The sequence below is a fragment of the Thermomonospora catenispora genome (genome assembly GCF_006363815.1).
Lineage (GTDB): Bacteria > Actinomycetota > Actinomycetes > Streptosporangiales > Streptosporangiaceae > Thermomonospora > Thermomonospora catenispora.
In genome coordinates this window covers 326,066-367,417 of the sequence record NZ_RRYT01000001.1, presented here as the reverse complement: position 1 = coordinate 367,417, position 41,352 = coordinate 326,066, and the positions used below count along the sequence as shown (strand labels likewise).

Below are 41,352 nucleotides of genomic sequence, written 5' to 3'. Positions count from 1 at the left end.
CCGCCGGTGGAGGGCGCAGTGAACTTCAACAAGGATTGACCGAGCCGCGACCGGCGGACCGAGAACCGGTACAGGGCCCGCACCGACTGGTGCGGGCCCTTTGCATGCCTGCACGAATAGTGAGCAGTTGTCGCTCTCCGTGATTGAGCGGGGTTGGGCGTGTCCTGATCCGACGACCGCCGCGACACGCCGGGCATGACGGCCCAATGGCCGCCAATGGGTAACTCCCCCGGTGGCGCGGGCGAAGACCCGCGTACGAGCACAAGGGGGGAACATGTCGAGATCGCACACCTCGTCGGCCGTGGCCCGACTGACGGCCGACAGCGGCCTGACGGCGGCGTTACCGCCCGGCGGGCCGGGATGCGTCCGTCCCGCCCCGCGCTCCACGGTGAGCGCACCGGGATCGATCACCCCCCGCGGCATCACCGTGCTCGACGCAGGCATCGCCCTGGCGGACGGCGCCTGCGCCGGCCGGCCGTTTCGCATCGAGTCCTGAAGCGGCCGGCGGCCGCAGGTCCGCTGAGCCGTCGTGTCGGGCTCGGAAGAAGTGTCGGGCATGGGTTGTGAGGGGGTTCGATGAGGATCGGTGTCTGGCTGGTGGGGGGCCGCGGCTCCGTGGCGACGACGGTGATCACCGGGGCTGCGGCGATCAGAGCCCAACTGCTCCCGCCGGTGGGATGCGTCACCGAGACGGCGGACTTCGCCGAGGCGGGGCTGCCGGGACTGGAGACGCTGGTGTTCGGCGGCCACGACCTCGCCGGGACGGCGCCGCTGGTCAAACGGGCCGAGGAGCTGGCGCGCGCCGGAGTGGTGCCCTCGTGGTCGTCGACCGCGGTGGCCCATGAGCTGGAGGAGGCGGACTCGGAGATCCGGGTCGGCCTGGTCGCCGGGGAGCCGGGAACGCAACGCGAGCACGCCGACCGGTTGATCGCGGACCTGACCTCCTTCCGGGAGCGGCGGGGCCTGGACCGGATCGTGGTGGTCAACGTGGCCTCCACCGAGCCGCCGTTCCCCCGGCGCCCGGAGCACGCCGACCTCGACGCGCTGGAACGCGCCCTCGCCGTCTCCGGCGACGTGCTGCCGCCGAGCTCGGTGTACGCCTACGCCGCGCTGCGGGCGGGCTGCGCCTACATCGACTTCACCCCGTCCACCGGAGTGCGGCTTCCGGCCCTGGACGAGCTGGCCCGTCGGATGGGCGTCCCGTACGCGGGCAGCGACGCCAAGACCGGGGAGACGCTGGTCAAGACGGCGCTGGCGCCGATGTTCACGGCCCGGGCGCTGAACGTGCGCTCCTGGTCCGGCACCAACCTGCTGGGCGGCGGCGACGGGGCGACGCTGGCCGACCCGCAGGCCGGGCGCAGCAAGAAGACCTCCAAGGACCGGGCGCTCACCGAGATCCTCGGGCGCAGGGCCGAGGGCGAGACCCACATCGACTACGTGCCGTCGATGGGGGAGTGGAAGACCGCCTGGGACCATGTGCTGTTCGAGGGGTTCGGCGGGGTGTGGATGACCCTGCAGTTCACCTGGCAGGGCTGTGACTCGGCGCTGGCCGCCCCTCTGGTGCTGGACCTGGCCCGGCTGACGGCCCGCGCCCACGAGGCGGGCGAGTCGGGTCCGCTGCCGGCGCTGGGCTTCTTCTTCAAGGACCCGATCGGCGTGCGGGAGCACCGGCTCGTCCTCCAGTACGAGCTGCTGCGCGAGTGGGCCGCCGGGCTGGGAGCGGCCGCATGAACGGCGCGACCGGACACGGGACCGGGCGCCGGACGCGCCCGAGCGCCGCAGGCCCGACGGGGCGGAGGCCAGCCGGGACCGGTGAGGGGGCGGCGCCGTCGGCCGCGGCGGCGCCCGGCGGCGTCACGGCGTCCGACCGGGAGGTGCCGTCGCGATGAGGTTCGCCTACGGGACCAACGGGTTCGCCGACCACCGGCTGGACGATGCGCTCGCGGTGCTGGCCGACCTCGGGTACGACGGGGTGGCGCTGACCTTGGACGGCGGGCACCTCGACCCGTTCGACGCGGACCTGGCGCGCACGGTGGACAAGGTCGCCGCCCGGCTGGGCGAGCTGGGGCTGAGCGTGGTCGTGGAGACCGGCGGGCGCTATGTGCTGGACCCGCGCCGCAAGCACCGGCCGACGCTGCTGGACCCGCCGCTCGAGGCCGCCCGCCGGCTCGACCTGCTGCTGCGGGCGGTCCGGGTGGCCGCCGACCTGGGCGCGGAGGCGATGTCGCTGTGGAGCGGCACGGCGGACCCCGATCTGCCGGAGGAGACCGCATGGCGGCGGCTCACCGAGGGCGTCGCCCGCGTCGTCGCCGAGGCCGAACGCCTCGGCGTGCGGCTCGGCTTCGAACCGGAGCCGGGGATGTTCATCGACACCATCGCGGGGTTCGCGGACCTGCACGCCCGGCTGGGCGCGCCGGACGCGCTCGGCATCACGCTGGACATCGGGCACTGCCGCTGCCTGGAGCCCGAGCCCGTCCCCGACTGCGTCCGCCGCGCGGCCCCCCATCTGGTGAACGTGCAGATCGAGGACATGCGCCGCGGGGTGCACGAGCACCTGGAGTTCGGCGAGGGCGAGATCGACTTCCCGCCGGTGCTGGCCGCGCTGGAGGCCTGCGGTTATCGCGGGCTGGTCGGCGTGGAGCTGCCCCGGCACAGCCATGCCGCGCCCGAGGTCGCGGAGCGTTCGCTCCGCTTCCTGCGGGCCGCGGCCGAGAAAGCGGGGATCACTGGGGAGGCGAATCGATGACGCATGTGGACCAGACGCTCGACCGAGAGCGGTCGCTGGACGGCGCGCTGGACGGCGCGCTGGACGAACGCGGCCGGCGCTGGCTGGCGCAGGCGTTGGAGCGCATCAGGGAACGGGAGGAGGCCGTCTTAGAGCTGTTCCCGGTGGCGGGGCGGGCCTGCGGCCGCGGCCCGATGCCGGGGGCGCCCGGGGTGACGGTCGACCAGGCGGTCCGGGAACGGCTGCTGACGGCCCTGTCCAGCCGGGGCGCCGAGCTGGGCGAGCTGCTGTGGCGGGTCTACCGGTACGGCGATGCGGCCGAGCGGATCGCGGTGCTCAGGGCGCTCGGCCGGCTGGACGCCGACGGGGCGCTGGGGGAGCACGGGCTGCGGATCGTGCGGGATGCGATCCGCACCAACGACGCCCGGATGATCGAGGCGGCCGTCGGCCCGTACGGGGCCCGGCGCCTCCCCGACGCGGAGTACCGGCAGGCGGTGCTCAAGTGCGTGTTCGTCGGCGTTCCGCTGTCGGCGGTGGCCGGACTGGAGCAGCGGGCCGACCGCGAGCTGGCGCGGATGCTGGCCGACTACGCCCATGAGCGCACCGTCGCCGGGCGCGACGTCCCGGCGGACGTCCGGCCGCTGATCCGGCGGCACCCGGACGTGACCGAAGGCAGGCGACTCCCGGAAGGATGGCTCTGAGATGCGCATCTTCGACCCGCACATCCACATGACCTCGCGCACCACCGACGACTACGAGGCCATGTACACCGCCGGGGTACGGGCCGTGGTCGAGCCGGCGTTCTGGCTCGGCCAGCCGCGCACCTCGCCGGACACCTTCGTCGACTACTTCGACTCGCTGCTGGGCTGGGAGCCGTACCGGGCGTCGCAGTTCGGCATCCGGCACCACTGCACGATCGCGCTCAACCCCAAGGAGGCGGGCGATCCCCGCTGCCGTCCCGTGCTCGACCTGGTGCCCCGCTATCTGGCCAAGGACGGGGTGGTGGCGGTCGGCGAGGTCGGCTACGACTCGATGACCCCCGAGGAGGACGAGGCGTTCGCCGCCCAGCTGGAGATGGCGCGGAACGCGGACCTGCCGGTGCTGGTGCACACCCCGCACCGGGACAAGGCCGCCGGCACCCGCCGCAGCCTGGACGTGGTGCGCGAGTCGGGGCTGCCGCCCGAACGGGTGCTGATCGACCACCTCAACGAGACGACCGTGGCCATGGTGAAGGAGTCGGGGTGCTGGATGGGATTCTCGGTCTATCCGGACACCAAGATGGACGAAGATCGGATGGTGAGGATCCTCAAGGAGTACGGGACCGAGCGCATGCTGGTGAACTCGGCCGCCGACTGGGGCCGCAGCGACCCGCTCAAGACCCGTAGGGTCGGGGAGGCGATGCTGGCGGCGGGTTTCACCGACGTTGACGTGGAGACCGTCCTGTGGGACAACCCGGTCGCCTTCTATGCGCAGAGCGGCCGGCTCGACCTCGCCGAGGCGGAGCCCGCGGCGTGCTATGCCGGCAACACCATCGAACGAGGCGGATGATATGCGCTTTCGACATCGCGACGGGACCCTCGTGCACGTCGCGTACTGCACCAACGTTCACCCCGCCGAAGACCTCGACGGGGTGATCGCCCAGTTCACCCGGTACGCCCGTCCCATCCGCGACCGGCTGGGGGTGGACCGGCTGGGGGTCGGGCTGTGGCTGGCCCGGTCCGTGGCCGACATGCTCACCGCCGACCCCGGCGAGCTGCTGCGGCTGCGCCGGGCCGTCGACAAGGCGGGCCTGGAGGTCGTCACCATGAACGGCTTCCCCTACCAGGGCTTCCACAGCGAGGTGGTCAAGCACGACGTGTACCACCCCGACTGGACCCGGCCCGAGCGGATGCGCTACACCCTCGACCTGGCCCGCATCCTCACCCGGCTGCTGCCGGAGGACGCCGAGCACGGCAGCATCTCCACCCTGCCGGTGGCCTGGCGGGAGCCCTGGTCGCCGGCGCAGGAGGAGCTGGCGCGGCGGCGGCAGGACCGGCTGGACCGCGAGCTGTTCGCGCTGGCCTCGGCCACCGGCCGCGACATCCGGGTCGCGTTCGAGCCCGAGCCCGGCTGCCTGGTGGAGTCCACCGTCCAGGCCGGCGAGCATCTGCTGGGCGGCCGGCGGCATCTGGGGGTGTGCCTGGACGCCTGTCATCTGGCGGTGGGCTTCGAGGACCCGGCGGCCGCGGTGGAACGGTTGACCGCCGCCGGGCTGCCGGTGGTCAAGGTGCAGGCGTCCTGCGCGTTGCAGGCCGACCGGCCCGCCGACCCGCGGACCCGTGAGGCGCTGCGGGAGTTCGTCGAGCCCCGCTTCCTGCATCAGACCAGGGAGCGGGACGTGGCGGTCGGCGTCGACGACCTGGACGTCGCCCTGGAGGGGGAGCTGCCCGGCGAGCGCGAGTGGCGCATCCACTATCACGTCCCCCTGCACGCCGCGCCGGCCGAGCCGTTGCGGTCCACCCGGCCGGTGCTGAGCGACGTGCTGGAGACCCTGCTCGGGGGCGAGCGCGCGCTCACCGACCATGTGGAGGTGGAGACCTACACCTGGGAGGTGCTGCCGGGGCACACCCGGGGCAAGGGGGCGTTGATCGACGGGATCGTCGGCGAGCTCACCTGGATGCGCGAGGAGCTGATCCGGCTGGGCCTTAAGGAAGAGAACTGATCGGCCCACGGCGCCGCCGGCCCGCCGCGTCGCCGCCGCTGCGCCGGCGGGCCGGCGGCGCGGCGGGCGCGTCCGCGGGGGCGTTCTGCGGCTTTCCGGGACGGCGCGTCGCCCCGCGTCGGGAGGGCGGGGCGTGCGCGGCCGGGAGGGCCCGCGGTCAGGAGGGCAGGGCGTACCGCCCGTCCTCCAGGGGGTCGACGAGGCCGTCGGCCACCAGCCCGTCGAGGGCGCGTTCGCGTTGGACGGGGTCGGCCCAGACCACGTCCAGGGCCGCCTTCTCCACCGGGCCGTCGGCCTCGCGCAGCACGGCGAGCAGGCGCCCCCGGCACTGGCGGTCGGTGCCCGCGTACGCCTGGCCGCGTCGGGGCGGCCCCTCGTGGGGCGGCCGACCGGCCCGGTACCAGGCGCAGGAGCCGATGACCGGGCAGTCGGCGCAGCGGGGGTTGCGCGCCGTGCAGACCAGCGCGCCCAGCTCCATGACGGCCACGGACCAGCGGGCGGCGGTGGGGGCGTCCGGCGGGAGGAGGGATTCGGCGAGGGCGACCTCGGCGGCCGTCTGCGACCTGGGCGGATACTCCACACCGGTGATCATCCGCGCCAGCACCCGCCGCACGTTGGTGTCCAGCACGGCGTGGCGCTGCCGGTAGGCGAAGCTGGCCACGGCCGCCGCGGTGTACGCCCCGACCCCCGGCAGGGCCCGCAGCTCCGCATAGGAGTCCGGCACCCGCCCGCCGTGCCGCTCGGTGATCGTCACCGCGCACGCGTGCAGGCGCAGCGCCCGGCGCGGATATCCCAGCCGCCCCCAGGCCCGCACCGCCTCCCCGGACGGCTCGGCGGCCAGCGCCCGGGGGGTGGGCCAGCGCCGCATCCACTCCCGCCAGACGGGCAGCACGCGGGCGACGGGCGTCTGCTGCAGCATGATCTCGCTGACCAGGATCCCCCACGGGGTCGCCTCGGGGGCGCGCCAGGGCAGGTCGCGGGCGTGCTCGGCGTACCAGTCGAGGATCGGCGCAGTGTAGCGGACGGCGTTGAGCGGCGTGGTGGTCATGGCGGAGGCCATCCTGCCACGGCGTGCCGGGATGCTCGCCGCTTCGGCGGAACGCATACTGCCCGCATGGATGTGGACACCTACAGTGACGAAGACGGCCCAGTGTACTGGCGTCGTCGCGCCCTGGTGCTGGGCGGGGTGGCCGCAGTGATCGCCTTGCTGGCCTGGGCCTGCGGCGGCGACGAGCAGACCGCCCGCCCCGCCGGCGCCGCCGACGCGCCGACCCCGCCCATCCCGCCGGTGCTGCCGACCATCACCGTGACCGCCACCCCCACCGCCGGCGGCACCCCGAGCGCCGAGCCCTCCGCCCGGCCGGAGCCCGCGCCCTCCGACGGCCGCTGCGACCCCGACGACCTGGTCCTGACGGTCCGCATGGACCGGACCGTCTATCCCGAGGGGGAACATCCCAGGCTGCACCTCTCCCTGGTCAACGTCGGCGAGCGGACCTGCGGCCTCGACCTCGGCCCGGCGAGCCTGCGGGTCCGCATCACCAGCGGCCCGGACCGCGTCTGGTCCTCCGAGCACTGCGCCGTCGGCGCCTCGTTCCGCAAGCTCCGCCGCGGAGTCCCCTACGTCCAGACCGTCACCTGGGACCGCAGGCGCTCGGCCCCCGGCTGTCCCAAGAGCCGGGCGGCGGCCAAGCCGGGCACCTATGTGGCCACCGTGCGCCTGGAGGGCCTCAAGCCTCACCGGAAGGTCTTCCACCTTCGCTGATCTCCTCCAGCCCGGCCGTGAAACGTTGCAGCAGCCGGGCGAACTCGGCGCGTTCGGCGTCGGCCCACCCCTCCATCGCCGCCGCGAACACCCGCCGCCGGTGCCTGTGCACCCGGTCGGTGAGCGCACGCCCCTCCCCGGTCCGCTCCAGCAGCGTCCGCCGTCCGTCCCGCTGGTCGGCGACCCGCCGCACCAGTCCCGCGTTCACCGCCGCGGACACCAGCCTGCTGGCGCGGGGCTGATCCACGCCCAGCGCCGTCGACACCGTCCCCACGGTGACCTGCTCACCGGCCGCCTCCGCCGCCTCGATCACATCGAGCACGTCGAACACCGCCCGGCCCACCGTCTCGGCCCCCGCCAGCTCCGCCAGGGCCCCGCGCCGCTGTCTCCGCCGGATGGCCACCATGGCCCGCTCGATGGCCGCCAGCTCCCCTCCGCCGGAAGCGCCCTTGTCCGCCATGGCTCCCCAATCCATAATCAAGTACAACTAGTTGTCAGATTACATGGATTGCTCATCGACGATGACGGAACAACCGATCGGTTATTGGATTCGCCGCCTGGACACCGCGCTGGAAGAGGTTCTGGACCGCGCACTGGCCGAGGAGGGGGTGGGGCGCCGCCACTGGCAGGCGCTCAACGTCTTCCGGAACGGCCCGGTGGACGCCGCCGCCCTGACCGACCGCCTGGCCCCCTTCTGGACCGAGGGGGCGATCACCCCCGCCGAGGTCGTCGAGGACCTCACCCGCCGGGGCTGGCTGGAGCGCACCGTCGACGGCCGCCTCGGCCTCACCGCCGAGGGCGCCTCCGCCCGCTCCCGGCTGTCGGCCCGGGTCGAGGAGAGCAGGCGGCGGCTGGCCGAGGGCATCACCCCCGAGGAGTACGCCACCACCCTCAACGTGCTGCGTCGCATGGCCGAGAACGCCCAGGCCCTGGTCTGACGCGCCGGTCGTCGTGAGCGGGCGACCGGCGCGGGGCGGGTCCCGGCCCGCGGTTCGCGGGGCGCCTCCGGAGCCGGTCCCGCGATCGATCCGCGACCGGCCCGGGATCGGCCCGGGATCGGCCCGGATCGGTCCGGATCGGTCCGGGACCGCGCGGTCTCAGCCGGGGGTGCCGGCGGGCGGGGGCGTCCCCTCTGAGCTCACACGTACCGTTCGAGGATGGAGCTCTCGGCGAGGCGGGACAGGCCCTCCCGGACGCTGCGGGCACGGGACTCGCCGACGCCGGTGACGGACTGCAGATCGTCGATGCTGGCGGCCAGCAGCTTCTGCAGGCTGCCGAAGTGCTCGACCAGGCCCTCCACGACCAGACCGGGCAGCCGGGGGACCTTGGCCAGCAGCCGGTAACCCTTGGGGCTGACCGGGGTGTCCAGGGCGTCGGGGCCGGAGTAGCCCATGACCTCCGCGACGGTGGTGAGGTCCAGCAGCTCGTTGGCGCTGAGGGTGTCGAGGGCGTTCAGGACCTCGCCGACCCGGTGCGCGGGGGTCTCGGGCGGCTGGTAGTCGCGGACGATCAGCTCCCGGTCCACGTCGACGCCGGAGACCAGCTCGTCCAGCTGGAGGGACAGCAGCCGTCCGTCGGTGCCGAGCTCGACCACGTACCCCTCGATCTCGTCGGCGATGCGGCGGACCATCTCCAGCCGCTGCACCACGGCGGTCACGTCGCGGACGGTGACCAGGTCCTCGATCTCCAGCGCGGACAGGGTGCCGGAGACCTCGTCGAGGCGGAGCTTGTAGCGCTCCAGCGTCGCCAGCGCCTGGTTGGCCTTGGAGAGGATGGCCGCCGAGTCCTCCAGCACATAGCGGGTGCCGTCCAGGTAGAGGGCGATGATCCGCATGGACTGGCTGACCGAGATCACCGGGAACCCGCACTGCTTGGCGACGCGCTCGGCGGTGCGGTGCCGGGTCCCGGACTCCTCAGTGGGGATGGTGGGGTCGGGCACCAGGTGGACGGCCGCGCGGACGATCCGCCGGTGGTCGCTGTCCAGCACGATCGCGCCGTCCATCTTGGCCAGCTCGCGCAGCCGGGTCGCGGAGAACTCCACGTCCAGCTCGAAACCCCCCGAGCACAGCTCCGCCACGACGTCGTCATAGCCGAGAACGATCAGGCCGCCGGTGTTCCCCCGCAGGATGCGTTCCAGGCCGTCGCGAAGGGCGGTGCCGGGGGCGACCGCCGCCAGCGTGGCGCGGAGCCTCTCGTCATGCGACTTGTCGTGCGGTACTCCCACTGGACCCCCGGAGGTCGCTGAACGGCGCTTAGTCTACCGAGCCGTGTGGGCGATCGGCTCATTCCCGGACATCTGACAATCTTTTACGCCTTTTGCGCATCGCTGCGCCGCTCCGTGGCCTGAGCGTCCCCGCATCGCCCGTACGCCCCGGTAAAGCGAGGCTATCGGGGAGGTCAGGGCGCAGTGAAGGCCACCCGCAGGGCCTGCTGGAGGTTGTCCACCTCCATGACCTTCATGCCCTCGTAGCTGACCGCCTGCAGCTCGGCCCGCCGCAGCGGGGTCCGCTCGCCCAGGTCCAGCGACCCCTTGGGCACCACGGCCGCCTTGAAGCCCAGCCGGCTCGCCTCGGCCAGCCGGCGCTGCACGCCCGGCACCGCGCGGACCTCCCCGGCCAGCCCGACCTCGCCGAGCGCGATCAGGTTCCCCGACAGCGCCTGCTCGACGGTGGAGCCGGCCACCGCCAGCGCCACCGCCAGGTCCACGGAGGTCTCGGTGAGCCGCACCCCGCCCACGGTGGAGACGTAGACGTCCTGGTCGTGCATGGAGACCTGGCAGCGCCGGGCCAGCACCGCCAGCACCATCGCCACCCGCGCCGAGTCCAGCCCGGAGGTGGCGCGCCGCGGAGCGGGCAGGAACGACTTGGCCACCAGCGCCTGCACTTCGGCGACCAGCGGCCGGCGGCCCTCCAGCGTCACCGTCACGCAGGTCCCCGGCACCGGCTCCTCCCGGCGGGTCAGGAACAGCCCGCTGGGATCGGCCAGCCCCACGATGCCGACCTCCGACAGGTCGAAGCAGCCCAGCTCGTCGGTGGGGCCGTAGCGGTTCTTCACGGCGCGGATCATCCGCAGCCGGCTGTGCCGGTCGCCCTCGAAGTACAGCACCACGTCGACCAGGTGCTCCAGCAGCCGGGGGCCGGCGATGGCGCCGTCCTTGGTGACGTGGCCGACCAGCACGGTGGTGATGGAGCGCTCCTTGGCCACCCGGATGAGGTTGGCGGTGACCTCGCGGATCTGGGTGACGCCGCCGGGCGCGCCCTCCACCTCCACGGTGCCGATGGTCTGGATCGAGTCCACCACCAGCAGCTTGGGCTCGACGGCGTCGATGTGGCCGAGGACGGCGGCCAGCTCGGTCTCGGCGGCCAGGTACAGCCCGTCGGCGACCGCCCCCACCCGGTCGGCGCGCAGCCGGACCTGCTCGGCGGACTCCTCCCCGGTGACGTACAGCACGGGGGTCTCGGCGGCGGCCAGCGCGGCGACCTCCAGCAGCAGGGTGGACTTGCCGATGCCGGGCTCGCCGGCCAGCAGCAGCACCGCCCCGGGCACCAGCCCGCCGCCCAGCACCCGGTCCAGCTCCTCCAGCCCGGTCGGCCGGGTCTGCGCCGCCCGCACGTCCACCTCGCCGATCGGCCGGGCCGGGGAGGTGACCGGGCCGGGGGCCACCACGCGCGGCGGAGCGACGGCGCCGGCCTCGGAGACGGTGCCCCACGCCTGGCACTCGCCGCAGCGGCCGACCCATTTGGTCGTCTGCCAGCCGCACTCGGAGCAGCGGTAGGCCGCTCGGGACGTGGTCTTAGCCTTGGCCATATCCCGATACGGTACGCCGGACCGCCGACAATGCGGCGCCCGCGTCCTCCCGCGCGCCTCCGGCGGCCCGCCGGCGCCGGGCCTTCCGGTCAGTAGCGCCGCCACCAGATGTTCACGGCGTAATCGACCTCGCAGCCCTCGTGCTCGGCCAGGAACGCGGCGGCCAATTCCTCGGGGAACTCGATGCGCAGCACCTTCGCCAGATCCTCGCGGTCGTCGAACGCCCACCGGATCAGCACCGGTTCCCGCTGGAATCCCTGCCGGGCCCAGAACGCCTCCACCGCGGCCGGGTCGTACCGGGGCAGCCAGCGCCGGAACCAGCGGCCGAACGTGGACCGGGTGGCGTCGTTGTCGATGATCGCCGCCGCTCCGCCGCGCCGGATCACCCGTCGCAGCTCGGCCAGTCCCGGTTCGCACCCCGGCCCGAAGAAGTACGCCCAGCGGACGTGCACCAGATCCACCGAGGCGTCCGGCAGCGGAATCGCCTGCGCCGCGCCGACCCGCACGGTCACGTTCGCCAGATGCCGCACCCGCCGGGCGGCCGCCGCCGCCAGTGCCGAATGCGGTTCTACTCCGATCACCCGGGCCGCCTCACGGGCGAACATCGGCAGATGGAAACCCGTTCCGCACCCCAGGTCCAGCACGGTCGCACCGGCCCAGGGCCGGATTCGGCGCAGCGCCGCCTCCAGCAGTCCGTCGGGGTCCGCGGCGCGATTTTCGATCTCATAGATCTGCGGGGAATTCCAGATGTTGGGACTGGGCACGGCGCCCGCCGCGATCTCGGCCACGGACGCGAGAGTAGCCGCGTTCACGGGGTGTTGTGCGAATCATCGATACCAGGGGGGACACATGCGGCGACGCAGCGCATAGGCTTTCGTGTGCGCGGTGTTCTCCGCCGGGCGGCGGTCGCCCGTCTCGGCGGCCCGCACGGGCGGCGCCGCGTCGGACGATCGTCGAGTGATCCTCAGCGAGGGGGCAGTGACTCCGCAGCACGACGGCGCAGCACCAGCGGGGCTCCGGCTGCCGGACGCCTCGGTGACGCTCTCGACCGCATCGGTCTTTCCGGAGAAGGCACCCAGCGCCTTCGAGATCGCCGCCACGCTGGGGTATGACGGCGTCGAGGTGATGGTCGCCACCGATGCCGCCTCACAGGACCTGAACGTGCTGCGCCGGCTGTCGGAGTACCACCAGATCCCGATCAAGTCGATCCACGCGCCCTGTCTGCTGCTCACCCAGCGGGTGTGGGGCCGCGACCCCTGGGGCAAGCTGATGCGCTCCAAGGAGGTCGCCGAGGCGCTCGGCGCCGAGGTCGTGGTGGTGCATCCGCCCTTCCGCTGGCAGCGCGAGTACGCCCGCGAGTTCGTCGAGGGCCTGGCCCGCATGCAGTCCGAGACCGACGTGAAGTTCGCGGTGGAGAACATGTTCCCGGTGCGGGCGCGCGGCGCCGAGGTGGGCATGTACTCGCCCGGCTGGAACCCGGTGGACCAGGACTACCCGTATGTGACGCTGGATCTGTCGCACACCGCGGTGTCGGGCTCGGACGCGCTGGAGATGGCCGAGCGGCTGGGCGACCGGTTGCAGCACATCCACCTGGCCGACGGGGTCGGCATCGCCAACAAGGACGAGCACCTGGTGCCGGGCCGGGGACGCCAGCCGTGCGCCGAGGTGCTGGAGAAGCTGGCCGCCGACGGCTTCTCCGGGCACGTCGTGCTGGAGGTCAACACCCGGCGCGCGGCCAGCCGGGCCGAGCGCATGGACGACCTGGCCGAGGCGCTGGCGTTCGCCCGGCTGCATCTGGCCGCCGCCGACCGCACCTGGGAGGTCACCCCGGCCGGAGAGGTGTCGCGCCGAGGCCGGAGCTGATGGCCGCCGACGTCACCGGCAGGCCCGGCCGGCGTCCCGGTCCCACCGAGACCCGGGAGAGGATCCTGGCCTGTGCTCGCCGGCTGTTCGCCGAGAAGGGGTACGACGGGGCGTCGCTGCGCGGCATCGCCCGGGAGGCCGGGGTGGATCCGGCGCTGGTGCACCACTTCTTCGGCGGCAAGCAGGGCGTGTTCGTCGCGGCGATGCGGTTCCCGATCGATCCGGCGGCGGTGCTGGAGCAGGTCGCGCACATGCCGCGCGAACGGCTCGGCGAGGCGCTGGCGAGGGTGTTCCTGGAGGTCTGGGACGACCCGGCGCGCCGGGCGCCGGCGCTGGCCCTGCTACGGTCGGCCATGACGAACGAGCAGGCCGCCACGATGATGCGGCAGTTCGTCAGCTCGGCGCTGCTGGGGCCGATCACCGAGCGGTACCGCATCCCCCCGCTCCGGGTCCAGGCCGCCGTGGGGCAGATGATCGGCATGGCCGTGCTCCGGTACGTGCTGGAGGTGGAGCCGATCGCGTCCGCCCCGCCGCAGGAGCTGGCGGCGATGCTGGCCCCGGTGCTGCAGCACCACCTCGACTCCTCCTGACCGCGGGCCGTCTCCTCGCGGCCGCACCGCCGGCCCGACCCACCGGACCCCGCTCCGCCCGGGGCGCACGTGCTTTCCGGGACGGGCGCGTCGACCCGCCGTTCGCCTCCGTCCCGCTCCTCGCTCCATCCCGCCGTTCGCCTCATCGCGCCCTTGACCGGTCCGCTGCGCGGACATAAATTCAACACATGATGAATTCTGCTCCGGCGGCCCCGCCGGGCGCCGCCGTCAGCGTCCGCGACCTGTGGGTCGAGCGCGGCGGCCGGGAGGTGCTGCGCGGAGTCGGCTTCGACGTCCCGCGCGGCGCCGTGGTCGGCCTGCTCGGCCCCAGCGGCTGCGGCAAGACCACGCTGATGCGCGCCATCGTGGGCGTGCAGATCGTCAAGAGCGGCGTCGTCACCGTGCTCGGTCACCCGGCGGGCAGCCCTCCGGTGCGCCGCCGCGTCGGATACGCGGCGCAGAGCGCCGCCGTCTACACCGATCTGACCGTCCGGGAGAACCTGCGCTACTTCGCCGCGGTGCTCGGCGCGCCCCGCGACGATGTGGACCGGGTGCTGGCGGAGGTCGGTCTGGAGCGCCACGGCGACCAGGTGGTCGCCACCCTGTCCGGCGGGCAGCTCAGTCGCGCCAGCCTGGCGGTGGCCCTGCTGGGCGCGCCCGAGCTGCTGGTCCTGGACGAGCCGACGGTGGGCCTGGACCCGGTGCTGCGCGAGGAGCTGTGGGACCTGTTCCACGTCCTGGCCGCCCGCGGCGTCACGCTGCTGGTCTCCAGCCACGTGATGGACGAGGCGAGGCGTTGCGAGCGGCTGCTGCTGATGCGCGAGGGCGAGATGCTCGCCGACGACCCGCCCGAGGTCCTGTGCGAGCGCGCCGGGACATCCGACCTGGAGCAGGTCTTCCTCCGATTGATCACCGAACGGGCGGCGTCGTGAGCCGGCGACGCGGACGCGCCGGCGCCGCGCTCATCGGGCGGCGCGGGGCGCCGTTCCCCCGCCCTGGGAGGACGTCATGAGCATCGCGGTGACATGGGCGACGACCCGGCGGATCCTGCAGCAGCTGCGGCACGACCACCGCACGGTGGTGATGATCGTCGGGGTGCCCAGCCTGCTGATGATCCTGCTGCGGTACGTGTTCGACCAGCCGATCCTGTTCGACCGGATCGGACCGGTCCTGCTGGGCGTGTTCCCGTTCGTCATCATGTTCATCGTCACCAGCGTGGGCACGCTGCGGGAGCGCGCCGGCGGCACGCTGGAGCGGCTGATGACGACGCCGCTGCGGGCGCCGGACCTGCTGGTGGGGTACGCGCTGGCGTTCGGGCTGGTGGCGCTGGCGCAGGTGGCGGTGGTGCTGACGATCTCGCTGACCTGGCTGGGGCTGGAGCTGGCGGGCTCGGTGGGGACGCTGGTGGCGGTGGCGGTGCTGGACGCGCTGCTGGGCGTGGCGCTGGGGCTGCTGGCCAGCGCGTTCGCCCGCACCGAGTTCCAGGCGGTGCAGCTGATGCCGGTGTTCGTGCTGCCGCAGACGCTGCTGTGCGGGCTGTTCGTGCCGCGCGACCAGATGGCCGGCTGGCTGGAGGCGATCTCCCACGTGCTGCCGCTGTCGTACGCGGTGGAGGCCATGCAGGAGGTGTCCCGGGAGCCCGGCGTGACCGGGACGCTGCTGCGCGACATGGCGGTGATCGCCGGATGCGCGGTGCTGGCCCTGGCCCTGGGCGCGGCCACGCTGCGGCGGCGCACCCCGTGAACGGCCCGCCGAAAGGGCGTATTGACCGAAACCGGGCATGGGAATAACGGGCGGAGTATCCGAGGCATCGGTAATATCCCTGCTCATGAGCGCGAAGAAGGATCCCGCCGCGGGCGCCGACCAGCTCGACGAACCCCGCCCGGACGGCGCCGATCCCCAGGAGGCGGACGCGGACGAGGAGCTCGCCGACGAGCCGGGAGAGGAGAAGAGCGAGCCGCGTCGTCGCCGAGGCCGCCGCATTCTGCTGGCGGTCGTGGCCTTCCTGCTCATCGTCGTGCTCGGTGCGGCGGCGCTGCTCTGGGAGCGCCAGAGCACCTACAACAGCAACATCAGCCGGCTGCCCGGCGTGATGCCCACCGGTGACCGGCCCGGCCCCAACGTGGTCGGCACCGAGAACTGGCTGCTGGTCGGCTCCGACACCCGGGTGGAGACCAAGACCACCGGCGAGGGCGGCCTGGTCTGGCGGCGGGGCCAGCAGCGGGCCGACACGATCATGCTGGTGCACCTGCCCGCCGAGCGGGACAAGGTCTATGTGATCTCCATTCCCCGGGACTCGTGGGTCACCGTCCCCGGCTACGGGCAGCAGAAGATCAACGCCGCGTTCTCCTACGGCGGACCGCCGCTGCTGATCGAGACGGTGGAGGACCTGACCGGCGTCCGCATCGACCACTTCGGCGCGATCGACTTCAACGGGTTCAAGGACATGACCGACGCCCTCGGCGGCGTCGACGTGCACATCACCAAGACCGTGCACGATCCGATGAACCACATCACCTGGCCGGCCGGCAAGAACCACCTGAACGGCGAGAAGGCGCTGCTGTTCGTCCGGCAGCGCTACAACCTGCCCAACGGCGACTTCGACCGGATCAAGCGGCAGCAGGCGTTCCTGCGGGCCGTCACCCAGAAGGCCGCCACCGCCGGGACCGTCACCAACCCGCTCAAGCTGGACCGCTTCCTGTCGGCGGTGACCAAGTCGATCAGCGTGGACGAGGGGGTGTCGGCGGGAGACCTGCGCTCGCTGGCGCTGAGCCTGCGCAACGTGCGCGGCTCGGACATCACGTTCCTGACCGTGCCCAACAAGGGCCCCGCCCAGCGCGGCAGCCAGAGCGTGGTGCTGCTGGACGACGCCAAGGCCCGCCTCCTCTACGACGCCGTGCGCGCCGCCAAGCTCGCCGAGTACGTCGATCAGCACGGCGGCGCCAACAAGGTGACCAAGGTCTCCTGACCGCGCCCGGCCGCCCCGGGGCCCGGCCGCGCGCCCGCTTACTCTGGGTCGTGGTGGGACGAGGAGGTCCCGTCGCAGAAGGGGTGGCGCAGTGCTTCGTCAGGTTCTGTTGGCGGCGTCCCGCAGCAGCGGGGTCCGTCGCGCGGTGGAGTCCGCTCCGTTCTCCCGGCGGATGGTGCGCCGGTTCATCGCGGGCGAGACGGCGGAGGACGCCCTGGAGGTCACCCGGCGGCTCACCGCCGACGGCCTGCACGTCACGATCGACCACCTGGGGGAGGACACCACCGACGCCGCGCAGGCCGAGGCCGTGGTCGAGGGGTATGCGGCGCTGCTGGACCGCCTCGCCGCCGCCGGGCACGGGCCGCGCGCCGAGGTGTCGGTGAAGCTGTCGGCGGTGGGGCAGGCGCTGGACGAGGACATGGCGTTGGAGAACGCCCGCCGGATCTGCGCCGCCGCCGAGGCCGCCGGGACCACCGTGACGCTCGACATGGAGGACCACACCACGGTCGAGTCGACGCTGCGGATCCTGGCCGAGCTGCGCCGCGACCATCCCCGGACCGGCGCGGTGATCCAGGCGTACCTGCGCAGGGCCGAGGAGTACTGCGCCGAGCTGGCCCATGAGGGCTCCCGGGTGCGATTGTGCAAGGGCGCCTACGCCGCTCCCGCCGACGTGGCCTACACCAGCCGGGCGGAGATCGACAAGTCGTATGTGCGGTGCATGAAGGTGCTGTTCGCCGGCAAGGGCTACCCGATGCTGGCCACCCACGACCCGCGCCTCATCGAGATCGGCGGGGCGCTGGCGATCTCCCACGACCGCCCCGCCGACAGCTACGAGTACCAGATGCTGTACGGGATCCGGCCGGCCGAGCAGCGCCGTCTCATCGGGCTCGGCGCGCAGGTGCGGGTGTACGTCCCCTACGGCCGCGAGTGGTACGGGTACGCGATGCGGCGGATGGCCGAACGGCCCGCCAACCTGCTGTTCGTGCTCCGCGCGCTGGCGAGCGGGTCCTGACGGGGCCCGGCGGGGCCCGCCGGCCTCGCCTCCTCGGCCGCCCGGGACGGGACCGGGGAGGGCGGCCGGCCGGACCGGGCCTGGGCGGCGGCGGACCCTCGCTACGCTGGGGCCTGTGAGTGGACTCATCGCGATTCTCGGCGCCGGGAAGATGGGCGAGGCGCTGCTGTCCGGCGTGCTGCGGGCCGGTCGGCGGCCCGGCGAGCTGGTCGTGACGACCCGCCGCGAGGAGCGCGGCGCCCTGCTGCGGGAGCGGTACGGCGTCGAGGTCGTCACCAACGCCGAGGCGGCCAAGATCGCCAAGACGTTGATCCTGGCCGTCAAGCCGCAGGACATGGGGGCGCTGCTGGAGGAGCTGCGCCCGCACCTGGCGCCGGACCGCCTGGTGATCTCGATGGCCGCCGGGATCCCCTGCTCGTTCATCGAGCAGCGGCTGCCGGACGGGGTGCCGGTGATCCGGGTGATGTCCAACACCCCGGTGCTGGTGGACGAGGCGATGAGCGTGGTGTCGGCGGGTTCGCACGCCGCCGAGGAGCACCTGAAGGTCGCCGAGGAGCTGCTGTCCCCGGTGGGCAAGGTGCTGCGGATCCCCGAGGCCCTGCAGGACGGGGCCACCGCGCTGTCGGGCAGCGGCCCGGCGTACTTCTACTACCTGGTCGAGGCGATGGTGGACGCGGGGATCCTGCTGGGCATGCCGCGCGCCGCCGCGCTGGAGATGGTGATCCAGTCCGCGGTCGGGGCGGCGGTCATGCTGCGGGACTCCGGCGAGCACCCAGTGATGCTGCGCGAGGCGGTCACCTCCCCGGGCGGCACCACCATCGCGGCCATCCGCGAGCTGGAGCGGCACGGCGTCCGCGCCGCGGTCATCGAGGCCATCGAGGCCGCCCGCAACCGGGCCCGCGAACTGGCCGAGGGCTGACGCCCCGCCGGGGGAGCCGAGCGGAGCCCGGGCCCGGATCCGCGGGGGCGGCGAAGGGGAGAGCGGCGGAAAAGCGGCGAGAGAACTGACCGTCCATTGAGCCGATCTTTGCTTTCTGCTCGGCTGGGGGCATGGGGATGTTGCTTCGAGTGCTGGTGGTGGCGGGGCTGGTGATCGACGCGGTCGTGCACTGGCGCTTCGCGCCGGACATGGCCTTCGTCGAGGGCGGCAGCATCGAGGGGGACACGCTGTTCCGCCTCCAGGCCGCCGTGGCGGCCGTGTCCGCCGTCCTGGTCGCCGTGCGGCCGCGCCGCTGGACCTATGCGGTCGCCTTCGTCGTGGCCGCCACCGCGGTGGGGGCCCTGCTGCTGTACCTGTGGGTCGATGTGGGGGTCCTCGGCCCGCTGCCGGACATGCACGACCCGGTCTGGTACGGCGAGAAGACCTGGAGCCTGGTCGGCGAGGGCGTCGCCGCGCTGGCCGCCCTGGGAGGCGTGTTCCTCCCCCGGGCCGAGCGGCAGGGCGCGTCCCGGCACGCCGAGGCGGTCTGAGGGTCCTGAGGCTCTGACAGGCCCTTGCGCGGGGGCCGCGCCGCGCGCCCGCTCGGCGCCGGGGACCGTTCCGGTCAGGCGACGGCGCCGCGGTCGGGCTCCTCCAGCAGGGAGCAGACGAAGCGGGAGACCTCCGCCAAGGCCCGCCGGGCCTCGGGGAGCACCCGGTTGAGGATCTGGAAGTCGTGCATCTGGCCCGGCCAGATCTGCAGCACGCAGTGCGCGCCGGCCTCGGTCAGCGCCTCGGCCAGCCGCTCCGCCTCCGGACGCAGCACCTCGTCCCCGCCGACCTGGATCAGCACCGGAGGGACGTTCTCCCAGTCGCACTCCAGCAGCGCCAGCCGGGGGTCGGGGTCGTCCTGGCCGGTCACCAGCCGGGCGATGCGGCGCGCCATCTGCGGGCTGATGTAGGCGTCCCGCACCTGCGGATCGCATTCCACCGACAGCTCGCAGGTCAGGTCCACCCAGGGGGAGAACAGCACCAGCCCGGCCGGGGAGGGCAGGTCGAGGCGGCAGAGCTCGGCGGTCAGCACCGCGGCCAGGTGGCCGCCCGCCGAGTCGCCGGCGACCACGATCCGGTCCGTCGGGTAGCCCTGCTCCAGCAGCCACCGGTAGGCGTCCAGGGCGTCCTCCAGGGGCGCCGGGAACGGATGCTCGGGCGCCAGCCGGTAGTGCGGCACGAGCACCGGCAGCCTGCAGTCGGCCGACAGCCGTGAGGTGATCGGCCGGTGGGTGCGCGGCGAGCACACGATGTAGCCGCCGCCGTGCAGGTACAGCATGGCCGCGTCCTCGATCGCGCCCTTTTCGGGGATCAACAGCTCGCCGGTCAGCGGCCGGTCGTTCTCGCGCGGGATGGACGCGCTCTCCAGCCGGGTCTGCGGATGCTGCCCGATGAGCAGGGCGGCGGCGTCCACCGCGGTACGGGCGGTCCGGATGCTCACCGGGTGGTCCGGCAGCCGGTGCATGAAGGGCCGGAGGCCCAATCGGAGCGCGCGGGAGATCACCGCGCTCTGCATGCTCGGTTTGAGGTCCGCGAGGGCATCGGCCTCCGGCTCCTGCCCGTCTGGGTGGGCGACCGCCTTGCGCGGGCGGCGGGCCCGGATAAGCGGCACCATGTGCACCCCCGATGTTTCGTTCGTGTTACCTGATGCCCTCTGAAGCGGATAAATCACCCTTTCGTCACATCTGGTGCGGATGTTTTCGGTGCGCCGTGGTCGCGGGGCGATAGCGTGAACACATGAACGAGCCCGTGCCCTCGGCCGCGGACCGCTCCGGTCCCTGTGACCTGCGGGTCCTGTGGGATGACCGGCTGATCACCTACGACTTCGGCCCGGGTCACCCGATGAACCCGGTGCGGGTGGAGCTGACGATGGCGCTCGCCCGCGAGTACGGGGTGCTGGATCAGCCCAACGTCGAGGTGGCCCCGGTCGAGCCGGCCGGAGAGGCGCTGCTGGAGCTGATCCACGACCCGGCGTACATCGCCGCGGTCCGGCACGCCGGATCGACCGGGCTGCCGGTGCCCCGGCACGGTCTGGGGACCCCCGACAATCCCGTGTTCATCGGCATGCACGAGGCGTCCGCGCTGGTCACCGGGGCCTCGGTGGCGGCGGCCGAGGCGGTGTGGACCGGACGGACGTCGCACGCGGCCAACATCGCCGGCGGCCTGCACCATGCGATGCGGTCGGCGGCCAGCGGCTTTTGCGTCTATGACGACCCGGCCATCGCCATCGCCTGGCTGCTGGAGCACGGCGCCGAGCGGGTCGCGTACGTGGACGTGGACGTGCACCACGGGGACGGAGTGCAGACGGCGTTCTACGACGATCCGCGGGTGCTGACGATCAGCCTGCACGAGACGCCCCGCACGCTGTTCCCGGGCACCGGCTTCCCCCAGGAGTGCGGCACGGGCGAGGCCCGGGGCATGGCGGTGAACGTGGCGCTGCCGCCGGGCACCGGGGACGCCGCCTGGCTGCGGGCGTTCCACGCGGTGGTGCCGCAGCTGCTGCGCGCGTTCCGCCCGCAGGTCCTGCTCACCCAGCACGGCTGCGACAGCCATCGGCTCGACCCGCTGGCCCATCTGATGCTGAGCGTGGACGGCCAGCGGGCCGCCTACGCCGCGCTGCACCGGCTGGCGCACGAGGTCGCCGGCGGGCGCTGGATCATCACCGGCGGCGGGGGCTATGAGCTGGTGCAGGTGGTGCCGCGGGCGTGGACCCATCTGCTGGCCGAGGCGGCGGGCCGGCCCATCGATCCGGCGACGGCCACGCCGGAGCCGTGGCGCGAGTTCGTGCGCAAGCGGACGCTGGAGATCGCGCCCGCCGTGATGTCCGACCTGCCGCCGGACCGGTCCGGCGGCGACCCCCTGGAGGTGCCCGCGTGGGCGAGCGGCTACGACCCGGCGAATCCGGTGGATCAGGCGATCCTGGCGACCCGCAAGGCGGTCTTCCCCGAGCACGGGCTGGATCCGCTGACGGAGGCCTGACCGGCTCCGCCGCGCCCGCCGTGCCCGTGCCCACCCGTGAGGAGCTGCGCGAGCACCTGGTCGCCTCGATGATCGCCGGCGATGTGGCCACTCCCCGGCAGAACAACCTGCTGCACTACCGGCGGATGGCGCTCGGCTACCCGTACTACCGGTTCGGCCTGGTCTTCCGGCGGCGGTGGACCGAGCGGGACGTGCTGGCCATGATGGCCGAGCTGTGCGGGGTGATCCCCGACCCCCGGCACCTGTACGGCGACGACACCATCGACCCGGACAAGACCATCGACGCGCTGGAGGTCATGGCCGAGCGCATCGGCCTGGCGGCCCGGCGGCGCGAGCGGGTGCTGCTGGCCACCGGCCACCCGGAGGTGCTGACCCCGATCTACGCGGCGGTGGGCCGGGCGCTGCGCGCCCGCGGCTGCACGGTGCTGACCCCCGCCGAGGGGTGGTCGTACGTGCCCGAGGTCGGCGCGCCCCCGGAGCCGCGGCGGATCCGCTACCTGGAGGGGACGGTCGCGGCGCTGGAGGACGAGGCCGGCCGGGTGCAGCACACCCACGACTCGGCGCCGATGGAGGCCGTGCTGGCGGAGCTGGCGGCGTCCTCCCCGGCGGCGGACGGATCGCCGGCGGCCGGCCGCGCCCACTGGCCGGATCTGGTCATCGCCGACCACGGCTGGGCCGGGGCCGCCGGGCAGGCCGGGATCGACACCGTGGGATTCGCCGACTGCAACGACCCCGCCCTGTTCGCGGGGCAGGTGGAGGGGAAGATCCTGGTCACCGTGCCGTTGGACGACGGGGTGCGTCCCGACCGGTACGAGCCGCTGACGGCATACCTTATGTCACGTTCTGGGCTGATTGTCTGAACTTCCCTCTTGCGACTGCCGTTACACGATTTACGCTGGGGGAAGAACACGTACGTGATCAAAGTCACCTAAAGGGCCGGTGGCACCGTACGTGAGAAGAGGACGTCCGATGGCTTCAGGTGAGCAGCCTCTCAGCGAGGTCAGGTTCCTGACGGTGGCCGAGGTGGCGGCGGTGATGCGGGTGTCCAAGATGACCGTTTACCGCCTGGTCCACTCAGGCGAGCTTCCCGCCATCCGGGTGGGGCGCTCGTTCCGGGTCCCCGAACAGGCCGTGCACGACTACCTCCGCGACGCGTTCATCGAAGCGGGCTGACGCGGAGCGCCGCCTGCGCCCGCTCGCCCGGCGAGCGGGCGGGGACGGTCGTGGCCCGATCGCGCCGCCGCTTCGGGGGCGGAGGCGTGGCATGCGGGTGCACAGGAGTAGTCTTGAGCCTCGGACATGGCGCGCGCCCACGCCTTGCGTCGCGGGCGCGGCAGGTCCGTCTCCCTGTCGACTCCCGGACGAGTGAGGTCACGTGGGTTCCGTCATCAAGAAGCGCCGCAAGCGGATGGCCAAGAAGAAGCACCGCAAGCTGCTGAAGAAGACCCGCATCCAGCGCCGCAACAAGAAGTAGGCGGTCCGGCCGGGCCGCCGTTGGGGGTGGGGTGCACTGTGTCGGCTACGCCCTCCGCCGCTCGCGTCGTCCTGGTCACGGGGGTGTCCCGGTTCCTGGGCGCCCGGGTGGCGAGCGCGCTGCAGGCCGAGCCGGGCATCGAACGCGTCATCGGCGTGGACACGGTCCCCCCCACGGCGCCGCTCGGGCGCACCGAGTTCGTGCGCGTCGACATCCGCACGCCGAGCATCGCCAAGATCATCTCCGCCGAGCGGGTCGACACGGTGGTCCACTGCAGTCTGGAGACCGCCCAGTACGGCCCTCGGGCGAAGGTGAAGGAACTCAACGTCATCGGCACCATGCAGCTGCTGGCGGCCTGCCAACGGTCGCCGGACGTGCGCAAGCTGGTGGTGCGCTCCACGGCGGCGGTGTACGGCTCCTCGCCGCGGGACCCGGCGGTCTTCACCGAGACCGACGAGCCCGTGGAGGCGCCCTCCTCCGGCTCCGCCAAGGACGCCACCGAGGTGGAGGGCTACGTCCGAGGACTGCAGCGACGCCGCTCGGACCTGACGGTGACGGTGCTGCGGTTCGCCAACTTCCTGGGTCCCGACGTGGACTCACCGGTCACCCGGTACCTGCGGCTGCCGGTGGTGCCGACGGTGCTGGGCTTCGACCCGCGGCTGCAGTTCGTGCACGCCGACGACGGGGCCGAGGTGCTGCGCCGGATGACGCTGGAGGACCACCCCGGCTGCTTCAACGTGGCCGGAGACGGGGTGCTGCTGCTCTCGCAGGCGCTGCGCCGGGCCGGGCGGCCCTCGGTCCCCGTGCCGGAGGCGTCCGTCCAGCTGTTCGGCGGTCTGGGCCGCCGGTTCGCCGGGCTGTCGGGGTTCTCCTCCGAGCTGCTGCGCTGGCTGATGTACGGGCGGGTGATCGACTGCTCGAAGCTGGCGGCGGAGCTGCGCTGGCGCCCCGCCTACAGCGCCGAGGCGGCGTTCGCCGACTTCGTCGAGACCGTCGGCGACGGCCGCACCCCCGCCCAGGAGATGTTCGAACGGCTCACCACCGTGCTGGGAGGGAGCGGGCGATGACCGCGCACCGCCGGCCGAGGGAGGCGCCCGACGAACCCGATGTGGCCCCGGTCATCCCGCTGACGTTCGCCGACGCCGATGCCGGCACGGGCTCCGACGCCGGCGCCGACGCCGAGGATCGGCTCTCGGCCCTGCTGGAGTTCCTGCGCCGGCGGCTGAACGGCGACTACGAGGTCGACGAGTTCGGCTTCGACCGCGAGCTGACCGACACGGTCCTGCTGCCGCTCGTCCGCGTCCTGTACCGGTACTGGTTCCGGGTGGAGCTGCGCGGGACCGAGCACATCCCCCGGTCCGGTCGCGCCCTGGTGGTCGCCAACCACTCCGGGACGCTGCCGCTGGACGGCCTCATCCTGCAGGTCGCCGTGCACGACCACGCCCGTCGCGACCTGCGGCTGCTCGGCGCCGACCTGGTCTACCAGGTGCCGGTGCTGGGGCACCTGTCCCGCAAGGCCGGTCACACCCTGGCCCATCCGGCCGACGCGCACCGCCTGCTGAGCAAGGACGAGCTGGTCGGGGTGTTCCCCGAGGGCTTCAAGGGGGTCGGCAAGCCCTTCGGCGAGCGCTACCGGCTGCAGCGGTTCGGCCGCGGCGGGTTCGTGGAGACCGCGCTGCGCGCCGAGGCCCCCATCGTCCCCGTCGCCATCGTGGGCGCCGAGGAGATCTACCCCAAGATCGGCGACGTCCGCGCCCTGGCCCGCCTGCTGGGCCTGCCGTACTTCCCGATCACTCCGACCTTCCCGCTGCTGGGCGCGCTCGGATTGATCCCGCTGCCCTCCAAGTGGCTGATCCGCTTCGGCGAGCCCATGACCCTGAAGGGGTACGGCCCGCGGGACGCCGACGATCCGATGACGGTCTTCGACCTCACCGATCACGTGCGCGAGACCGTCCAGCAGATGCTCTACGACACCCTCCTGGAGCGCGGCCCGGCGTTCTGAGGCGTCGTCCGCGCCCGCTCCCCGGCCCGTTCCGCCGTGCGCCCTCCCTGCGTCCCTCCGCGCGCCCGAGCGCCCCGGCGCGGGGCCGCGCGGCGGCCGCATGGGCGCGCGAGGGGCCGGAGAAGGGGACGGAGGAAGGACGGGAGGAGAGCGCGAGAGGCGCCGGAAGAGGGTTTCCGCGAGGTCCCCGCGGGGCCGTGGCCCTCAGGCGCGGTAGTGGCGGCGCAGGGCGATGCCGGCGGCGACGCCGCCGGCCAGGGCGCCGGCGCCGGCGGCGGCCGGGATGGCGACCATGGTGACCTTGCGCGCGGTGCGGAAGTCGTGGATGGGCCAGCCGTGGGTCTTGGCGTGCTCGCGGAGCCTGGGGTCGGGGTTGACGGCGTGGGGGTGGCCCACGGTGTTCAGCATCGGCAGGTCGTTGATGGAGTCGCTGTAGGCGGAGCAGCGGGACAGGTCCAGCCCCTCGCGCTGGGCCAGCGCGCGGACCGCCTCGGCCTTGGCCGGGCCGTGCAGCAGATTGCCGACCAGCCGGCCGGTGTAGACGCCGTCCCGGGTCTCGGCGACGGTGCCCAGGGCGCCGGTCAGCCCGAGCCGGGCGGCGATGATCCGGGCGACCTCGACCGGTGTCGCGGTGACCAGCCAGACCTGCTGACCGGCGTCCAGGTGCTGCAGCGCCAGCGCCCGGGTGCCGGACCAGATCCGGTCGGCCATCACCTCGTCGTAGATCTCTTCGCTGAGCCGGACCAGGTCCTCGACCCGCTGCCCCGCCACGAACGCCAGGGCGGTCTCCTTGGCGGCGCCGATGTGCTCGGCGTTCTCGGTGCCGCGCAGCCGGAACACCGCCTGCCCCCAGGCGAACATCGCCAGATCCCGCAGCGTGAACAGCTTGCGAGCGGCCAACCCGCGGGCGAAGTAATAGATCGACGCCCCCCGCATCATCGTGTTGTCCACGTCGAAGAACGCCGCGGCCGTCGGGTCCGGCTCGACTCCCGCTCCGTGCGGTTCGGCGGCGGCGGCCGCCGCCTCGCCCGCGCTCACATGGTCGTCTTCGCCGCGCCGCCAAAATCGCCGCATGTTCCGAAGCCTACTGACGGCCGCGGCCCGGGCGCGACGGACGTGTTCATGACCACGATGGCGCGACCGCGTCTCCGGGCGGCGGCGCGCGGCCGTGCGCGCGGCGTCGTCGGCGCCTTTTCGGGCGCGGTCGGCGAGGGCGCGGCGTAACCCGGCCGTCGGCGGCTCGTTCTTGCCGGCGTCGGGGAATCGGAGGGGAATTCATGAGGCGTGGTTTGCGAGCGAGACGACGTGTCACGGGGTGGCTGTCCGACGTGCGGCCGGATACCGCCAAACCGGATCCAAAATTCCGGAAGACGTTGCGGGAGCGGCTGCTGGCGGACGCGGCCGAGGCGGGAGGGGCGCGGCGGCGCGGACACCGGTGACCGGAGGTCGGTCAGGCGAGGATCAGGTCGTCGGGGAGCGCGCGGGCCAGGGCGCGGACGGCGCGGTACTGCAGGGCTTTGACGGCACCGGTCTTCTTGCCCATGATCAGGGCGGTCTCGGCGACGGACAGGCCGTGCAGGAAACGCAGGACGATGCATTCCTGCTGCTCGGAGTTGAGGCGGCGGACCGCCTCCAGCAGAGCGCGGTGGGTCATCGCCTTGACCACGCGGCGGGCGGGGTCCTCGGCCAGGCGGTCGACGCCGGGATGGTCGGGCTCCAGGAGCTCGGCGGTGCACACCTCCAGCCGGAAGCGGCTGGATTTGAAGTGGTCGGCGACCAGGTTGCGGGCGATGGTGACCAGCCAGGCGCCGAAGTCCTTGCCCTGCCAGCGGAAGTCGCCGATGCCGCGCAGGGCGCGCAGGAACGTCTCGCTGGTCAGGTCCTCGGCCAGCGAATGCGACCCGACCCGGTAGTAGACGTACCGGTAGACCAGGTCGACATAGCGGTCGTACAGGATCCCGAACGCGTCGGCCTCGCCCTGGCGGGCGCGCAGCACCAGGCGCCTGATCTCCTCATCGCCGGCCCGAGGGACCTCGACGCGGTCGGCGCGGCGCCGGCGGAGCGCACCGGTCCGCGGCGCGGGCCGGGACGGAGACGAACGCCGGGAGGTCGCGACGGCGTGGGCGTCGAGGGTCAAGCTGCGCATGCAGTTCTCCTCGGGGCTGATGCGACCTCCGGGCAAGACACACAGGAATCGCCACTTTAGGTTTCCAGGGGTATCGAGGCAATCGTGGTGCGGTAGCCGGTATGGTGCAGGATCGGCGTCATCACCGGCTTTGCCCCTTAATCGCGCTGTTCAGCGCGTCGAAGAGGCCGCCGGAAGTGCATTCCCGTCACGTCCGTCACGGGTTCGCCCGCGACCGGGCCCGTGGTCGGGTACGCGCCGCTCCTGACGATCGGGCACCATAGGGGGCGCGATGATTCTGGGTGTCCCGGCGCTGCTGGCGACCCTCGGTGCCCTGGCGGCCACCGGGTTGCTGATCGTCCGCGCCAAAGACGAGCGGCTGCCGTATCTGATCGCGTGGTGCCTGACCTTGGGCGGCATCGCGATCGCGCTGATCGGCATGACCGCGGGCTTCCTGGCGGGCTTCAACGGCCTGCTGTTCCGGCTGATGGAGGTCGGCGGCGCGCTGCTCGGCCCGGTCTGGCTGGCGCTCGGCATGACGGTGCTGATCAGCAGGCTGGTCCAGGTGCGGTTCGCCAGCTGGCTGTTCGGCATCTCCTACACGATCGTGGCAGTGGTGATCCTGCTGCTGGATCCGCTCAAGGGGAGCTTCGACAGCTCGCTGCCGCGCCCCTCCCGCCACTACGACACGCTTCCGCTGCTGCTGATCGACGTCGCCCACGTGGTGGCGGTGATCGCGCTGGTCGCCTGCACGGTGGTGATCGCGCTGCGGGCCGGCAGGCAGGACCGGGCGGCCTACGAGCTGCTGATGCCGGTGGCGCTGGTGGCGCTGGCCGGGGTGCTGGTGGTGAGCGGGACCCGCGGGTTCCTGCCGGGACTGCTGGCGGTGCTGGCGCTGGCCGGTGCGGCGGGCCTGGTCTGGTACGGCGCGATGCGGACGCTGCCGTCCACGGGCGGCGGGGAGGAGCCGTACGAGGACGGGGACTACGCCGAGGACTATGACGGCGAGTACGCCGACCAGGGGTACGACGGGGAGTACGCCGATCGGGAGTACCCGGAGGCCGAGCGGGAGGAGCCGGTCTACGCCGCCCCGCCCGCCGAGCCGGCCGAGCCCGGCGCGCCTCCGGTGGGGCGGCACGCGGCGCCGACCCGGGCCGACCCGGTGGTGCCCGGCCCTCGCCACGCCGCCGAGCCGCCGCTCGCGGCCGGCGCGCCGCTGTGCGGCCAGATCACCGTCTACACGCTGGCGGACGGGCAGGGTGAGGCGTTCGACCGGCTGGTCGGGGAGGCGATCCGGGCCTCCCAGACGAGCGAGCCGGACATCTTGATCTTCACCTCGCACGAGGTCACCGGGGCGCCCTCCCAGCGGATCGTCTACCAGCTGTTCCGGGACCAGGCGGCGTTCGCCGAGCACCAGCGGCTGCCGCACGTGCAGCGCTTCCTGGCCGAGTCCCGCCCGTACGTGGCGGCCACCAATGTGATCGAGCTGAACCTGACCGCCGGCAAGGTGGTCTCGCTGCCCTCGCTGAACGCCCAGGACTACCGATGAGCGTGACGATCACCCTGCTCGGCAAGCCCGGCTGTCATCTGTGCGACGAGGCGCGCGAGGTGATCGCCCGGGTGGCCGCCGAGCTCGGCGTGGCCTGGGAGGAGCGGGACATCACCCGCTCCGAGGAGCTGACCCGCAAGTACTGGGAGCAGATCCCGGTCACGTTGGTGAACGGGGTCCAGCACGATTTCTGGCGGGTGGACGAGGAGCGTCTGCGGCGGGCGGTGCTCGCGGCGCGCGAGGGCTGACCGGGAGGACGGCCGGGGACGACCGGCCAGGGAACCGACGTGAGACCGGCTCGGGCCGGTTCAGGACCGGTCGGGGACCGGCCCGGGGACGATCGCGCGCTCCGTCGCGGCGGGTGTTCTTTAGATCACATCGAGGATTGCCGGAAAGTGTCCCCCAGAGTAAAGTAATTAATTACTTATGGCACATTGAGCTGCGTGAACGCCTGGCGGGGCGGTCGAGATGGAGGCATGCGCCACCCTCGTGACTTTGTGCGCGTGTTCACAAACGTCTAACCTGGGGGCAGTCCAGGGCGGTTCGTGCCGGCCCCGATCGGCCCGACGGGACCGGACCGCGCCGCCCGGACCGGTCGGATCGCAAGTTCTGGCGTCGAGCCCCGAAGAGCAGGCCGTGACACGTCGACACAACCGCACCCGCGCCGAGCGGGGGATCCCAGAAGCCACGGTGGCGCGGCTGCCGGTGTACCTGCGCGCGCTGCACAGCCTGCAGGAGCGGGGGGTGGTCACCGTCTCCTCCGAGGAGCTGGCCGCCGCCGCCGGCGTCAATTCCGCCAAGCTCCGCAAGGACCTGTCGCACCTGGGCTCCTACGGCACCCGAGGCGTCGGCTATGAGGTCGATTACCTCATCTACCAGATCAGCCGTGAGCTGGGTCTCACCCAGGACTGGGTGGTCGCCATCATCGGCGTGGGTAACCTGGGCCGGGCCTTGGCCGGATACGGCGGGTTCGCCTCCCGGGGATTCCGCGTGGCCGCCCTGCTGGACGCCGATCCCGCGGTGGTGGGCGCCGAGATCGCCGGATTGACCGTGCGGCATATCGACGAACTGGAACGCGTTATCGACGAGCACGGGGTCTCCATCGCGGTGATCGCGACACCCGCGTCGGCGGCCCAGGCCCTGTGCGACCGCGTGGTCGCGGCGGGGGTGACGAGCGTGTTGAACTTCGCCCCGGTCGTCCTCTCGGTGCCCGAGGGGGTCGAGGTGCGTAAGGTCGATTTGTCCATCGAGCTGCAGATCCTGGCGTTCCACGAGCAGCGCAAGGCGGGCGGACCGGGCGAGAGCGCGGCGGACGACTGGTCGAAAGGGCTGAGCGGACATGGCGACGGGCCGAGGCGGGAACGACCTCCCGGTACCAGTGAGTACATCGAGGCGGTTGAGGCATGACCACGAGTGAGGCGGTGGGCCGATGACTGTCCTGGTGGTCGGGATCAGCCACCGCAGCGCTCCGGTGGCCATGCTGGAGCGCGCCGCCGTCTCCGGCGACGAGCTGGTCAAGCTGCTGCACGAGGTCTACGACTCCGAGCACGTGGCGGAGACGCTGATCGTCTCGACCTGCAACCGCGTCGAGGTCTACGCCGTGGTGGACAAGTTCCACGGCGGCGTCTCCGACATCTCCGAGCTGCTCGCCCGGCACGCCGGCGTGCAGCTGGAGGAGCTGAGCCGGCATCTGTACGTGCACTATGAGGACCGGGCCGTCCAGCACGCCTTCTCGGTGGCCTGCGGGCTGGACTCCATGGTCGTCGGCGAGAGCCAGATCCTCGGCCAGATGCGTCAGGCGTTCCGGCTGGCCCAGGCCGAGGGCACGATCGGCCGCGGGCTGCACGAGCTGATCCAGCAGGCGCTGCGGGTCGGCAAGCGCGCGCATGCCGAGACCGGCGTGGACAAGGCCGGGGCGTCCCTGGTCAGCGTCGGCCTGGCGGTCGCCGAGGAGCACCTGGGCGAGCTGTCGGGAAAGCGCGCGCTGGTGGTCGGCGCCGGGGCGATGAGCGGCCTGGCGGTCGCCACCCTGGACCGTGCCGGGATCGGCGAGATCGTCGTCGCCAACCGCACCTTCGAACGGGCCCGGAGGCTGGCCGACGGCGCCCGGGCGCCCGCCCGGGCCATCGAGCTGGCCGACCTGAACGGCGCGCTGGCCGAGGCCGACCTGGTGGTCTCCTGCACCGGCGCCACCGGGCTGGTGATCACCGCCGAGCAGGTCCCGCCCGCCGAGCAGCGGCGCTTCTTCCTGGACCTGGCCTTGCCGCACGACATCGACCGGGCCGTCGGCGAACTGCCCGGCGTGTCGCTGGCCGGGCTGGACGACCTGCGCACCGCCGAGGAGGCCACCCAGGCGCTCGGCCCCCGCGCCGTCGAGGCGGTGCGGCGCATCGTCGCCGACGAGGTCGCCGCGTTCCTGTCCGCCGCCCGCGCGGCGGCGGTCGCCCCGACCGTGGTGGCGCTGCGCAGCAAGGCGGCCCAGGTCGTCGACGCCGAGCTGGCCCGGCTCGCCGGCCGGCTGCCCGGTCTGGACGAGCGCGACCGGGCCGAGATCGCCCAGACGGTCCGGCGGGTGGTGGACAAACTGCTGCACGCGCCGACCGTCCGCGTCAAGCAACTGGCGGCGGCGCCCGGCGGCGACACCTACGCCGCCGCGTTGCGCGAGCTGTTCGACCTCGACCCCAAGGCGCCCGAGGCCGTGGCCCGCCCCGACATCGAAGGACCTGCATCATGACCACCCTGCGCCTGGGCACCCGCAAGAGCCTGATGGCCACCACCCAGTCCCGGCGTGTCGCCGACGAGCTGGAGCGGCGCACCGGGGTCACCGTCGAGCTGGTCGGCGTGACCACCGAGGGCGACGTCTCCCGCGCCCACCTGACCCAGATGGGCGGCACCGGGGTGTTCGTCAGCGCGCTGCGGGACAGGCTGCTGGCCGGCGAGGTCGACTTCGCCGTGCATTCCCTCAAGGACCTGCCCACCGCTCCCGCCGAGGGCATCACCCTGGCCGCCGTCCACCGGCGCGACGACCCCCGTGACGCGTTGTGCGGGCCCGCCAAGCTGGCGGACCTGCCGCCGGGGGCCAGGGTCGGCACCGGCTCTCCCCGGCGGGTCGCCCAGCTGCGGGCGTTGCGCGGCGACCTGAAGGTCGTCCCGATCCGCGGCAACGCCGACACCCGGCTGCGCAAGATCACCGACGGTGAACTGGACGCGGTGGTGCTGGCCTACGCTGGGCTGGGACGGATCGGCCGGCTGGACGCGGTCGCCGAGGTCCTGGACCCGGAGCAGATGCTGCCCGCCCCCGGGCAGGGCGCGCTCGCGATCGAATGCCGGTCCGACCGCGCCGACCTGGTGGAGCTTCTGCGCACGGTCGACGATCCGGCCACCCGGGCCGCCGTCACCGCCGAGCGCACCGTGCTGGCGGTGCTGGAGGCGGGCTGCTCGGCCCCGGTCGGCGCGTACGCGACCGTCGAGGACTCCGCAGACGCCGAACCGAGCCTGTACCTGACCGCGTGCGTCGCGGGCATCGACGGCGCCCGTCAGGTACGGCTGTCCGCAAGCGGCCGCCCGGAACGGGCCGAGGAGATCGGGCGGGAGCTCGCCGCCCGGCTGCTGGCCCAGGGGGCCGACCAGTTGATGGGGGAGCGCGACATTGAGCCCCGTTGAGACCGACCAGGGCACCGTTTCCTTCGTCGGAATGGGCCCCGGCGACCCGGAACTGCTGACCGTCCGGGCCGTCGCCAAGCTCAGTGAAGCCGACACCGTGGTGGTGCACCGGGAGGGCTGTCCCGGCGAGATCCTGGCGCACTGTCGGCCGGACGCCGAGATCCTGGACGCCTCCGAGGGCGATCCGGTCGCGCTGGTCGGCGACGCCGCCAAGGCGGGACGCACCGTGGTCCGGCTGTTCCGGGGCGACCCGGGGGTGGCCGGCCCGTTGGCCGAGGAGGCCGCCGCCTGCGCCGCCGCCGGCATCCCGTTCGAGATCGTGCCGGGCGTGTCGGCGGCCACCGGCGTGCCCGCGTACGCGGGCATCCCGCTGACCGACTCCCGCACCCGCGAGATCCGCGTGATCGACGCCTCCCACGGCGGGGTGGACTGGCACCGCTATGCCGATCCCGACACCACGCTGGTGATCCTGGGCGCCGAGACCATGGTGGCGGAGGTGGCCAAGGGACTGATGACCGCCGGTCGTCCGGACTCCACCCCGGCCGCCATGACCAGCCTCGGCACCACCACCCAGCAGGAGACGGTCGTCTCCACGCTGCACCGGCTGGCCTCCGACACCAAGGGCATGGAGTCGCCGGCATTGATCATCGTAGGGGATGTGGTCGGCTGGCGGGAGCGGCTTTCGTGGTTCGAGACCAAGCCGCTGTTCGGCTGGCGGGTGCTGGTGCCGCGGACCAAGGAGCAGGCCGCCTCGCTGTCGGAGCGGCTGCGCTCCTACGGGGCGGTGCCCGAGGAGGTGCCGACCATCTCGGTGGAGCCGCCGCGCACCCCGCAGCAGATGGACCGCGCCGTCAAGGGCCTGGTCACCGGCCGCTACGAGTGGGTGGTGTTCACCTCCACCAACGCGGTGCGGGCGGTCAAGGAGAAGTTCCTCGACTACGGCTTGGACGCCCGGGCGTTCGCCGGGCTCAAGGTCGCCGCGGTCGGCGAGCAGACCGCCAAGGCGCTGATCGAGTTCGGGGTCCATCCGGACCTGGTGCCGACCGGCCAGCAGTCCGGCGAGGGCCTGCTGGAGGTCTGGCCGCCGTACGACAAGGACCTGGACCCGATCAATCGGGTGCTGCTGCCCCGCGCCGACATCGCCACCGACACGCTGATCGCCGGGCTCACCGAGCTGGGCTGGGAGTGCGACGACGTCACCGCCTACCGCACGGTGCGGGCCGCGCCGCCGCCGGCGCCGATCCGCGAGGCCATCAAGAGCGGCGGCTTCGACGCGGTGCTGTTCACCTCCTCCTCCACGGTGCGCAACCTCATCGGCATCGCCGGCAAGCCGCACAACGTGACGGTGATCGCGGTGATCGGCCCGCAGACCGCCAAGACCGCCCAGGAGTACGGGCTGCGCGTCGACGTGATGGCCGAGAAGCCCTCGGCCCTGACGCTGGCCGACGCCCTGGCGGAGTACGGTGCAAGGCGACGGGCCGCCCAGATCGAGGCGGGCGACCCGCTGCGCAAGCCCAGCCAGATGCGCCGCGGCGCCCGCAGACGGCGCTGACGGCGCACCGTCACCACGTCTGTCTTCGGAGAAGGTCCGCGCCATGACTGCTCGTTTCCCGGTCGCCCGGCCCCGTCGGCTGCGCCGCACCCGCGCCATGCGCCGGCTGGTCGCCGAGACCCGGCTGGACCCGGCCTCCCTGATCCTGCCGATGTTCGTCAAGGAGGGCATCGCCGAGCCGCAGCCGATCCCGTCCATGCCCCGGGTCGTCCAGCACACCCTGGACACCCTCCGCGCGGCCGCCCAGGAGGCCGTGGAGGCCGGGGTGGGCGGGCTGATGCTGTTCGGCGTCCCCGCCCGCAAGGACGGCCGCGGCAGCGCCGCCGACGACCCCGACGGCATCGTCCAGCAGGCCCTGCGGAAGCTGTCGGCCGACCTGGGCGACGCCACCGTGCTGATGGCCGACTTGTGCCTGGACGAGTACACCGACCACGGCCACTGCGGCGTGCTCACCCCCTCCGGCGAGGTGGACAACGACCGGACCCTGGAGCGGTACGCCTCCATCGCGGTCGCGCAGGCCGAGGCGGGCGCCCAGGTGGTCGCCCCCAGCGGCATGATGGACGGCCAGGTGGCCGCGATCCGCTCCGCCCTGGACGAGGCCGGTCACCGGGAGACGGCGATCCTGGCCTACTCCGCCAAGTACGCCTCCGCCTACTACGGACCGTTCCGCGACGCCGCCGAGTGCGCCCCCCAGTTCGGCGACCGTTCGGCCTACCAGCAGGATCCTCCCAACGCCGCCGAGTCGCTGCGGGAGGTGATGCTCGACGTCGACGAGGGCGCCGACATGGTGATGGTCAAGCCGGCCGGCCCGTACCTGGACATCGTCCGCCGGGTCCGCGACGCCGTCGACGTCCCGGTGGCCGCCTACCAGGTCAGCGGCGAGTACGCGATGATCGAGGCCGCCGCCGCCCAGGGCTGGCTCGACCGCGACCGCATCGTCATGGAGTCCCTCATCGGCATCCGCCGCGCCGGCGCCGACCTGATCCTCACCTACTACGCCACTCCCGAGTTCCTGCGCTCGCTCCGCTCCCGCGACTGACGCGCCCCGGCGGTCGGCCCGCACGGCCTGCGGGCGGGTCTCCTCCGGCCCGTGCGCGGCCGTGCGGCCGGGCCCGGCGCGGAGGGAGGAGCGGCCGGTGGCGTGGAACGTGCGGCGGAGCGCGCACGGGAGAGGACGACGCGAGGAGGACCGCCGCTCCCTGCCGGGCCCGCCGGGAGGGAGCGGTCCTCCGGCCCGGCCGATTCGGGGCGGGTCGCGTGCGGCGGGCCGCATACGGGGAAAGGCGGCCTGTAGAGGGGACGCTTCGGCCCCGGGAGGCCCGCCGCGGGATGCGGTCCCCGGGCCCGGTCGGGCCGCGGACGACCGCCGCGCACCGACGGCCGCGCGGGTCCTTCGCCCCGTGCCGGGCGGGCCCCGGCGCGGGCGCTCCGGCGGGTCCCACGGAGCGGGGCGGGGGGTGCCGCCGAAACGGCCTCTGCGATCCTGGGATCATGGAGGTCTAGTCCATTGGGGCGGTTTTCGGGGGTTGGTGCGATACGGGGGAACGACGGCGGCCATCATCGGTAGTGAGGACGCGGGGACTGGGAGAGTCGGATGATGCTGACGGCGGTATCGGCGGCACGGCGGCAGCGGGGGCGCAGCCGTCTGGGGGCGGCCGCCAAGGAGTACGCGGCGCTCGGATGGCCCTGCATACCGGGGGCGCGTCCGCTGGTGGACGGTGACCGGGCGTGTTCGTGCGACCGGATCGGATGTCCGGACCCAGGAGGGCACCCGGTGACGGCGGCGTGGCAGATCCAGGCGACGACCGACCCGGAGAAGATCAAACGCTGGTGGACGGACATTCCCCGGGCCAACGTGATCCTGCCGACCGGACGGGTGTTCGACGTGTTCGACGTGCCCGCGGCGGCCGGTGAGATGGCGCTGGCGCGGATCGCCGAGCGGTACTCCGAGCCCGGCCCCACCAGCCCGGTCGGCCCGGTCGCCGTGGTGGGCAAGCAGCGGCATCTGTTCTTCGTGGCGACCCGGGGCGCCCCCGAGGACGAGGACGAGTGGTGGTCGTGCCACCTGGACTGCTCCCCGGAGACCATCGACGACAGTCCCGGTCTGCGCTGGCACTGCCGGGACAGCTATGTGGTCGCCCCGCCGTCCGTGCTGCCCGCCGGGGAGGTCTCCTGGGTGCGGGCGCCGGACCGCACCCCGCTGCCCGACCCGGTGCGGGTGTTGGAGATCCTGTCGGACTGCTGCGAGGCGGTCTGCTGAGCGGCCCGGGCCTCAGCGCGGGGCGTCGATGACGACCCGCTTGCCCCAGTTGCCGTAGGCGGTGGTCAGCACCGCCCGGGTGCGGCCCGAGCCGATGGTGACGGTGAGCCGGCTGGGCAGCCCGGCGGCGTCCAGCACCAGCGCATAGGTCAGCCGCTCGGTCTTGGCCGCCCGCGCGATGGCGGCGTACGGATGCGCGGCGCCCAGCTGCGCCACCGCCACGGTGCCCCGGTAGGTGCGCCCGGTGCGCCGCAGGTCGGTGCTCTTTTGGACGAGCGCGACGACGTGGTCGACCGACGTGCACTCGCGGATCCGCGCCGCCAGCGGCGCATGGCCCTGCGCCGAGGCCGAACGGGTCGAGACCGGGACCTCGCGCCAGCCGTCGCCCCGCCGCACGTGGGCCGTCTCGTCGATCAGGATCACCCGGGCCGCCTTGCGGGTCTGCCGGGCGGGGCCGGAGGCGGTCATCGTGTACGCCGGGGGGCGCCCGGGCCGGACGGCGAAGGTCCCCTTGGCGGTGGCGTCCGCGCCGCAGCAGCCCTTGCCCCGGTAGGTGAACGACGCGCTCGGCCGGCGGGTCGTCGCCGTGATGATGCGGGCGGCCAGGGCGTCGGCGGGGGAGCGGGTGGGGGAGGTCGCGGGCGTGGACGCGGGCGGCACGGCGGCGGGGGACACGGTGGACTGCGCCGTGGACGAGCCGCCGCCGCGGTTCAGCCCGTACGCCACGCTGGCCCCGGCGATCGCGACGACGGCGACGATCGCCGCGACGCTGCCCACCAGCCGGCCCCGGCTCCCCCGGGACGGCCGGTCCGGCCGGCGTCCGGCGGTCGTGGCGGGGGCGGGCTCGGGCGGCGGGGCGTTCTCGGCCGCGGTGACCATCTCGGCCAGCCGGCCGCGTCCCTGCGCCTCCCAGGCCGGCCCGTACGCGGCGACGGCCGCCTCCTCCAGGGCGGCCAGGAACTCCTCCGCCGAGGCGGGCCGGTCGGCGGGGTCCTTGGCCAGTCCGGCGGAGATCAGCCCGCGCAGCGGCCCGGGCACCGCCTCGGTCGGGATCGGCGCCTCCCGATGCGCCCGGCCCAGCGCCGCGATCGCCCGCCCACCGCCGCCGCCGCTCTCGTACGGGTGGCGTCCGGTGAGGCACTGGAAGAACACCACGGTCGCCGCGTACAGGTCGGAGGCGGGGGAGGCGGACGCCCCGTCCCACAGCTCGGGCGCCAGATAGGCGGGCGCGCCGGGCGGCTCGCCGCCGGACCTGGAGCGGCGCGGCGGGACCAGCCCGAAGTCGGTGATCACCACCTGACCGGTCCGGTCGACCAGCGTGTTGTCGGGACGCAGGTCTCGGTGCACCACCTCGGCCCGGTGCGCCACCGCCAGCGCCGCCAGCGTGCTGCCGAACACGGTCAGCGCGGCCAGCGGTCCCGTCGGCCCCTGGGTGTCCAGGATCCGGCTCAGCCCGACGCCGTCGACCCGCCGCATCACCACGGCGGCGGCGCCGTCGGGGCCGTCCACCAGTTGGTACAGGTCGGCGATGCTCGGATCCTCCAGCCGGGTCAACCGGTCGGCCAGCGGCCGGTAGGCCGCCATGAACTCCTCGTCGCCGGTCAACCGAGGATCCAGGTACTTGATCGCGACCTCGGTCCGGGTGACCTCGTCGACGGCCACCATCACCCGGCCGGTGGATCCGTGTCCCAGTTCCCGCACAGGGGTGAAACCCGGGACCGTCCAGCCGTCTGCCACTTCGTCATCCCTCCGGCTCGTGCGGCCCACCGCAGCGGCCACAGGCCGGGTTCTCGGCCGTCGTCGACGGCGAACCCCGCACCAGCTACTTTGGGTGGATATCGGCATGCTGTCGCCCGGGTCAAGCGTGTATACCGGATTGCGACTGAGAGACTGGCACAGTGACCGAGATCGATCGCTCCCAGCAACTGTTCGACCGCGCGGAACGGATGGTTCCGGGCGGTGTCAACTCGCCGGTGCGCGCCTTCCGGGCGGTGGGCGGCACCCCCCGGTTCATCGCCTCCGCCCACGGCCCCTACCTGGTGGACGTGGACGGCAACGAGTACGTCGACCTGATCTGCTCGTGGGGGCCGATGATCCTGGGCCACGCCCACCCGGCCGTGGTGGAGGCGGTGCGCCGGGCCGCCGAGCGGGGCACCTCCTACGGCGCGCCCACGCCGGGCGAGGTGGAGCTGGCCGAGGAGATCGTGGCGCGCACCCCGGTCGAGCAGGTCCGGCTGGTCAACTCCGGCACCGAGGCGACCATGTCGGCGATCCGGCTGGCCCGCGGGTTCACCGGGCGCAGCAAGGTCGTCAAGTTCGCCGGCTGCTACCACGGCCATGTGGACTCGCTGCTGGCCGCCGCCGGATCGGGGGTGGCCACGCTGGCGCTGCCGGACACCCCCGGCGTCACCGGGGCGACCACCGCCGACACCGTCGTGCTGCCCTACAACGACGTGTCCGCGGTGGAGCTGGCGTTCGCCGAGCACGGCGACGAGATCGCCTGCGTGATCACCGAGGCGTGCCCGTGCAACATGGGGGTGGTCCCGCCGGCCCCCGACTTCAACCGGCTGCTGAAGTCGTTGTGCGAGCGGCACGGGGCGCTGCTGATCATCGACGAGGTGCTGACCGGCTTCCGGGTGAGCCGCTCCGGCTGGTACGGCCTGGAGGGCGTGGCGGGCGATCTGATGACGTTCGGCAAGGTGATGGGCGGCGGGCTGCCGGCCGCCGCGTTCGGCGGACGGGCCGACGTCATGGCGCAGCTCGCTCCGGCCGGCCCGGTCTACCAGGCGGGCACCCTGTCGGGGAACCCGTTGGCCACCGCCGCCGGGCTGGCCACGCTGCGGGAGGCCACCGACGAGGTGTACGAGGCGATCGGCCGGGCCGCCTCGGTGGTGTCGAACGCGGCGACCGAGGCGCTGTCCAAGGAGGGCGTGCCGCACCGGCTGCAGACGGCGGGGAACCTGTTCTCGATCTTCTTCACCGACGAGCCGGTGACCGACTTCGCCGCCGCCCAGCGGCAGAACACCGCGGTGTACGCGGCGTTCTTCCACGCCGCCCTGGAGCAGGGCGTCTATCTGCCGCCGTCGGCGTACGAGGCGTGGTTCCTCAGCGCCGCGCACGACGACGCCGCCCTCGACCGGGTGGTGTCGGCGATGCCCGCGGCCGCCCGCGCCGCCGCCGCGGCCCTGTGAGGCCGGCCCGGAGATGTTTTAACAATCGCCTGACCGAGCCCTGATCGATGTTTAGATTTGCTTCATGCTCGATCTGGATCGGCTGCGGGCGCTGCACGCGGTGGCCACCCACGGCTCGGTCAGCGCGGCGGCCGAGGCCCTGCATGTGACGACGTCGGCGGTCTCCCAGCAGCTTGCCAAGCTGGAGCGGGAGACCGCCCACAAGCTGCTGGAGCGCAACGGGCGCGGGGTGAAGCTCACCGACGTCGCCTGGCTGCTGGTGGCGCACGCCGAGCGCATCCTGGCGCTGGTGGAACGTGCCGAGGCGGACCTGGAGGCGCACCGCGGAGTGGTGGCGGGGGAGATGACGGTCGCCGCGTTCCCCAGCGCGATCCGGGGCCTGATCCCCGCCGCGCTGGCCGCGCTGCGCACCGCCCACCCCAGGCTGCGGGTGCGGGTGCACGAGTGCGACCCGGCCGAGAGCCTGCCGCTGACCTCCCGCGGCGACATCGACCTGGCGATCGTCCAGGATTGGAACAACGAGCCGTTGCCCGTTCCCGAAGGCCTGGCCAAGGGGATGATCTGCGAGGACGTGGCCGACGTGGCGCTGCCCGCCGACCACCCGCTGGCCGACCGCGACGTCGTCGCCCTCACCGAGCTGGCCGGGGACCGCTGGATCAGCTCCACCCCCGGCTCCATCTGCTGCGACTGGCTGGTCCACACCCTGCGCTCGTTCGACAACGAGCCGCGCATCGACCACATGGCCGACGAGTTCGCCACCCAGCTCGCCCTGGTCGCCGGCGGGCTCGGCAACGCCATCCTGCCCCGCCTGGGCCGCTGCGACATCCCCGAAGGGGTCAGGCTCGTCGCCCTCCGGCCGGCGCTGATCCGCCGCGTCTTCGCGGTCTGGCGCGAGGAGGCCGCCCGCCGCCCCGCCATCTGCGCCGCGCTCGACGCCCTGCGCGCGGCGGGCCGCCGGGACGTCCCGGCGGACCCGCGACGTCCCGGCGGACCCGCGACGGGTCCGCACTAGGCCCGCGCCGGGTCCGCGACGGGTCCGCGACGGGCCGGCGGCCCCGCATGGACGCCGGCGCAGCCCGTCGCGACGATGTATCGCGAGACAACGATCCGGACGGGGGCGGCATGGACGGCGATGAGTGGCGGATCGGCGGGTTCACCGAGGTCAGGGAACTGGGCACGGGGGCCCAGGGGCGGGTGGTGCTCGCCCGGCACGACGAGTCCGGGGCCCCGGTGGCCATCAAGTACCTGACCCGGACGGACGGCGACGCCGAGGCGGTCGAACGGCTGCGCGCCGAGGCGCAGCTGCTCGCCCGGGTCTCCAGCCCGCATGTGGTGCGCCTGTACCGCTTCGTGACCGGCGAGCGCGGCGCCGCCATCGTGATGGAGGCCGTGGAGGGCGTGTCGCTGCGCAAGATCCTGGACCTCCACCGGACGCTGGCGCCGGAGGCCGCGCTGCTNCGTGGAGGGCGTGTCGCTGCGCAAGATCCTGGACCTCCACCGGACGCTGGCGCCGGAGGCCGCGCTGCTGGTGCTCAAGGGCTCGCTGCTGGGACTGGCCGCCGCCCACGCGGTGGGGGTCGTGCACCGCGACTACAAGCCCGCCAACGTGATCGTGCGGGCCGACGGGCTGAGCACGCTGATCGACTTCGGGGTGGCCGCCCTGACGGGTTCCCGGGAACGCTCGGGCACCCCCGCCTATATGGCGCCCGAGCAGTGGGCCGGCTCCCCCGCCTCCCCGGTCACCGACGTGTACGCGGCGACCTGCGTGTTCTTCGAATGCGTCACGGGACACCGGCCCTACCGGGGGGATCGGGCGGCCGTGATGCGCGGGCATCTGCACGATCCGATCCCGATCGAGGAGGTCGCCGAGCCGCTGCGTCCGTTGATCGCACGCGGCATGGCCAAGGACCCGGCGGACCGCCCGCCCGGTGCGTCGGCCCTCGTCGCGGAGCTGGAGGACGCCGCCACGACCGCCTACGGCCCGGACTGGGAGCAGCGCGGCGTCCGGATGCTGGCGGCGGGGGCGACGGCCCTGGCGGCGTTGTTCCCGCTCGCCGCGGCGGGCCTGGCGGGCCCCGCGGGCGCGGCGGGTGCAGCGGGCGCGGCGGGCACGGCCGGGGCGGCGGGCGTGGCGGGCTCGGCGGGGGCCGCGTTCACCG

Annotated in this window: 42 protein-coding genes and 1 pseudogene; 34 read left to right on the top strand and 9 right to left on the bottom strand. The window is 73.4% G+C overall.

The genetic code is table 11. The features are described 5' to 3' along the window. Positions 1-274: 274 nt before the first annotated feature. The 6 genes from EIO00_RS01770 to eboE all read left to right on the top strand — a co-directional run bounded on the left by EIO00_RS01770 (position 275) and on the right by eboE (position 5,426). Positions 275-496 (top strand): hypothetical protein, encoded by a 222-nt coding sequence (locus EIO00_RS01770; protein ID WP_140175019.1) that lies wholly within the window; start codon positions 275-277, stop codon positions 494-496. Positions 497-576: 80 nt separating this feature from the next. Further along, positions 577-1,731, top strand: coding sequence for an inositol-3-phosphate synthase (locus EIO00_RS01765; RefSeq protein WP_140175017.1), 1,155 nt, complete (start codon positions 577-579; stop codon positions 1,729-1,731). A 154-nt stretch (positions 1,732-1,885) separates the two neighbouring features. After that, positions 1,886-2,746, top strand: coding sequence for a sugar phosphate isomerase/epimerase family protein (locus EIO00_RS01760; protein WP_140175015.1), 861 nt, complete (start codon positions 1,886-1,888; stop codon positions 2,744-2,746). Continuing rightward, the gene (locus EIO00_RS01755) at positions 2,743-3,426 is read left to right on the top strand and encodes an EboA domain-containing protein (protein ID WP_175596085.1); all 684 of its coding nucleotides are present in this window, start codon (positions 2,743-2,745) and stop codon (positions 3,424-3,426) included. Before EIO00_RS01760 ends, EIO00_RS01755 begins: the two co-directional genes overlap by 4 nt. A 1-nt stretch (position 3,427) precedes the next feature. Further along, the gene (locus EIO00_RS01750) at positions 3,428-4,273 is read left to right on the top strand and encodes a TatD family hydrolase (protein ID WP_140175013.1); all 846 of its coding nucleotides are present in this window, start codon (positions 3,428-3,430) and stop codon (positions 4,271-4,273) included. Position 4,274: 1 nt separating this feature from the next. After that, positions 4,275-5,426 carry a metabolite traffic protein EboE gene (gene eboE, locus EIO00_RS01745; protein WP_140175011.1) on the top strand — a complete coding sequence of 384 codons (1,152 nt, stop codon included), beginning with the start codon at positions 4,275-4,277 and terminating at the stop codon, positions 5,424-5,426. Positions 5,427-5,583: 157 nt separating this feature from the next. On the opposite strand, the gene EIO00_RS01740 is transcribed toward eboE, so the two are convergent. After that, a complete protein-coding gene (locus tag EIO00_RS01740) occupies positions 5,584-6,474 on the bottom strand; it encodes an HhH-GPD family protein (protein WP_140175009.1) in 891 nt (296 codons plus the stop codon). Between the two features lie 66 nt (positions 6,475-6,540). Between EIO00_RS01740 and EIO00_RS01735 the strand changes: the two genes are divergently transcribed. Then, complete coding sequence (locus EIO00_RS01735; RefSeq protein WP_140175007.1) at positions 6,541-7,188, top strand: hypothetical protein; 648 nt, start codon at positions 6,541-6,543, stop codon at positions 7,186-7,188. On the opposite strand, the gene EIO00_RS01730 is transcribed toward EIO00_RS01735, so the two are convergent. Further along, positions 7,154-7,648, bottom strand: a complete 495-nt coding sequence (locus EIO00_RS01730) for a MarR family winged helix-turn-helix transcriptional regulator (protein ID WP_140175005.1) — start codon at positions 7,646-7,648, stop codon at positions 7,154-7,156. The genes EIO00_RS01735 and EIO00_RS01730 overlap by 35 nt on opposite strands. A 61-nt stretch (positions 7,649-7,709) precedes the next feature. On the opposite strand from EIO00_RS01730, the gene EIO00_RS01725 reads away from it, so the two are divergent. After that, complete coding sequence (locus EIO00_RS01725) at positions 7,710-8,126, top strand: MarR family winged helix-turn-helix transcriptional regulator (protein ID WP_140175003.1); 417 nt, start codon at positions 7,710-7,712, stop codon at positions 8,124-8,126. Between the two features lie 200 nt (positions 8,127-8,326). Here EIO00_RS01725 and disA read toward each other — a convergent pair whose 3' ends face one another. The 3 genes from disA to EIO00_RS01710 all read right to left on the bottom strand — a co-directional run bounded on the left by disA (position 8,327) and on the right by EIO00_RS01710 (position 11,783). Next, complete coding sequence (disA, locus tag EIO00_RS01720; RefSeq protein WP_140175001.1) at positions 8,327-9,412, bottom strand: DNA integrity scanning diadenylate cyclase DisA; 1,086 nt, start codon at positions 9,410-9,412, stop codon at positions 8,327-8,329. Between the two features lie 173 nt (positions 9,413-9,585). After that, on the bottom strand, positions 9,586-10,995 hold the full coding sequence (gene radA, locus EIO00_RS01715) for a DNA repair protein RadA (RefSeq protein WP_140174999.1): 1,410 nt from the start codon (positions 10,993-10,995) through the stop codon (positions 9,586-9,588). 89 nt (positions 10,996-11,084) lie between these two features. After that, on the bottom strand, positions 11,085-11,783 hold the full coding sequence (locus EIO00_RS01710) for a class I SAM-dependent methyltransferase (RefSeq protein ID WP_140174997.1): 699 nt from the start codon (positions 11,781-11,783) through the stop codon (positions 11,085-11,087). Between the two features lie 190 nt (positions 11,784-11,973). On the opposite strand from EIO00_RS01710, the gene EIO00_RS01705 reads away from it, so the two are divergent. From EIO00_RS01705 to EIO00_RS01670, 8 genes are all read left to right on the top strand, one after another. After that, a complete protein-coding gene (locus EIO00_RS01705) occupies positions 11,974-12,858 on the top strand; it encodes a sugar phosphate isomerase/epimerase family protein (RefSeq protein ID WP_140174995.1) in 885 nt (294 codons plus the stop codon). Next, positions 12,858-13,448: a TetR/AcrR family transcriptional regulator gene (locus EIO00_RS01700; RefSeq protein WP_140174993.1), complete on the top strand. Its 591-nt coding sequence runs from the start codon at positions 12,858-12,860 to the stop codon at positions 13,446-13,448. The genes EIO00_RS01705 and EIO00_RS01700 overlap by 1 nt, the downstream gene beginning before the upstream one ends. A gap of 188 nt (positions 13,449-13,636) precedes the next feature. Then, positions 13,637-14,380, top strand: a complete 744-nt coding sequence (locus tag EIO00_RS01695; protein WP_241661044.1) for an ABC transporter ATP-binding protein — start codon at positions 13,637-13,639, stop codon at positions 14,378-14,380. A gap of 76 nt (positions 14,381-14,456) precedes the next feature. Further along, complete coding sequence (locus tag EIO00_RS01690) at positions 14,457-15,191, top strand: ABC transporter permease (RefSeq protein ID WP_140174991.1); 735 nt, start codon at positions 14,457-14,459, stop codon at positions 15,189-15,191. Positions 15,192-15,276: 85 nt separating this feature from the next. Next, positions 15,277-16,416, top strand: coding sequence for an LCP family protein (locus tag EIO00_RS01685; RefSeq protein ID WP_140174989.1), 1,140 nt, complete (start codon positions 15,277-15,279; stop codon positions 16,414-16,416). Between the two features lie 91 nt (positions 16,417-16,507). Then, complete coding sequence (locus EIO00_RS01680; protein ID WP_140174987.1) at positions 16,508-17,428, top strand: proline dehydrogenase family protein; 921 nt, start codon at positions 16,508-16,510, stop codon at positions 17,426-17,428. Positions 17,429-17,543: 115 nt separating this feature from the next. Continuing rightward, positions 17,544-18,347, top strand: coding sequence for a pyrroline-5-carboxylate reductase (gene proC, locus EIO00_RS01675; protein ID WP_175596084.1), 804 nt, complete (start codon positions 17,544-17,546; stop codon positions 18,345-18,347). Between the two features lie 131 nt (positions 18,348-18,478). Continuing rightward, entirely contained in the window at positions 18,479-18,898 is a 420-nt protein-coding gene (locus tag EIO00_RS01670; RefSeq protein WP_140174984.1) for a hypothetical protein, read from the top strand. A gap of 74 nt (positions 18,899-18,972) precedes the next feature. Here EIO00_RS01670 and EIO00_RS01665 read toward each other — a convergent pair whose 3' ends face one another. Then, entirely contained in the window at positions 18,973-20,013 is a 1,041-nt protein-coding gene (locus EIO00_RS01665) for an alpha/beta hydrolase (protein ID WP_175596083.1), read from the bottom strand. A 122-nt stretch (positions 20,014-20,135) separates the two neighbouring features. Here EIO00_RS01665 and EIO00_RS01660 point away from each other — a divergent pair, with 122 nt between their 5' ends. From EIO00_RS01660 to EIO00_RS01635, 6 genes are all read left to right on the top strand, one after another. Beyond that, positions 20,136-21,377, top strand: coding sequence for an acetoin utilization protein AcuC (locus tag EIO00_RS01660; RefSeq protein ID WP_140174982.1), 1,242 nt, complete (start codon positions 20,136-20,138; stop codon positions 21,375-21,377). 20 nt (positions 21,378-21,397) lie between these two features. Continuing rightward, the gene (locus tag EIO00_RS01655) at positions 21,398-22,237 is read left to right on the top strand and encodes a phosphatase (protein ID WP_140174980.1); all 840 of its coding nucleotides are present in this window, start codon (positions 21,398-21,400) and stop codon (positions 22,235-22,237) included. Between the two features lie 109 nt (positions 22,238-22,346). Then, positions 22,347-22,550 carry a helix-turn-helix domain-containing protein gene (locus EIO00_RS01650; protein WP_119728247.1) on the top strand — a complete coding sequence of 68 codons (204 nt, stop codon included), beginning with the start codon at positions 22,347-22,349 and terminating at the stop codon, positions 22,548-22,550. A 202-nt stretch (positions 22,551-22,752) separates the two neighbouring features. Then, positions 22,753-22,851, top strand: a complete 99-nt coding sequence (locus EIO00_RS01645) for a 30S ribosomal protein bS22 (protein WP_018654693.1) — start codon at positions 22,753-22,755, stop codon at positions 22,849-22,851. Positions 22,852-22,889: 38 nt separating this feature from the next. Then, positions 22,890-23,918 (top strand): NAD-dependent epimerase/dehydratase family protein, encoded by a 1,029-nt coding sequence (locus EIO00_RS01640; protein WP_241661043.1) that lies wholly within the window; start codon positions 22,890-22,892, stop codon positions 23,916-23,918. Then, positions 23,915-24,853, top strand: coding sequence for a lysophospholipid acyltransferase family protein (locus EIO00_RS01635; protein ID WP_140174976.1), 939 nt, complete (start codon positions 23,915-23,917; stop codon positions 24,851-24,853). The genes EIO00_RS01640 and EIO00_RS01635 overlap by 4 nt, the downstream gene beginning before the upstream one ends. 204 nt (positions 24,854-25,057) lie before the next feature. Here EIO00_RS01635 and EIO00_RS01630 read toward each other — a convergent pair whose 3' ends face one another. Both EIO00_RS01630 and EIO00_RS01625 read right to left on the bottom strand, forming a co-directional pair. Further along, positions 25,058-25,927, bottom strand: coding sequence for an HAD family hydrolase (locus EIO00_RS01630; RefSeq protein ID WP_140174974.1), 870 nt, complete (start codon positions 25,925-25,927; stop codon positions 25,058-25,060). Positions 25,928-26,303: 376 nt separating this feature from the next. After that, positions 26,304-26,999, bottom strand: a complete 696-nt coding sequence (locus tag EIO00_RS01625; RefSeq protein WP_140174972.1) for a sigma-70 family RNA polymerase sigma factor — start codon at positions 26,997-26,999, stop codon at positions 26,304-26,306. A gap of 271 nt (positions 27,000-27,270) precedes the next feature. Between EIO00_RS01625 and EIO00_RS01620 the strand changes: the two genes are divergently transcribed. From EIO00_RS01620 to EIO00_RS01585, 8 genes are all read left to right on the top strand, one after another. Next, complete coding sequence (locus EIO00_RS01620) at positions 27,271-28,527, top strand: putative quinol monooxygenase (RefSeq protein ID WP_140174970.1); 1,257 nt, start codon at positions 27,271-27,273, stop codon at positions 28,525-28,527. Then, the gene (locus tag EIO00_RS01615; protein ID WP_140174968.1) at positions 28,524-28,775 is read left to right on the top strand and encodes a glutaredoxin family protein; all 252 of its coding nucleotides are present in this window, start codon (positions 28,524-28,526) and stop codon (positions 28,773-28,775) included. The genes EIO00_RS01620 and EIO00_RS01615 overlap by 4 nt, the downstream gene beginning before the upstream one ends. A gap of 388 nt (positions 28,776-29,163) precedes the next feature. Next, positions 29,164-29,934: a redox-sensing transcriptional repressor Rex gene (locus EIO00_RS01610; protein WP_140174966.1), complete on the top strand. Its 771-nt coding sequence runs from the start codon at positions 29,164-29,166 to the stop codon at positions 29,932-29,934. A gap of 22 nt (positions 29,935-29,956) precedes the next feature. Next, the gene (locus EIO00_RS01605; protein ID WP_140174964.1) at positions 29,957-31,261 is read left to right on the top strand and encodes a glutamyl-tRNA reductase; all 1,305 of its coding nucleotides are present in this window, start codon (positions 29,957-29,959) and stop codon (positions 31,259-31,261) included. Beyond that, positions 31,258-32,190 carry a hydroxymethylbilane synthase gene (hemC, locus tag EIO00_RS01600; protein WP_140174962.1) on the top strand — a complete coding sequence of 311 codons (933 nt, stop codon included), beginning with the start codon at positions 31,258-31,260 and terminating at the stop codon, positions 32,188-32,190. The genes EIO00_RS01605 and hemC overlap by 4 nt, the downstream gene beginning before the upstream one ends. After that, positions 32,177-33,742 (top strand): bifunctional uroporphyrinogen-III C-methyltransferase/uroporphyrinogen-III synthase, encoded by a 1,566-nt coding sequence (locus tag EIO00_RS01595; RefSeq protein ID WP_277752843.1) that lies wholly within the window; start codon positions 32,177-32,179, stop codon positions 33,740-33,742. The genes hemC and EIO00_RS01595 overlap by 14 nt, the downstream gene beginning before the upstream one ends. Before the next feature lie 43 nt (positions 33,743-33,785). Then, positions 33,786-34,781 carry a porphobilinogen synthase gene (gene hemB, locus EIO00_RS01590; protein ID WP_140174960.1) on the top strand — a complete coding sequence of 332 codons (996 nt, stop codon included), beginning with the start codon at positions 33,786-33,788 and terminating at the stop codon, positions 34,779-34,781. Between the two features lie 558 nt (positions 34,782-35,339). After that, positions 35,340-36,002: a bifunctional DNA primase/polymerase gene (locus EIO00_RS01585; RefSeq protein WP_140174958.1), complete on the top strand. Its 663-nt coding sequence runs from the start codon at positions 35,340-35,342 to the stop codon at positions 36,000-36,002. A gap of 12 nt (positions 36,003-36,014) precedes the next feature. Here the strand turns inward: EIO00_RS01585 and EIO00_RS01580 are convergent, their stop codons facing one another. Then, positions 36,015-37,739, bottom strand: coding sequence for a serine/threonine-protein kinase (locus tag EIO00_RS01580; RefSeq protein ID WP_161602625.1), 1,725 nt, complete (start codon positions 37,737-37,739; stop codon positions 36,015-36,017). Between the two features lie 161 nt (positions 37,740-37,900). Between EIO00_RS01580 and hemL the strand changes: the two genes are divergently transcribed. The 4 genes and pseudogenes from hemL to EIO00_RS01565 all read left to right on the top strand — a co-directional run. After that, the gene (hemL, locus tag EIO00_RS01575) at positions 37,901-39,193 is read left to right on the top strand and encodes a glutamate-1-semialdehyde 2,1-aminomutase (protein ID WP_140174955.1); all 1,293 of its coding nucleotides are present in this window, start codon (positions 37,901-37,903) and stop codon (positions 39,191-39,193) included. Between the two features lie 64 nt (positions 39,194-39,257). Beyond that, the gene (locus EIO00_RS01570; RefSeq protein WP_140174953.1) at positions 39,258-40,205 is read left to right on the top strand and encodes a LysR family transcriptional regulator; all 948 of its coding nucleotides are present in this window, start codon (positions 39,258-39,260) and stop codon (positions 40,203-40,205) included. A gap of 47 nt (positions 40,206-40,252) precedes the next feature. Further along, positions 40,253-40,624 (top strand): annotated as a pseudogene (locus EIO00_RS25850) (protein kinase domain-containing protein); the annotation flags it as partial. A gap of 37 nt (positions 40,625-40,661) precedes the next feature. Next, a partial coding sequence (locus EIO00_RS01565; RefSeq protein ID WP_206664004.1) for a serine/threonine-protein kinase occupies positions 40,662-41,352 on the top strand: 691 nt, incomplete at its 3' end.

Bases quoted from the DNA above. Each gene is read 5' to 3' on its own strand.
- EIO00_RS01770 (WP_140175019.1), top strand. From the start codon at position 275: ATGTCGAGATCGCACACCTCGTCGGCCGTGGCCCGACTGACGGCCGAC.
- EIO00_RS01765 (WP_140175017.1), top strand. From the start codon at position 577: ATGAGGATCGGTGTCTGGCTGGTGGGGGGCCGCGGCTCCGTGGCGACG.
- EIO00_RS01760 (WP_140175015.1), top strand. From the start codon at position 1,886: ATGAGGTTCGCCTACGGGACCAACGGGTTCGCCGACCACCGGCTGGAC.
- EIO00_RS01755 (WP_175596085.1), top strand. From the start codon at position 2,743: ATGACGCATGTGGACCAGACGCTCGACCGAGAGCGGTCGCTGGACGGC.
- EIO00_RS01750 (WP_140175013.1), top strand. From the start codon at position 3,428: ATGCGCATCTTCGACCCGCACATCCACATGACCTCGCGCACCACCGAC.
- eboE (WP_140175011.1), top strand. From the start codon at position 4,275: ATGCGCTTTCGACATCGCGACGGGACCCTCGTGCACGTCGCGTACTGC.
- EIO00_RS01740 (WP_140175009.1), bottom strand. From the start codon at position 6,474: ATGACCACCACGCCGCTCAACGCCGTCCGCTACACTGCGCCGATCCTC.
- EIO00_RS01735 (WP_140175007.1), top strand. From the start codon at position 6,541: ATGGATGTGGACACCTACAGTGACGAAGACGGCCCAGTGTACTGGCGT.
- EIO00_RS01730 (WP_140175005.1), bottom strand. From the start codon at position 7,648: ATGGCGGACAAGGGCGCTTCCGGCGGAGGGGAGCTGGCGGCCATCGAG.
- EIO00_RS01725 (WP_140175003.1), top strand. From the start codon at position 7,710: ATGACGGAACAACCGATCGGTTATTGGATTCGCCGCCTGGACACCGCG.
- radA (WP_140174999.1), bottom strand. From the start codon at position 10,995: ATGGCCAAGGCTAAGACCACGTCCCGAGCGGCCTACCGCTGCTCCGAG.
- EIO00_RS01700 (WP_140174993.1), top strand. From the start codon at position 12,858: ATGGCCGCCGACGTCACCGGCAGGCCCGGCCGGCGTCCCGGTCCCACC.
- EIO00_RS01695 (WP_241661044.1), top strand. From the start codon at position 13,637: ATGATGAATTCTGCTCCGGCGGCCCCGCCGGGCGCCGCCGTCAGCGTC.
- EIO00_RS01690 (WP_140174991.1), top strand. From the start codon at position 14,457: ATGAGCATCGCGGTGACATGGGCGACGACCCGGCGGATCCTGCAGCAG.
- EIO00_RS01685 (WP_140174989.1), top strand. From the start codon at position 15,277: ATGAGCGCGAAGAAGGATCCCGCCGCGGGCGCCGACCAGCTCGACGAA.
- EIO00_RS01670 (WP_140174984.1), top strand. From the start codon at position 18,479: ATGGGGATGTTGCTTCGAGTGCTGGTGGTGGCGGGGCTGGTGATCGAC.
- EIO00_RS01665 (WP_175596083.1), bottom strand. From the start codon at position 20,013: ATGGTGCCGCTTATCCGGGCCCGCCGCCCGCGCAAGGCGGTCGCCCAC.
- EIO00_RS01660 (WP_140174982.1), top strand. From the start codon at position 20,136: ATGAACGAGCCCGTGCCCTCGGCCGCGGACCGCTCCGGTCCCTGTGAC.
- EIO00_RS01650 (WP_119728247.1), top strand. From the start codon at position 22,347: ATGGCTTCAGGTGAGCAGCCTCTCAGCGAGGTCAGGTTCCTGACGGTG.
- EIO00_RS01635 (WP_140174976.1), top strand. From the start codon at position 23,915: ATGACCGCGCACCGCCGGCCGAGGGAGGCGCCCGACGAACCCGATGTG.
- EIO00_RS01630 (WP_140174974.1), bottom strand. From the start codon at position 25,927: ATGCGGCGATTTTGGCGGCGCGGCGAAGACGACCATGTGAGCGCGGGC.
- EIO00_RS01625 (WP_140174972.1), bottom strand. From the start codon at position 26,999: ATGCGCAGCTTGACCCTCGACGCCCACGCCGTCGCGACCTCCCGGCGT.
- EIO00_RS01620 (WP_140174970.1), top strand. From the start codon at position 27,271: ATGATTCTGGGTGTCCCGGCGCTGCTGGCGACCCTCGGTGCCCTGGCG.
- EIO00_RS01615 (WP_140174968.1), top strand. From the start codon at position 28,524: ATGAGCGTGACGATCACCCTGCTCGGCAAGCCCGGCTGTCATCTGTGC.
- EIO00_RS01605 (WP_140174964.1), top strand. From the start codon at position 29,957: ATGACTGTCCTGGTGGTCGGGATCAGCCACCGCAGCGCTCCGGTGGCC.
- hemC (WP_140174962.1), top strand. From the start codon at position 31,258: ATGACCACCCTGCGCCTGGGCACCCGCAAGAGCCTGATGGCCACCACC.
- hemB (WP_140174960.1), top strand. From the start codon at position 33,786: ATGACTGCTCGTTTCCCGGTCGCCCGGCCCCGTCGGCTGCGCCGCACC.
- EIO00_RS01585 (WP_140174958.1), top strand. From the start codon at position 35,340: ATGCTGACGGCGGTATCGGCGGCACGGCGGCAGCGGGGGCGCAGCCGT.
- EIO00_RS01570 (WP_140174953.1), top strand. From the start codon at position 39,258: ATGCTCGATCTGGATCGGCTGCGGGCGCTGCACGCGGTGGCCACCCAC.